Raw genomic sequence first — 57,671 nt, 5'->3', positions numbered from 1 at the left:
TAGTTCAGCCGTTACCGATGAGTTTTACACCATGCTGACCAAAAAATCCATAGACACCCTAAAAGAGCTTATTAAATGAAAATCACCAATATAGAAGCGTTTTGGTTACGCTGTCCAATACCAAAAGAAAAGCAACATTTTTCAGATTATGGTCTATTGACAAATTTTGATATGACCTTGGTAGTGGTAACTACCGATACTGGGTTACAAGGTTTTGGCGAAGCAAAGGCAGCTGTAGGTTCTTCCGGGTCTTGTGCCTCTATAGTCAGCTGCATAGAAAACGAACTAAAACCACAATTAATAGGTAAGGATGCCCGAAATATTTCCCGTATTTGGGAACACGTATACAACGGCACACGAGATCATTATTCCCTATCAAGAGGTCGTAAATTTCCCATTTTAGGAAGAAGGGGATTGACCATTTCTGCCATGAGCGGAATAGACACCGCACTGTGGGACATTAAAGGAAAGGCTTTAAAAGCTCCTGTGGTAGAATTGTTGGGTGGTAGCTGTCGCGATAAAATGCCAGCATACGCCAGTGGTGGTTGGGCAAAAGCCGATGCTATTGGCGAACAACTGTTGGGGTATACCCAAAAAGGGTTTAGCGGTGTAAAAATGCGTGTTGGTATAATGGATCAAACCGTTGCCGAAAGTGTAAAAAGAGTTCAAGCAGCACGTGAAGCCTTGCCCGATCACATAAAGTTAATGACCGATGCCCATGGTACTTTTAGCGTACCCGAAGCCAAGCAGTTTACAAAGGGTGTAGAAGACTGCAACTTATATTGGTTTGAAGAACCTATTAGTCCAGATAATAAAATAGGTACCGCGGAAGTTCGCGCAAATACCTTTATACCCATTGCCGCTGGTGAAAGTGAGTACACCGCTTTTGATGTTCGCGATTTAATAGCCGAACGTGCGTTAGATGTGTTACAACCAGATTGCGCCATAATTGGCGGTATTACAGAAGCCATGCGGGTTTCACAATTGGCACATACCTATCAATTGGAATTGGCACCGCATTGTTGGGGATCAGCATTTTCATTTATGGCGGGACTTTCGGTGGCATTCGCTTCCCCTTCTGCCAATGTAATAGAGTTTTCGTTGGGCGGTAACCCTATGATGTATGATTTGGTAGAGGAACAAATTACGGTGGATAATGAAGGTATGCTCAATGCACCCAACAAACCCGGACTCGGTTTAACCCCTAATTGGGATTTTGTAAAAGACTTTAAACAATAAACTATGGCAAAGGCAGTACATATTAATCACGTTGCACTAGTGGTAAGCAATTTAGAAGAAGCTTGTAAATTTTACGAGGAAGAACTCGGTTTGGAAGCCATACCCGCATTCTTATTTGATTATCCCACCGCATTTTTTAAATTCAACGAGGAGCAACAATTACATTTAACCGAGTGGGAAGATGCCTATTCGTTTAGAGGTCACATCTGTGTTCAGGTAGATGACATCAATACCTTATTCTTTAGAATGAAAGAGCTCGGTGCCATTGATATAAAACCGTGGGGCAATGTACGTCAACTACCGGACGGTGCCATACAAATGTTTGTTCGTGACCCATCGGGGAATTTGGTAGAGCTCTCTTCCGTTCCCGGTGATTATATAGACCCAAAGATTTTTGAAGACGAGTTGTTCAAAGAAGGAATTTATGTATCGGGCAGAAATGATTTCCGTGGATACAAATCCAAAGACGCCACGCTTTACCATAAATCAGATGAATAGAAAAAATATTCTTTTACTAGAAACGGTTGCCGAAGATGCCATGAATATGTTGGAAAATGCTTCGGACATGAATATTTTGACAGGGTTTGATGAAACATCACTGAACCATCAAATAGAAAACAACGTGATTGATGCCATCATTACACGAGGAAAGGGTCAGGTACGTGATTCGTTCATGGAACAGTTGCCCAATTTAAAAGTAATATCCCGTTGTGGTGTTGGTTTGGACAACATTGATGTATCAAGTGCCACCAAACGAGGAATCAAAGTAGTGAACGCCCCAAATTCCAATGCCGACACCATTGCAGAACACACTATTGCCTTGCTATTAATGCTTCAGCGGAATTTGTACAATGCCGTTACCATGGTCAAAGAAAATAGATGGGGAGACCGGGGAACGTATGTTGGCGATGAAACCCATGGCAAAACTTTGGGGATTATCGGTATGGGAAATATTGGAAAAAAAGTAGCACATATCGCCAAGGCCTTAGGCATGAATGTTATTTATTGGAGCTCAAAAAAAGAAGATGTACCCTTCTCATTTGTAGAATTTCAACACCTTTTAACCACTTCAGACGCAATTAGCTTACACCTGCCTTTGACCTCTAAAACAGAAAAACTAATTGATTCCGCTGCCTTTTCATTAATGAAAACCAATGCGTTGTTGATCAATACCGCCAGAGGAGGAATCATAGATCAAAAGGAGTTGTTCACTGCCCTGCAAGGCAATAGCATAGCAGGTTTCGCTGCCGATGTTCTGGCAGAAGAACCACCAGTGGAAAATGATCCATTACTTCAATTAAAAAATGTATTGATTACCGCACATTTAGGCAGCTTAACCAAAACCACGTATACTAAAATGTGTACCATGACGGTTCAAAATACCTTGGCAATTTTACGTAGTGAAGCTCCAATGAAAAATTGTGTTTTCAATAAAAAAGAACTGGACAACAACTAAAGCATGATTTTATGAGAAACAGTGAGCCTATAATTGTCACTCAGCTTTTTAACACTTCAATTGAGCAGGTATGGGAAGCATTGACACATGTGGAATACATGCGAAAATGGTACTTTACTGTTATTCCGGACTTTAAGCCAGAAGTTGGTTTCACCACCAGTTTTCTCATTACCAACGAAGGAAGAAATTTTACCCACAACTGGGAAGTGATAGCAGTAACACCGCCATCAAAAATAAGTTATCGTTGGACGTTTGATGAATACCCCGGAGAAAGCATCAGTACTTTTGAGTTGTCCAAAAATGAACTAAGCACCCTTCTTACCCTTACCGGTGAAGTTATTACAAATTTCCCGACCGATATTCCTGAATTTAAAAAAGAAAGTGGCAAAGCGGGTTGGGAGTATTTAATTCAGGAAAGTCTTGTCCAATTTTTAAAATCCCATAAATTTTAACAGCGGGCTATCGCCCTTAAATGAGTACCTTAGTTCAAAGAACTAAACTAACTTGAACATGAAAAAAGTACTACTCATTGGGGCATATTTTCTATGCTCCACATTTGCAATTTCACAAACGGTAGAAGATATGGTCAATGCCATAGAGAAAGAAGGCATTGAAAACTCCCAACTAGAACAATTGGCTTACGAATTAATGGACCTCAACGGTCCAAGATTAGTGGGTACGCCAGAAATGAAAAGTGCTCATGATTGGGCGGTAAACACCTACAAGAAATGGGGGATTTCTGCAGAAAACCAGCAATGGGGAACCTGGAAAGGATGGCAAAGAGGCATTACCCATGTAGATATGGTTTCACCTAGAGTAGCATCATTACATGCAACACAATTGGCATGGAACCCAGGCACTAGCTCTAAAGGTGTTACGGCTTCATTAATTACACTGCCAAGTTTTACAGATTCATTGTCCTTTGTAAAATGGCTACCTAACGTAAAAGGAAAAATAGTAATGGTGAGCATGTTGCAACCTACGGGCAGACCAGATGAAAACTGGGAAGAATACGCGACAAAAACATCTTTTGAAAAAATGAAAAGCGAGCGCGATTCATTGGAGAAAATCTGGAGACAGAATATTAATAATACGGGATATACCAGTAGAAACATCAATGCAGCATTTGAAAAAGCCGGTGCTGTAGGTATTGCTCAATCAAGATGGTCCGAGGGTTTTGGAGCCAATAAGATTTTTAGTGCAGGTACTGAAAAAATTCCTACTGTTGATATTTCATTAGAAGATTACGGAATGCTGTACAGGATGGTAGAGCATGGTACGGATACCAAAATTAAAATAGTGGCAGAGTCAAAAGACTTGGGCGTTGTACCAACTTTTAATACCATAGCCACCATACCCGGCACCGAGTTCCCTGATGAATATGTGATTCTTTCTGCTCATTTTGATTCATGGGACGGCGGTACAGGAGCAACCGATAATGGTACAGGTACCATTACCATGTTAGAAGCAGCACGTATTCTGAAAAAAGTATATCCAAACCCAAAAAGGACTATTCTTGTAGGGCATTGGGGAAGTGAAGAACAAGGTTTAAATGGTTCTAGCTCATTTGTTGAGGATCACCCAGAAATTGTTGCCGGTGTACAAGCATTATTCAACCAAGATAATGGTACGGGCCGTGTGGTTCGTCTATCCGGGCAAGGATTTCTTCATGCATATGATTATTTAGGGCGATGGTTAGAAGCCGTACCGGAAACCTACAAAAACGAAATAGAAACTACATTCCCTGGTTCGCCCGGTCGTGGTGGATCAGATTATGCATCTTTCGTAGCGGCAGGTGCCCCTGCGTTTTCACTAAGCTCGTTGAGTTGGGATTATTGGAACTATACTTGGCACACCAATTTGGACACCTACGATAAAATTGTTTTTGACGATGTACGGAACAACGCCATATTAACTGCTATTCTTACCTATATGGCATGCGAAGACCCAGAAAAAACATCTCGTGAAAAAGCTGTTTTGGGCATTAACCCAAGATCAGGCAAAAAAGGAGAATGGCCAACACCAAGAACGCCACAACGTAAAGGCGGACAAGATTAACGGTACCATCTAAAACTGATTTTCAAGCTCAAGGCTATCCGCTGCCTGTAATGCTTTTTTAATAGCAGTACTCCACAGTGCATAGCCTTGCTTGTTCAAATGTAATCCGTCAGAAAGGTATAACTCTGGAATAGGCCTATTATCCGTAGTGATCATTTGTGCAAACACATTAATGTATTGGGCATTAAGCTCAGAAATAAAATATTTTGACAGCATTAAATTAGTTTCCATGATCAGCGGGATCAGATGTTCACGCTCTACACTTGGCTTTAAACTTATAAGCGCCAATTCTACATCTGGGTATTTATTCTTGATCAATTCTACCAGCTCCATACACCCAGAAAGAACTTCTTGGGGTGACTTGCCATCATTTAAATCATTTTCACCGGCATACAACACAATTTTAGACGGATTTGCCTCTACAAATATTTCATCAAAATAATGAATACACCAAGCAAAAGTAGAACCGCCAAAACCCAGGTTAACCACATTGAACGGGCTCAAGTCCCTTTTCATATTCACCCAAAGCCGTACAGATGAACTACCATAAAAGGCAATTAAATTATCTTGGGTAGGCAATTTGGCCACTCGTCTTTTAAGTCGCTTTATTTCATTACACCATATTGCAGGTGGCTCTTCTAAACTATCCGCACCTGAGTTAGATACGTTCAATTGCTCTGCTCTTTCAATTGCCGCTTGCACATACCCTTTATACTCCTCTTGGTATTGCTCCATAAAAGCATATAGATCTTCATTGTTTTTAGAAGGCACCTTTTCACTCAAAAGAAAAGGTTCTTTAATGGCACAATAATATAAAGATTTACCAATTCTGTGGTCAAAATTCACCATGACTATAGGAACAATGTATGGTTCCGGCTCTGTATGCATTGCTAGTTTAAAAGCACCCATTTTAAATGGCCCAGGAGATTCCTCAGTTCTATAAGATGTCCCTTCTGGGCTTATGATTAGGTTATATTCCTGCTTTAAGTACTTAGAAGCCTCGCTATAAAATATGCTTCGCGCCTGTTCCTTTTTATTACTTGTCGTTTGTTCAGATTCTTTGGTGTAAACATTGATATAGCCTAGATTATTGTAATAATTTTGATGGCCATACTCCTGTCCTTGTCCAATACGAACAGTTCTAATACCCGGTTCTCCATATTTCTTATACAGTACCATAGCACTTAGAAAATGAGAATCTAAGGTTATTTGAAAATTATTGTTCAAGGTATAATGTGCATCATTGATCAAGTGATTATAAATAAAGATATTCCCTGTTTTATCAGGTAAATTATCCCATCCTTCAATAATGTAGGGTACGTTTTTAAAGACCTTCATAGTCAATTCCGCACATACCTTTCTATTCAGCATTACATCATTACTATTCTTTTCCGCAACGTTTTCATACATCTGCTGTAACCCACTGACAAAATGGTGCTCCTTTTGATCTTCTCCCAATAATTCTAAACTCAATGAGGCTATATGACGTTCTAACGCTGTACCGTTTTTTAACAAATTGGCAAGTGCTTCATAAGCAAATTGCTTTGTAGTCATACTCTTTAAAAGATGTGGTACTTGGTGTAAAGGCGATGAAAGCAATAAGCGCGATTTGTTATTCTTGATCAATTGATATACGGCTTGCAAACTATGTTTTCCCAACAAACCAACATATCTAACAAAAGCCGCATTCAGTTGGTTGCCCATGAGCCAAAGCAACCGTTGATAAAATTGACCTTCAAAGGCATCATCTCTCTGAAACAATTTCATGAGATCACATTCCGGTATAAAATAGGCAGATGTCTTTGTATTGGTAATCGCAGAGCAAATATCTTTTTCCCTTAAAAGACAAGACCACCCAAAAACAAACCCAGAGTTTTTTATAGAGCGTTGTTTAATTTCAATGGTATTTTCAATTCTTTTTATAGTAACCTCGCCATGAATTAGAATAAATAACCCGTTACTAGAACCGTCTTGCACATACAACACCTCATCTGGTTCATATTCACGCCTTTCCGCCAAGGCGGCCAGTGCCATTAAATTTTTCTCCTCAAAAAAATCTAAAAACGGAGAACGTCTCATCAATGAGACTATTTCTTCTTGTTCCGTTACCGGGGAAATAAAAAATTGTCTATCCTCTACAAAAGGCTGAAACCTTGCCGGGCTCAACAATTCCGTTTGTTTCAATAATGCAGTACGCAAAACATGATATAACTTGGCACCTATGTTTTTCAACAGAACGTTTTGGTGCCCCTTTTTTAAGTATGCATCAAGATCGTTAAAAGGAATTTCAAAGAATGAAGCTTTTGCAGATGCCACCGTTGCTTTATAAGTGAAGCGTTTAGGCGTGTTAAATCCGTTTAAACCAATAGTTGAAAATGGTTCTGAATTTTGGCAAACCAAAATATCGCTCTCTGGGCTATCTAAAGAAATATAGTAATTTACGCTTCCTTCAATAAGCCATCTAAAAGTGTTTACCTTTTTGTGAATATAACTAATAGCATACCCTTTTTCGTATGTTTTTAATACTCCTTTAGGGAAGTATTCCTTTAGTTTTTCAGCACTTATTTCTTGTCTTAAAAGTCTAGTTTGGTGTGTCATGCGCCTTCTAACTTAACCAGATAAAACCTAAAAAAGAAACCCTACACACATTAAAATCAATTTATCATTTTAAGAAAATAATATTGGTCAAAACCATAAAAATGGTACCCTTAAAATTAGAATTACCAAATTAAATTTTCCCACTCACTTTTTACAAAGGCTTTTGTTATCTTACCTACTCAACAACTAATTTGACCACACCATGAAAACCATCAAATTTTTATTTGTGCTATTGATGATTGCACCTATGACCTTACAATCTCAACGTAGAAAAAGTAAAATCACCCAACCATCAATTACATTAGAAGACTCTCTTTTTACAGGATTAAAATGGAGAAATATTGGTCCGTTTAGAGGAGGAAGAAGTGTAGCATCTACCGGTGTGGTTGGTCAACCCATGGTGTATTATATGGGAACCGTTGGTGGCGGAATTTGGAAAACCACGGATGATGGAATCACATGGAAAAATGTTTCGGACGGATTCCTAAAAACGGCAACCGTTGGCGCCATATCTGTATCTGAAAGTAATCCGAATATTGTAATTGCCGGCATGGGCGAACATGCGGCAAGAGGTGTCATGACCTCTATGGGAGATGGTGTTTACAAATCTACCGATGCGGGTAAAACTTGGAAACACATAGGGCTAGACAAAACACGGCACATTTCTGATGTCATTATTGACCCTACAGACCCAAACATCATTTTTGTTTCGGCACAAGGTGCACAATATGGACCTTCTACAGAAAGAGGCATTTATAAGTCTACCGATGGCGGTGATACTTGGAAAAATGTTCTTTTCGTAGATAATACTACTGGAGCATCTGGTCTTACAATGGATATGACCAACCCAACCATACTATATGCCGCTATGTGGCAACACAGACGTTATCCCTGGACAATGGAATCTGGTGGAAAAAACTCAGGTATCTATAAATCTACCGACAGTGGTGAAACTTGGCAGCAATTAACCCAGGGGTTACCAAAAGAAATGGGGAAAATTGGTATTTCTGTATCTAGGGCCAACCCTGAACGTGTTTTCGCGGTGATCGAGGCGGAAGGAGAAAAGGGCGGAGTATACCGTTCTGATGATGCCGGTAAAAAATGGAAATTGATCAATAAAGACCGTATTAATATTGCCCGGTCTTGGTACTATATGGAAATTTTTGCCGATCCCCAAAATGAAGATATTGTCTATGTGCTAAATGCACCGGTCACAAAATCAATAGATGGTGGTATATCTTTTACACCGTTGCCAACACCACATGGCGATAATCATGACTTATGGATAGACCCTTTGAACAACCAACGCATGATAAACTCTAACGATGGTGGTTCTAACGTTTCCAATAACGGTGGAAAAAGTTGGAGCACACAAGAGAACCAAAATACTGCACAATTCTACAGGGTAATTACAGATAATTTGGTGCCGTATAACGTTTATGGCGGGCAACAAGATAATTCTACCGTTGCCATTGCGTCAAGAACAAACGATAACGGAATAGATTGGAAAGATTGGTACGCAGTTGCAGGTGGGGAAAGTGCCTTTTTAGCTTTTGACCCAGACGACCCAAAATTGATTTATGGTGGCACATACCAAGGAAATATTGACAAGTGGAACGCAAGTACCAAAGAGTCAAAACCCATTAAAGAATACCCTGAATTAGGATTAAGTATATCCCCAGAAAATGCAAAGTACCGTTATAATTGGAATGCCCCAATTATTACCTCTCCACATGACAGAAAAACAATTTACCACGGCGGCAATGTAGTTTTCAAATCAACCGACGAAGGTCAAAGCTGGTCAGTTATTAGTCCTGATTTGACCCGTAATGAAAAAGATAAGCACGGACTTGGCGGTAGACCCTTTACCAATGAAGCCGCAGGAGGTGAAATTTATAACACACTTGCCTATTTGACAGAATCTCCACATGAAGAAGGCGTAATTTGGTCAGGTAGTGATGATGGTTTGGTACATGTAACCAAAGATGGGGGTGCTAATTGGTCAAATGTTACTCCCATAGGTGCCAAAGATGGTATTATCAATAGCATTGAAGTATCTCCACATGATCCGGCAACAGCTTACATCGTGTTAATGCGCTACAAATCGATGGACTTCGAAAATTACATTTACAAGACTACGGACTATGGTACTACTTGGACAAAAATCACCAATGGCATTACCGGTGACAACACCTTTACCAGAGTGGTTCGTGAAGATAAAAAGGTAAAAGGTCTACTATATGCGGGTACCGAAACGGGCTTATTTGTTTCTTTAGATGATGGCACGCATTGGCAACCTTTACAGTTGAATTTACCTTTAACCCCTATTAACGACCTTATTATTCAAGATAATGATTTGGTAGCTGCAACTGCCGGTCGTTCATTCTGGATCTTGGATGATTTAGCTGCTTTACAAAATGCCAGTGCACCAAAACAGGCTTTGAATATTTTTAAACCCAAAAACACCTATTTATTCATTGGTGGATATAGCGAAAAACCCGTGCCAGGCATAGGAAGCAACCCCAAAAGCGGCGTTACTTTTGATTATTACCTAAACGAAGCACAAGATAGCACTGAGCTAAAATTAGAAGTTTTAAAAGATGGAACGGTCATAAGAACAGTTTCCAACCAAAAAGACAAAAAGTTTAGTTCTTGGCCAGGCGGACCATCAAAACCAGCCGTATTGCCTTCTAAAAAAGGATATAACCGTTTTACTTGGGATTTTAAAAGAGACCCACTACCCGCAGTTGAAAAGGTATTTGTTCTGGGCGGATTAGATGGTTCTATTGTTGGTCCAGGAGATTATCAACTTAGACTTACTTTAGAAAATGAAACCGCAGAAACCTCAGTAAGCATTTTACCTCTCCCTAACATAGAAGCAACCAAGGCAGATTACGAAGAGCAACAAAACATGTTGAAAACCATAGAAGCTACCGTAATAGAAATACATACTGCAGTGAATGATATGCTATCAGCAAAATCTCAATTAAAACAGTATAATCAATTACTTGAAGACAACACAAAAGCAGAAGCACTTTTAAAACAAGGCGATTCTTTGATCAAACGAATTTCATCTTGGGAAGAAAATCTTATTCAACCCAACCAAAAAACCTTTCAAGATGTTATAAATTTCGAAAATAAACTAAACGCGCAATTATTGAATTTAAGAGGATATATTGACGTAGCAGAACCCAACGTTACAATGGGCGCAAAAGAAAGATTACGTGATTTACTTGCTATATGGGGCAGTTTTAAAACAGAACATAATGCTATCATCAATACAGAAATGAAGGCATATAATACCCTATTCCAAAGTTTAGAAATCCCTGCAATTATATTACCGCAAGCACAAAATTAAAATTGAGTTGGAAAAACTAATACTAGACCAGACTTTTAAAGGCGAAAATTATACCATTTCCCGTTTGCCACGTGCAGAATATGAAAATTGCATTTTTGAAAGATGCGATTTTTCCAAAGGATACTTGGACAACCAAATCTTTTTGGAGTGCGAGTTTATAGATTGTAACCTAAGTAATGTGAATTTGGTGAACACGACATTTAAAGAAGTTAAATTTTCACATTGCAAACTTATGGGTTTAGCATTCCACACATGTAACAGTTTTTTATTGGACTTCTCCTTTTATGATTGTAATTTGAATTTTTCCATATTTACCGAATTAAAATTAATTGGTCAGGTATTTAAAGCCTGTAACCTTTCAGAAGCAGATTTTAGTGACTGTGATCTAAGTAATTCCAAGTTCGTAGATTGTAATTTAGAACGTACCATCTTTTCAAGAACCAATTTACAAAAGGCAGATTTTAGCACAGCAACCAACTTCAATATAGACCCAGAAAACAACACAATTAAAAGCGCAGTCTTCTCTAGAGATACGTTGGAAGGATTATTACATAAATACAAATTGAAAATTTTAAACTAATATTTAAAAACTATGTACGAATATCAATATGTAAAATTAGCCTTAGGAGGAATATTTAATTCTAAACCAAAGTCAAATTACAAAGAAATTATTGATGCCAAAGCTAAAGAAGGATGGCGTTTTGTTCAGATTTTTGCACCTGGCACTTCTACTTATGGTGCAGCATCTTACTTTGAATTGATTTTTGAGAAAAAGGTAGACTAGCATCGTCATTCATTTTGAACACTCTAACTGTCCAAATCGTAAAGTGATAGACGTTAATTATTCAATTGCCGAAACCCTCCAAATAACACCACCGTCATCATCATTTACCAAAAGAGATCCATCTGGGGCAACGGTAACTCCAACTGGTCTACCATATACTTCACCAGCTGCTTCATCAGCAATAAAACCAGTTAAAAAGTCAACTGGTTCTTGGGGTTTACCGTTTTGAAAAGGGACGAATACCACCTTATAACCGGCAAATTCCGCTCGGTTCCATGAACCATGTTGACCAACAAATGCTCCATTTTTATACTTCTCAGGAAATTGTGAAGCGTTATAAAATGTAAGCCCTAAAGAAGCGGTATGGCTACCCAAAGGCACATCGGGAACTATGGTCATATCTACAAGGTTTTGGTGCGGATCATCTTCCCATCTTGGATCATTTATATCTCCATAATAACTATAAGGCCATCCATACCATCCTCCTTTTTTTACACTGGTTAGGTAATCGGGCACTAAATTATTACCAATCTTATCACGTTCGTTAACAGCCGTCCATAATTCACCAGTAACCGGGTTCCAATCCATCCCCACCGGATTACGTATACCACTTGCGTATATTATTTCATCAGACCCATCTGTATTTACCTCTAAAATAGCAGCACGTCTTTCCTCTTTATCCATACCCTGCTCCCCCACATTACTTGCCGATCCAACCGAGATATATAACTTATTTCCTTCCTTATTCGCTATAACATTACGTGTCCAATGGTTATTATAGCCACTTGCAGACAAAGCAACTATTTTTTCTCCTTCCCCTTCAAGCTTGTTCTGACCTTCCTTGTAGGCATACCTATAAAGCCCATCTGTATTAGCGATATAGAAATATCCATCTAAAACCAACATCCCTAAATTTTGATTCAGTTGATCTTTAAACACATATCTTTCATCTATTACACCATCCATGTCGTTATCACGTAATAATGTAATCCTATCAGCGCTATTTTTTGTGTTAGATTCTGCAACAAAAATGTCATTATTAGGTGCAACGTACGTCCACCTCGGATGATCCAAATCTTGAGCAAATATTGCAACTTCAAAACCCGTTGGGGCTTTGGGCAATTTGTTTGATGGCCACGCTATAATTTTACTGTTTTTAGTAACCGATTCAGATGAATATGGAGGTACTAATTCCAAAGGTCCAATAGCGGTTTCCACAACCGATGATCCTGTATTTCGCCATTTTTCTTTTGAATTTTCAGTTAACTGTTTTTTACTACTACAGCTCATTAAAATTGTAGTGGACGCTAGTATAAATAGAATTATTTTCATAGTATTGGTTTACTCTCAAAATTATAGCAACCGTATTAAAAAGTATATCATATACATCTGTTTATAAATACTTTAACAGATTTATAGAAAAAGTTTAAAATATTGATTATTAATACTCTAAATAGATAAAATTCAATTTTTTAAGATTAACAATATCCATTTTAATTGAGTAAAGAATCATATTTATTTGAGCCCAAATTTTAAATAATTAACTTTCTTTCATAATTAAAATTGATGACCAAAGAAATAAAAGCAAAAATCATTCAAGTTTGCGATGCCAAAATAGCAGCGAAAGGAGAAAACGTAGGACTATCGTTCTATGCATTCTTCAAGAACAAAAACGAAAACCCTGAACTATTGATGGAAGTTGCCCAATGGTGGATACTAGATAACAAGTTAGACCATTTTGAGAAGGCGATAAAGATAAGGGATATGATAAAATCTTTAAATTAACCTGTAATGAAAAACAGTTTTTACGTGTTATTTCTACTGTCATTTCTAACTAGTTGCCAGCAACAAAATGTCAACCGTACCGCAGTAGTTAAATCATATTACAGTGCTTTTGATTCAGGAAATTTCAACGCTTTAAAAGCAATTACCAATGATAGTGTTACAATAATTTCTGGCGACTTTACAACAAACTATGATAAAGAAGCTTTTTATGAATTCTATAAATGGGATTCCATTTTTAAACCTACTTACAACACTATTGAAATAGAAGAAGAGAACAATACTGTTTTAGTTACCGTTGCTCAAAAAAATAAAAGAAACAGTTTTTTACAAAACAACCCTCTAAAATTTTAGGTCAGGGTTTCATTTATCAATGGAAAAATCTCCAAATTAGAAGAACTTGAATATATCAATGTTAATTGGAATGAATGGAACCAGCAAAAAAATGCCTTGGTAGAATGGGTACAACTGAATCACCCAGAATTAGATGGTTTTGTGAATGACATGACCATGAAGGGAGCTATGGATTATTTGAAAGCGATTGAATTGTATGAGAAAAAGGAATTATTGAACTAAGTTACTTTTATTTGAAAACGTGAAATGAACAAAATACACCATACCGCTATCATTTGCTCTAATTACAAAATTTCCAAGAAATTCTACACCCATGTTTTAGGCTTAGAAATAATTCGTGAGGAGTATCGCCAAGAACGACAGTCTTATAAATTGGATTTAGCTTTGAACGGAGATTATATTATTGAGTTGTTTTCTTTCCCTAATCCACCAAATAGACCTTCAAGGCCAGAAGCATGTGGTCTACGGCACTTGGCTTTTGAAGTAGATGATTTAGAAAAGATAATTGCCCATTGTAAATCCTACAACGTCATTGCAGAACCTATTAGAATTGATGAGTTCACCAACAAACGATTTACTTTTATTGCAGACCCTGACAACCTTCCTATAGAATTTTACGAAAAGTAAACCTATCCGTTTGTAAACGTTTAATTTGTATATTGTTACAAATACCGAAGTATGAAAATTCTACTATTACTCCTTCTATCGGCCACTGCTATGGTCCATGCACAGAACACCATATCCTTTGAGCCTAAAATGACAAGTCCCAAAGCCAAATTAAGTCAGATAGAATGGCTGGCAGGTCATTGGAAAGGAGAAGCCTTTGGTGGCATTGCTGAAGAAATATGGAGCCCACCTACAGATGGCAGCATGATGTTTTCTTTCCGACTAATTGATAAAGGCGCTGTAAGTTTTTATGAATTCGGACACATTATTGAGGTAGATGATACATTATTATTACAACTAAAACACTTTGATGGTGATTTGGGCGGTTGGGAACAAAAAGATGAAACCGTAGATTTTATATTGGTAAAAGTCGAAGAGAATAAATTTTACTTTGACGATTTCACCATTGAACGTATTTCTGATACAGAGATAAACATGTATGTGGAAGTCAGTGAAGAAGAAGGCACATCAAGTGAAATAACTTTCAACTATCACAGACAATGAAAAGAGAATGTTTAGAATGCGGTTCAGAAGTTATTGGTAGAATAGATAAGAAATTCTGCAATGATTATTGCCGCAACATATATAACAACAAAGTAAACCCTGCTAGCAAGCAGCTTATAAGAAATATCAATAATAGGCTACGTAAAAATTACCGAGTACTGGATAGTTTTCAATTAAAGGATGGAAAAACCAAAACCACGGGCACACGCTTGATCGATAAAGGCTTTGACTTCAATTATGTTACCAATTTATATACCACCAAAAAAGGTACTACCTATTACTTTCTTTATGATTTAGGATACCTCCCATTGGATAATGACTATTACATGATCGTAAAGCGGGAATAGCAAGCCCCCTAGCCCCCAAAGGGGGAATATTATTGATATAAAAAAGGTTTCCTAATAGGAAACCTTCATGTATTTTAAGCTCCCCTTTGGGGTTGGGGGCTAGCTCTATTTCCAATTATGACCACTTAATTTTAGGGCGGCCACAACAATGTCTTTTCTACTAATTTGCCCTACTAAGATATCATTACGCATTACAGGTAATCTTCTTCTGTTGTGCTGGGCAAAAATACCCGCAGCATCAAAAATGGAGATATCATGCGGAATAGTTTCCACCGTTTTGGTCATAAACTTCTCAACACTTTTATCTAAAATAGGCTGATTGAAATACCTACTTTCAGAAATTTGTTTCATACAATCGGCTTCAGAAATGATACCTACTAGAAAACCGTTGCCGTCTAAAACAGGTCCACCAGAAATGCGATGTTTGGCAAATTTCTCCATAACGTCTAAAATTGAATCATCTGGCGAAAAAGTGATTAACTTAGTGGTCATGTAATCGGCCACAAGAATTGGTGCTTCAAATTCTTTTTTAAATACCTTTCTAACGCCTTGAAAGCTTTTGATTCCCATGATAGTATGTTTAGAGGTTGATTACTAAAGATAATAAATAAAATGAAATTTGCTAATAATTTTCGATGTATGTCAATTAATACTCAAAATTTTAATACATTTTAAAAGAATATCGCAATTATGAAAAAAACACCAACCGTATTAACCCTACTACTTATTATTCTTGCCACTTATTGGAGTTTTAGAGTGCTTTTACCTCAATATACGGAAGGGGAAACCGTTGCTGAGACTCAGTTTTCAACAGAAAGAGCCTTAGTACATGTAAAAAAAATGTCTAAAGAACCACATGGTGTTGGTTTTCCTGCACATACCACGGTACGTAATTATATAACAGAGCAACTACGATCGTTAGGGTTAGAAACTACATTACAAGAGGGCTATACGGCCGGGGATTGGGGCAACCTAAGCAAAGCCGAAAATATACTTGCTAGAATTAAAGGCACCGAATCTGGAAAAGCACTTTTGTTATTGAGCCACTATGATAGCAATCCTCATTCATCATTAGGTGCCAGTGATGCTGCAAGTGGAGTTGCCACTATCATAGAAGGTATACGTGCATTTTTAAAAACCAACACACCACCCAAAAACGATATTATAATTTTAATTTCAGATGCCGAAGAATTAGGACTTAACGGAGCAGACCTTTTTGTTGATAAGCATGAATGGTTAAAAGATGTGGGGCTAGTGCTCAATTTTGAGGCTCGCGGTAGTGGCGGACCAAGCTATATGCTCATGGAAACCAATAGGGGAAACAGCAGGTTAATTTCAGAATTTATAGCCGCTAAACCTGATTACCCCGTAGCAAATTCATTGGCATACAGTATATACAAAATGTTACCTAATGACACTGACCTAACCGTATTTAGGGAAGATGGCGATGTTGAGGGCTTCAATTTTGCGTTTATAGATGATCATTTTGACTATCATACCCAAATTGATAATTATGAAAGACTAGATAGAAATACGCTTGCACACCAAGGTAGTTACTTAATGCCCTTACTTAAGCATTTTAGCAACACTGACCTCACGAATTTGAAAAGTTTAGATGACAATGTGTATTTTAACGTTCCCTTTTTTAAGATGGTTTCTTATCCATTTAGCTGGATCATGCCAATGTTGATATTTGCCATTCTCATTTTTATCTTATTATTGATTTTAGGATTCAAGAAAAAAGTGTTGAATGCCAAAGATATATTCAAAGGATTTCTACCTGTACTATTAACCTTAGTTGTTAATGGCATTGTTGGGTATTACAGCTGGCAATTTTTAAAATGGGTGTATCCTGGATATACTGATATTCTTCATGGTTTTACATACAACGGTCATGCCTATATCTTTGCATTCGCCCTATTCTCACTAAGCACATGCTTATATGCATATTATAGATTTAGGGTTATCAAGACAGCTAATCTGTTAGTTGCTCCGTTTATTATCTGGATAATTATTTGTGGCTTGGTAGCCTTATATTTAAAAGGAGCCGCCTTTTTTATTGTCCCTTTATATAGTTTTTTGGTCGCATTTTACGTTCATATCAACCAGAAAAATCCGAATCCGTTTTTATTGTTGTTCTTAGGTATACCGGCACTGTTCATATTTGCTCCGTTCGTACAAATGTTTCCTGTTGGCCTAGGGCTTAAAATGATGGTTGCATCTACCCTATTTACTACCCTCATCTTCTTTTTGTTACTGCCATTAATATCAAAATACAGAAAAAAGGGTGCTTTGGCATTTTTAAGTTTTCTGTTGTTTGCCGGTTTTATGGTATCGGCCCATATGGATTCTGGGTTTACTAAAGATAGACCTAAACCAACAAGTTTATTGTATGTATTAAATGCAGATGACAATACCGCTATGTGGGCAACCTATGAGCATAAATTATCTGATTGGACCGCACAATACATCATAGATAAGCTTGCCGTACCACCACAAATAAACGAAACCATTAGCAGTAAATATGGAACTGATTTCACCTATACATATGAAGCTCCACTTAAAAACATTCCAAAACCTACTATTGAGGTACAGTTAGACACTGTAATCAACAATGTACGTTCTATACGATTATGCATTACGCCCAATAGACCAATAAATCGTTTGGAAGTTTTCACTAATCCAATTGACATCCTAAAGGCAGATGTAAACGGTATTCAATTGTCTGATCATTTTCTACAAAACAGAAATAGTGGTAGATTGATTACCAACTACATCAGTGACAAAAATTTTACCGATATTAATTTAGAATTTCCGGCAGACTCTCCTTTAGAACTGACATTTTACGAAGCCTCTAATGATTTATTAAACAATGAATTATTCTCTATACCTGAACGTAGAGAAGATCAAATACCAATGCCTTTTGTGTTGAACGATGCAATAGTAACCGTACAAAAATTAAAATTTGGTCAATAAAATAGGAATAATAGGTTGTGGCTGGCTTGGGTTGCCCCTAGCCGAAAGTTTAGTGAACGGCGGATTTGAAGTAAGGGGAACTACCACTTCTAGGAACAAAATGGCCGTTTTAGAGGAAAAAGGCATCCAACCATTTCAAATTTCCATTTCCGAGAAGGAAATCAATGGAGATATCCATGCCTTTCTTTCATCCATAGAAGTCCTAATTATAAATATTCCGCCTAAACTGCGTGGCAAAGGTCCCAAGGAAAGCTATATTGATAAAATAAAACTACTGTACCTGGCCATTAAAAAGTCTGACGTAAAAAATATCATATTCGCCAGCAGCACCGCTGTATATGGTGATGCAAAAGGTATCGTGACCGAAGAAACCAAGCCCTTACCTACTACAGCATCTGGCATACAACTACTGCAGTGTGAAAACCTACTGAAAAACGACAACGAACTGAATACCATTATTATTAGATTTGGTGGATTAATAGGTCCTGATAGGCACCCGGTAACGATGCTATCCGGCAGGCAAAATCTTAGTAACGGAGATGCCCCTATCAATTTAATTCATTTGGATGATTGTATCGGTATTATTAAAACGATTATTGCACATAAGCATTTTAACGATGTCTTGAATGCCGTTTATCCAGAGCATCCTACTAAAAAAGAATACTATACCCAAGCAGCCCTAAAGAGAGGCTTGGAACCACCCACATACCATTCCACCGGCAAAAACCTTAAATTAATTCAATTTTGTAAGATTTTTCTTATTAACAATTATCATTTTCATACCCCGCTAAATTGATCATTTACAACACTAGAATATCCTTTCACAACAAAACCTGAAAATCAGCGTTAATATAATATTGACTTTCAACTACTTATCGACGTAATACATACCTTTGTTTAACAATATAAAACCATAATGTTATGAAGAAAGATAAATTACGGGAGAGGGTTTTAGTTGAATTAGAGAAGCTCATCTCCCTAAGTTGTAAGAACCCAACAGGTTCTAAAAAATATGAAGATTTGCATGTGGCACTTTTAAAAAAGCATTACAGTGCTACCAATGTAACCATAGACTATCACCGTCATAGAATTCAAATGGAGGTTATAGAAGATGTTAGTCTTTATGACCCTAAAACGGTAAATACATATTTACCTACATTCTACACGAATCTATTATTCAACAATCTATGTAATTTCTTGATTTCATGTGTAGAAAAGGACAATAAAAGTATTGGTTTTTACACCCAACTTTTAAACTCTTTCAAAGGTTCAAAAAACCAATTAGAGTTAGCTTAAGAAACGCTATTCGTTGTAAATTAAAGACGCCAGAATAGGCGTCTTTTTTTGTTTGGAACATTTAAACCTTTCCTTAACAAGATCATACAGAATAATTTAATAGTTTAGCGCACTTTAAAAGAATCAGATAAATGAAAAAATCAGTTTTAATATTAGTAGCGGCCATTTTACTATCGGGCAGCTATGGATATGCACAGACCAAATCAGAATTACTTAAACATTACGAAGCATTTTATGACCAAATGAGGTTACAAGGTGATGTAGATGGTGTAATTAATGCACTAACTCACCTAAACGTGCTATCACCATCAAAAGAAAGAAATGATACCCTAGCCTATATTTATGCCAATGACAACCAACATTTACAGGCATTGAATATTATAGGGATTGAAAAACTGGATTCAGATTCTAACTTGGCCATACAGGTAAAAGCGGTTTCTTTAAAAGCTTTGAACCAACCAAAAAGGGCGTTAGAGCAATTTGAAGCATTATATGCCAGAGAGCCAAATGCCTACCTTGCTTATGAACTAGCAGACCTTAAGGTACAAACAGGAGATAATGTAGGCGCAATGAAACATGTTGAATATGGTATTGCAAATGCCAAAGACGATATGAAATATGCATTTTATGAGCGTCAGCAACCATACGAAGTACCTTTAAAAGCCGCCTTTATTCATGTAAAGGCACTTATACAGTACAATATGGACAAAACTAATATTGACCAAGCTATAGCTACTTTGGACGAAGCTTTGGCCATTGACCCCAATTTTAATTTGGCCAGCTTAAGCAAGCAAGCATTGACTTCGCGAAAAGAAGCACCTACCGAGAAAAAATAATGTCACTTAAGTTTAAAAAAAAGGCGAATCACTTGATTCGCCTTTTTTATTAATTTGTTTTTAGCTTTTCTAAAAGAGTATTGTCCGTTTCTTTTTTCAGCTCTACCAACTCATCTACCAAATCATTAGGTACCGCAATAGACAGCACATAATGTGCTACCTTCCATTGTCCATCTATCTTTTTCAATACTCCCGATCCACGGCAAATTTTCATTTGTGTATCTAAAAGCTCATCGAACCATGCGAAATCGGCTTCATTATTTATATAAATATTACGCTCAACCGCAGTAAAATTCCAAGCTTTTCCTTTATCAAAATAAGGTTTAGAAAAACTCATAAACGCATCTCTTTGCCAATTTTCGGTAGCATCGGTACCTATAAATACAGCATCATTCGTCATTAAATCAAAATAGGCGTCAAAGTCTGCAGAACCGGCCGCTGCATGCCAACTGTTCAAAGTTTCGGTTATTTGTGCTTTCTCATTATTCTGTGAAAAAACAAATGAGGAGAACAGAAATATAAATAAGCTAATTTTCTTCATTCTTAAGTAGTTCTTCTGGCAACGTATTGTTGACCACAACGTTAAATTGATTTCTAAGATCATTATAGGCCTTTATCATCTGAATCATAGATTCCGTAGGATTTTGTCTATACTCCAGATCGCCCTTGGTTTTTAAAACAAAGGTCTTGAACAGTTTCTGCCTACCCTTAATTTGTTGGATATTGAATTTTTCAGGGTATTCGCTTTCTTCTAGTTTTTTTTGATTTTCTATAATCTCATCGATCACAAGTTCAAAATCTTCTATGTAATCAGAAGAATACATTTTATCAAAACTTTTATCCAAGGCGTTATATTCCAACCAATCTTTTAAAATAGCATGGGCTTTGGTATCCAAACCAATTTTTACGGGCAGGCTGTCTTTTGTAGACTGCCAAAGAGATTCATGTACAACCGTGGTTTCCTTTGCTTCCTCTTTGCAAGAGGCAACTAGGACTATGAGTGATAAAAAAAAGATAATTTTGGACATAAGCGAATGTACAAATTTTAAGAAAAGGTATCTTTATCTCAAATTCATTTAACGAAAAATTTAATGCCGAAATATATTTTGATTATTGGGGCCTGTGGTCAAATTGGAACAGAACTAACCTTAACCCTTAGGGAAAAATACGGTAGTGAGTATGTAATTGCCAGTGATATTAGGGAAGGTAATGAAGATTTAATGCAATCTGGACCATTTGAAATATTAGATGCCACTAATTATGACGCTCTTGAAGAGGTCATTGCCTATTACGAAATTTCTGAAGTGTATTTAATGGCCGCTATGCTTAGTGCAACGGCAGAGAAATTTCCGATGCGTGCATGGAATTTGAATATGAATACCCTTTTCAATGTATTGAATTTGGCAAAGGAGAAAAAAATAGATAAGATCTTTTGGCCGTCTAGTATCGCCGTTTTTGGTCCGAATACCCCAAAAGACGATACTCCGCAAAATACCATAATGGAGCCAAGTACGGTTTATGGTATTAGTAAGCAAAGCGGTGAACGATGGTGCGAGTATTATTTCAAAAAATTTGACGTAGATGTAAGAAGCATTAGATACCCAGGCCTTATTAGCTGGAAAACCATGCCAGGTGGCGGAACAACTGATTATGCCGTGGAAATATACCATAAAGCACTTTCAGAAGGCTCATACACCTGTTTCTTGGAAGAAGACACTAAATTACCTATGATGTTCATGGACGATGCCATACGTGCCACATTACAGATCATGGAAGCCCCATCTGAGAACATCAAAGAGCGTTCTGCCTATAATTTGGCAGCAATGAGCTTTACGCCCAAAGAAATGGCCAAAAATATAAAAGCTGTTATCCCTGAATTTGAAATGGCCTATGAACCGGATTTTAGGCAGGAAATTGCCAATTCATGGCCAAGTAGTATTGATGATAGCAGTGCCCAAAAAGATTGGAATTGGAAGGCAGAATTTGACCTTGAAAAAACTACTGAAACAATGTTGGAAAATTTGAAGAACAGGGTTTAGCCTGTACTTCAAATGAATTTAATTATTTAAAGGAAATGTAACCTTAGTTACATCTCCAACTTCATTTGCAATTGGCTGATAAAATACCCCATTTGGATAGTCCATAATATTTTCAAATTGCGTTAATGTTATTGATAGTTTCGAATTTGAACTTGTAGATTCCAAATTCACTCCTATACCATTTAAACTATTGACTATTTCTAAAGGAATTTCTAGTTTATCAAATGGTATAATAATAGACTCTTTAAATAAAGATTGATACCTAAAGATCAAAGCTGTTCTATTATCTGTACTCGAATAATCAACTATATAAGTTAACTCTGAGAAATCATAATCACCTGTAATTTCTACGGTTGATTCATTTTTAATAACGTTCCAATTTGGAATATCTAAATCATTTAATTCCTTTCGTTCTAAATGAACGCTTTTACCATATGAACTATAACTCAGTGATTTCTGATTATACTGATATTCATTAATAATCGGATAATCTAAAACAAAACCATTTTCTTCTGTGCTACCAGAAAAACTATACAACAGTCTCATTCTAAATTCCTTATAAGCATAATCATCACTAAAACCGAAAAGGGTAAAATTGAAATTTTTAACATCCTCTGAAAAAGTTATTGTTGCAACATTCTCAGGAATCAATTTGGTTAAATCTCCGAAATTCATGGTTTGATCTTCAAAGCTTTCCGTGTACAGGTAACGATAATCATCAAGTAAATTCAAATTATCATTAGTATGATGATAAAGAAAAACATCATTAGCAGATTCATTATCATATCTTATGTTAAAATTATTATTATTGGATTGACCAAAAGAATATTCAAATCCTAATGTATAAAATAAAGAATAGGAAATTGCTTCTTGTATTTCAATATTAAACTCAGAATTTTTATTTACCCTATTTTGATCTAATCCTAACAAATTGAGAACTTCATCACGATTTTTTAAAATAGTAGACGGTTTAACATCGGAATATGATCTAGCAGAAACACTACCATCATCAACATTTACTAAATAATTTGTAATTATCAGATTCTGTTTTTCAAATTCATTATTAGCGTAAAATGCTAAATCCTCATAACCAATTAACTTCCTAAATGCAATAAGCTCTCCTGATGATTCTAAGTTTATAGCTAAATAAGAATCAACCGTATCACTTGAATAGCCTTCATCTCCTTGAAAAAGTAATCTATTTGAGATAAATTGGAATGATTTCACGGTTTCATTCCCATCTTCATCAATTGCTGAAATCACTAAGTTAGTTGCTCCATTTGGAAATTCAAATGGGTCAATATCATATGAAAATTGATTCTGAGTAGTAGTAAAAACATTATTGCCGTTTATGCTAATCGTAGTATTCACATTTTCCGTATTATCAGAAACTGAAATATCAATAGTGGTTAGCACCTCTATAGTTTCTGCAATTTCAGAAACCGAAATAATAGGAGCCGTAGCTTCAATTTCTACAATGGCCTTTGCCGTATCTTCCTTTTCTTCACAACTAAAAAAACAAAGTATTAAAAGAATAACAGTAAAAATTTTAAAACTCTTTAATTTCATAAATCGACTTTTTACTTTAACGTTATTATTTACATGTTGTTGTTTTATTAAATAACGAAGCCTCTTGATTGAAAAGTAAAATCAAGAAGCTTCATATTAAATGATCAGAAATTAATTTATAAACTTCAATCGCTTTTCAATTGCCATGATCATGGCATTGGCGATATCTTTACCTGTAGCATTTTCAATACCTTCTAAACCTGGTGATGAGTTAACTTCCAATAGTAACGGTCCTTTGTTAGATCGTATGATATCTACGCCCGCAACAGCAAGGTTCAATACTTTAGCGGCTTTTAAAGCCAACTTCTTTTCATCAGCTGTAATCTTAACTATTGATGCCTTACCACCTTGGTGAATATTGGCCCTGAACTCCCCCTTTTGGGCTTGGCGCTGCATACTGGCCACTACCCTACCGTTCACTACAAAACAACGGATATCTTGTCCGTTTGCTTCTTTAATGAACTCTTGTACCAATATGTTCGTGTTAACGCTCTTAAAGGCATTGATTACACTTTCAGCGGCCTTATTGGTTTCGGCAAGAACAACACCCTTACCTTGCGTACTTTCCAAAAGTTTAATGATCAATGGTGCACCGTTGACCATTTTGATCAAGTCTTTGGTATCCATAGGTGATTTTGCAAAACCGGTGATAGGAATATGGATATCATAGTTTGAAAACAACTGTGATGCGAACAATTTATCTCTGGATTGTGTAATAGCCTCTGCCGAATTCTGACAGTATACACCTAGATTGTTAAACTGACGGATCAATGCGCAACCGTAAAATGTTACGGATGGCTTTATTCTTGGTATTACCGCATCATAATCTTTAAGAATAATACCACCACGATATCTAATTTCGGGTGAATGGGCATCAAGCTTCATGTAAGCCTGTTCAACATTTAAGAAATGTATTTCATGACCCCTTGCCTCTGCGGCTTCCATGATTCTCTTATTACTGTACAAATTTGGGTTGCTGGCCAAAAGAGCAATCTTTAGTCCTGATTTTTCTTTAAAATAAGGAGCGTAAAACTTATTGACCTCTTGATCTTCAAACGACCCTAATTGATAGTTTACCGCAGGGTTAACAATAAAGCGCTCATTTAAAGCCTCTCTACCTAAAAGCATACGGAACTCCATAGTATCTCTATTGGCCAATGTCAATTCAATATCAAATGTAGCATCACCTAAGGTAACCGGTGTTTTTATCACCAGACGTTCTTCTGATATACCCGATGAACTTTTAACCATACGACGGGCAATCAACCTTGCTTGGCACTCAATGGCAATACTACGGTTTTCTTGAAGCGGACTAACCTCAAATTTTACCCATTCCTGACCTCCTTTTGATACTATTTTTAAATTAGTAGCTTGTATGGAAGATGTTTTTGCCCCAGAGTCTACCCTGGCTTTAATTGCCGGTATACCCAGGTCATTGAACACACACCACTCTTCACTACCTATTATTTTTAAATTATCCAATTCTGTTTGTTTTTGACTCCTTTCTAAAATAGGAGCTTTCTTATTTCTTTTTTAACTCAAATAAATCTGTTCTTCTATCGCGAAGATTACGTACTGCACCAAACTGATTTAGTTCACGTAATAAACTAATATCAACATCGGCAATTAAGATCATTTCGGTATTCGGTGTTGCTTCTGCCTTAATTCCGTTTGTTGGAAAAGAGAAATCGCACGGTGTAAAAACCATAGACTGGGCAAACTGAATATCCATATTCTGAACATTTGGCAAGTTACCTACACTACCTGCAATAGCAACATAACATTCATTTTCAATTGCTCTAGCCTGCGCACAATTACGCACTCTAGAATAACCATTTTGAGTATCTGTCAAGAAAGGAACGAATAAAATATCCATACCTTCATCTGCAAGCAGTCTACTAAGTTCAGGAAACTCAGAATCATAGCACACCAACACCCCAATTTTACCACAATCAGTATCAAAAGCCTTTAATTGATTACCGCCTTGCATTCCCCAAACCTTGGCTTCATCTGGTGTTACGTGAAGTTTTTCATAACGCTCCATACTACCATCCCTTCTACATAAATACCCCACATTGTACAAGCGACCATCAATCATTTCTGGCATACTACCTGTAATGATATTAATGTTGTACGATATGGAAAACTCAGAGAATTTTTGGGCAATTGCCTGTGTATGCTTTGCCAATTCACGAATAGCATCTGGCGTAGACATATGATTGTTAACCGCCATTAAAGGTGCGTTGAAAAACTCAGGAAACAAAGCAAAGTCTGATCGGTAACCAGAAACGGCGTCGATAAAATACTCTGCCTGCTCCAACAATTCATCTAGATCCTTGTACGGTCTCATTTGCCATTGAATCAACCCTAATCTAATTACGGTTTTTTTAGTAGCGGCTTTTTTAGACGGTTTTTGGTAATAGATATTATCCCACTCCATCAAAATAGCAAAATCTTGAGAAGCCTTATCGCCATCTAAATACCCTTTCATTACCTTGGCAGGATGAAAGTCATTACTGATCTGAAAATTCAGTACAGGATCTTGAATCTCTTTTCTACGGACCTTATCAATATATTCTTTGGGTGATAGTTTTGATGCATAGGCATGGTAATTTGGCATTCGACCACCAAAAACGATGCTTTTTAAGTTTAACTTTTCACAAAGCTCTTTTCTATAATCATATAAACGACGCCCTAAACGAAGACCTCTAAAGCTTGGCTTTATAAACACCTCTATACCATAGAGCACATCACCCTCATTATCATGGGTGTCAAAAGAGTATTTGCCCGTAATCTGCTCATAGGTATGGTTGTCATCAAAAGCATCATAATCTACGACAATAGAAAGGGCCACCCCTGCAAGTTGACCATTGATCTTAATAACAACCTGACCCTCAGGAAACTTTTCGATCAACGATTTTATATGTTTCTCTTTCCAATATGAACCCGGCATATTGGTGTAGGCAGAAATCATAGCAGTTTTAAGTTCTTGATAATCATCAAGGTCCAAAAACTTTAATTCAATATTTTCAATTTCATCAATTTTCATATACCTGTTGTAAGCACAACGATATTTAGTTTATAGTTTTATTGGTAATCCATTTTGGGACAGTCCCAAAGGGCAATCGGAAATTGTAATCGTAACATCTCGCATTGCGAGAAAGACCTGGTTTTCCGGTCTACAGAAAATAGACCGGATGTATTATTCTCTAAAGTGCAGGAGCAACTTGGGCGATAGAAAAACTAATCTTCATCATCGCCATCAACCATATCCTCAGGATTTGGTTCTACAACAGCAGTTGGATCATCATCATCAAAATCTTCATAATCATCCTCGTCATAATTTTCCATTGTATACTCAAGCTTAGCACTGATTTTTACTAAATACTTAGTGTCTTCGGTCAACACCTCAACAGCTTCTATACGCTCTCCTTGAGCATTTCTAAAGGAGATAATATTACGGTCATCATACCCATCCGGGTATCTTTCTACCAACAGTTTCAACACTTCTGGTGTCAATTTTTTAAAGTCGACTATGACTCTTTTTAAATGTGCGTTCTTGTCCATAATTACATGTCTAATAGGTAAGCAAAAATTAAGGGCGCAACAATTGTCGCATCACTTTCAATTATATATTTGGGTGTATTGATATCTAATTTCCCCCAGGTAATTTTTTCATTTGGTACAGCACCCGAGTAGGAACCATAGCTTGTTGTACTGTCGCTAATTTGGCAGAAATAGCTCCAGAACGGCGTATCTGTACGTTCCATATCTTGATACAGCATTGGCACAACACAAATAGGAAAATCTCCGGCGATACCACCACCAATTTGGAAGAAACCAATACCGTTTTCAGAATTTGCAGTATACCAGTCTGCCAAGAAGGTCATGTATTCAATACCAGATTTCATGGTACTTGCCTTTAGTTCACCTTTCATTACATATGATGCAAAAATGTTACCCATGGTACTATCTTCCCAACCTGGGCAAATAATAGGCAGGTTCTTTTCTGCAGCAGCGTACATCCAAGAATCTTTAAGGTCTATTTCATAATATTCCTCTAACACTCCGGAAAGTAACATTTTATACATGAACTCATGTGGCAAATAGCGCTCGCCCTTATCATCTGCATCTTTCCATATTTTGAAAATATGCTCTTGCAATCTTCTAAAAGCTTCCTCTTCTGGAATACAGGTATCGGTAACCCTATTCAAGCCTTTTTCCAACAGGTCCCACTCGTCTTGCGGAGTCAGATCTCTATAATTAGGTACACGCTTGTAATGAGAATGCGCCACCAAATTCATAATATCCTCTTCTAAATTGGCACCGGTACAGGAAATGATCTGTACCTTATCTTGGCGTATAACCTCTGCAAAGATCTTACCTAATTCAGCAGTAGACATAGCACCGGCCAAAGAAACCAACATTTTGGCACCGTTGTCCAGCTGTTCTTCATACCCTTTGGCAGCATCTACCAAAGCAGCCGCATTAAAGTGTAAATAATATTTTTCTATGAAATTGGTGATTGCACCTTTAGTCTTCGTCATCTTCGAATCTTGAATTTGTATTTGCTTTATAATCAATATCAAAAGTATTGTCATACTCTTGATCTATGTCTTGCCCCGCAAATTTATAGCTGAGCATTTTGTAATATAATTTAGCCGCCAAAAAGTCTGACGATTTATCATTTTTGTTAGGGCAAAGTTCAACAATGTCAAAACCTACCACGTTCTTATCTTCAAAAACCTGCTTTAAAAACTCCAAGGTCTCGTACCAAAGTAACCCTCCTGGCTCTGGTGTACCGGTAGAAGGCATAATGGACGGATCAAAAGCATCAAGATCCAATGTTATAAAGACATTATCGGTCATTGCTTCTATAACCTTATCTGACCAATATTCATCAGCAACCATATCATGGGCAAAAAAAGTTTTTTCCTCATCCATTACGGTCTTTTCAATCACATCCATAGAACGAATACCTACCTGAACCAAATTGGTAGTCTGGCTAGCTTCGTATACGGCACAGGCATGGTTATACTTTGTGCCTTCATAAGATTCCCTAAGATCAGCATGAGCATCTATCTGCAATACCGTTAAATTATCAAAACACTCGTTAAAGGCTCTAATAGAACCAATAGATATTGAATGTTCACCGCCAAAAAGGGTTACAAACTTGTTACGTTTAATAAAATCTTTGGTAATGTTATGTACCTCATTTACCATTGCCTCTGGAGAACTATTCTCTGTAATTGGCTCGGTTAAATGAATACCCTGCTTGTAAACTTCAGAATCGGTTTCAATATCATACAATTCCATGTTTTCCGAAGCTTCCAAGAAAGCTTCAGGACCTTTGTCCGCTCCTTTACCCCAAGTACTTGTTCCGTCATAAGGAACAGGTATCAAGATAATTTTGGATTTTTCTAGTTGTGCGAATTCATCGGAAATACCGGCATAATTCTTAGATGTACTCATGATATATTAGCTATTGTTAAGTGGTTTTTTAGTAATATTTTCAATTTTATATACGTATTTCTATTTCTATCGGTCTTTGTTACCGGATTATTTTTATTCATTTTCTGACTCTACCTCATACCCCAGAATATTTAGCAGGTCTTCTGCTTTTTGCTGGGACCTAAAGAGTTTGTAAGTGAAGTTACCGTTTTCATCCTTATCAATCAATATATGCTTTGGCTGTGGAATTAAACAGTGCTGTAAACCACCATAACCGCCAATGGTCTCTTGATAGGCTCCAGTATTGAAAAAACCTATATACAACGGTTTTTCCCTTTTATACTTAGGCAAATAAATAGCGTTCATGTTCTGCTCACTGTTATAATAATCATCACTATCACATGTTAGTCCGCCCAACAATACACGCTCATACTCATCATTCCACCTATTGATCGGTAACATGATAAATCTTTTATTGATAGCCCAAGTATCTGGCAATGTGGTTATGAAAGAAGAATCTATCATATTCCACTTTTCGCGATCATTCTGTTGTTTTTGATATAAGATCTCATAAATGGCACCACCACTTTCACCTACAGTAAAGCTACCGAATTCGGTAAAAATATGAGGAACGGGCACATCTGCTTCTGAGCAAGTGATATTGATCTGATTTAAAATTTCATTGATCATGTATTGGTAATCATACTCAAAAGCCAGGGTGTTCTTTATAGGGAAGCCGCCACCAATATTTAAACTGTCCAATGATGGGCAAATTTTCTTTAGACGAACATAAACCTTAAGACATTTTACAAGCTCGTTCCAGTAATAAGCATTGTCACGAATACCGGTATTAATGAAGAAGTGAAGCATTTTAAGCTCTACCTTATCATTATCCTTGATCTGGTTCTCATAGAAAGGAACAATATTCTTATAGCCAATACCCAAACGAGAAGTATAAAATTCGAATTTAGGCTCTTCTTCAGATGCTATACGAATACCCACTTTAAAGGTGTCATTGATAGCATCTGAAAGTAAATCTATTTCTTCATAATTGTCTATAATTGGAATACAATTTTGATGACCATTATTTATTAAGCGAGCAATATTATCAATGTATTTTTCACGCTTAAATCCGTTACAGACAACAAAAGTGTCATTGCTTAATTTACCATCTGCTTTAAGTTTTTCAATGATATTGATATCAAAGGCAGAAGAGGTTTCCATATGAATATTGTTCTTTAAAGCTTCATGCATTATATGCTGAAAATGCGAGCTTTTAGTACAATAACAATAGTGATATTTACCCTTGTAATTATTTTTTTCTATAGCATTTGCAAACCAGTTTTTTGCCCTAAGAATATTCTCTGAAATTTTAGGCAAGTAAGTAAATTTCAAAGGGCTGCCATATTGCTTTACCAGCTCATTTAGAGGTATGCCGTGAAATTGTAGGTGTTCACCATCTAGATTGAACTCCTCTTGGGGGAAATAGTAAGTTTGATCAATTAGATCAATGTATTTGGTATTCATGAAATTGAATTATAATGAAATTTGATATTTGTTAAATATAGTAACTAGCCCAAAGACTTAAAGTTAAGAAAACGTAACCATGTTGAATAGTGTATCACACCAAAATTTGCCTCTGCGTAGTAGGAATAAAGAAGTAATCATGCTGACTTTGCATGATAGTAGAAAATGAATTGGAAGTTTGCTTTACTAATCGGCAACCTATCTTATAAGCCATTTGTGGGAAATACTTCCAATTTCCCTCAAACCCGAACATAGAATAACGATACATAATGTTCAGCTAAAAGCTTGAAATCTCCAACACACAAAGTTGTATATTAGGACATGACAAATGAAATCAAAAAAAATGAAAAAACAAGCGTTTTCATTTTTTTTACGACAATTAACATTTTTTTCAAATTTCATACTAAAAATAATTACCAACTTTACGATAACTACTTAATTTTCAAATTTTTACAAACACCCAACACCAATGGAAAAAATTAATTTAAAACTGATTTCTGCAAGTATTTTACTGCTTTTGGCTTCAAGTTTGGTTGTAAACGGTCAAATTCCGACCGGAATTTACACTGACACCGTACAAAACAACGAATCAAAAACAGTGCATCAAGTAAAAATAAACGGTGACTATTTCATCTATAACCAGTATGAAGTTGACCCTGCAAAATTCATTAAGACTGTAGGGGGATTTTTTAAAATAGAGAACACCTCATCTCAAAATACCTTAGTAGTCCAATTGGAGTTTAACTCCGATTACGAAAAAGATGCCTTGAAACAACTTACCATACCTTTTAAAATGGATGGTGAAAATTTACAACTGCATTGGAGCCAAAAGTTAGTATTAGAGTCCACTTCCCCAGCTGCCCAAGATTTAGATGGCGCTTGGCTCTTTGCCACTAGAGGACCAGATAATGGTCAAGAAAGACGTGGCGAAGAAAATTCTAGAAAAACATTGAAGTTATTAATGGACAATACATTTCAATGGGTAGCGTATGACACTGAATCTTTTAGGTTTTCTGGTACAGGTGGTGGTAGCTACACCTCATTAGATGGTATATACACAGAACATATTGAATTCTTCTCAAAAGATGATACCAGAGTTGGGGCACAATTGAATTTTAATTATAACATAAAAGGAAAAGATTGGCACCACACGGGTAAGAACAGTAAAGGTGAACCTATGTATGAAATATGGAGCAAAAGATAACCAACCAGGATTTTAATCCAAACAAAGCACATTAATTTATTGATAATTAGCACGTTCAATACTTAAAACTTAAAAAAACACTACCGTTTATCGAAAATAACATTAGATGACCATTACCCTTTCTTAGTTTTTATAATTTAGCAGAAAATTCCTACTCATGTCTAACTACATTAACCTTTTCGGATTTTTTGCTATTTGTTTGGTAATTGCCTTTTTATGGGTATTCTTTTTTACCGAAAACAAAAATTGAACCCGAAAGGTTTAATGGTTATGACCAATATTTATGGCATAAAAAAGCCGATTTCAACAATCGGCTTTTTCAAACTAACTCAAACTAAGAACGTATCCCTTTATTAGGGCGCTGCAAAATTAGGGATCATTGTTTTCTACAAGGTCATTTGTACGTAAACATACTGTTATGAAATTGATATGTTCATTTCATAAAACCCTAAACACTTTCGCCTATTCATATTTCCATTATAATCCCGGTCTTTTCTATTATTCTTTGCTATTTTAGTTATAACCAAGAGAATAATAACGGGTATGGGTTTGTCTCCTAAATCAAAGAGAAGATTACAACGTATTTTACCATTTGGTGTAATATGGTGTGTAATTGGTCTTTTTGTTTTATTTATTCAAGAAGCAGCTACCGGCAATAAAAACATAAACCCAAATGCAGCAATTACACTAACCCCTAAGGTATTTGTATTTGCTATGACCTCGGTTACGCTAATTGGTTTGTTGATGGGAACTATAGAAGTACTTTGGTTAGGTAATTTGTTCAACAATAAAAGCTTTTACAAGAAAATACTTTACAAACTAGGTCTGTATTCCTTTCTACTGCTGATTACCATTATAATTGTATATCCAATTGCCGCTTCTATAGAATTGGGCTTACCAGTATTTCATCAATTGGTATTACAAAAGTTATCTAATTTTTTAATAAGCCTAGACTTTTTAAGTACCATGGTTTCCATTGCAGTAAGCCTATTTGCCGGACTCTTCTATTCGGAAATTAGCCAGAATGTGGGTGATGCCGTACTCAAGAACTTTTTTACCGGAAAATACCACAAGCCCATTCAAGAAAAGCGCATATTTCTTTTTTGCGATATGAAGTCGTCTACCACCATTGCAGAACATTTGGGGCATATTGAATATTTTAAAATACTTAAAGCGTACTATGCAGATTTTACCAATGCCATAATCAATCATTCAGGTTCGGTTTATCAATACGTAGGCGATGAAATCATCATCTCCTGGAAGTATGAGGAAGGAATAAAAAACAACAACTGGATCAATTGCTTTTTAGCCATGAAACAAGACCTCCATAATAAAGCGGAATGGTACAAAAACAATTTTGGTTTAGCGCCCACTTTTAAATCTGGCTTTCACGTTGGCGAAGTAACAACCGGCGAAATAGGTACGCTAAAAAAAGAAATTATATTTACCGGTGATGTTTTAAATACAACCGCAAGAATTCAAGGGCTCTGTAACACTTATAACGTTGACATTTTAATCTCTGAAAAGCTCATTAAAGAACTAAAACCAGAGGAAAGCTTGAAAATTATGTCACAAGGTATAGCCGAATTAAAGGGTAAGGAGGAAAAAATGGAACTTTTTACTTTAGTCTAAATTACCTATCTCAATTAAAGAAACATTTTATGAATATCCCTGATAAAAACACCCTATTTCCATTAGAAAACTATAAGAGATTGTGTTTTCTAAAAAACATTATTAAAAACCCGAATATTGTTGTAGGTGATTATACCTATTATGATGATTTTGAAGACGTAGCCAATTTTGAGAAAAATGTAAAATATCTTTTTGATTTTGTGGGCGATAAACTAATCATTGGAAAGTTCTGCATGATTGCTTCAAATGTCACCTTTATTATGAACGGAGCCAATCATTTAAGCAACTCCATTTCAGCTTACCCATTTGCTATTTTCGGAAAAGATTGGCAACATGCCATGGATGGAAAAAACTACCCTACCAAAGGTAATACCGTAATAGGCAATGATGTGTGGATCGGCTACAACGCCACCATTATGCCCGGAGTAACTATTGGTGATGGGGCCATAATTGCAAGTAATGCAACCGTAACAAAAGATGTACTGCCATACTCCATTGTTGGCGGAAATCCCGCCCAGCTTATTAGAAAGCGATTCTCGGACAAAGAAATTGCTAAACTTTTAGAATTGAAATGGTGGAACTGGCCTATAGAGCAGATTACCGCAAATGTGCATCATCTTACAGGTGAAAATTTAGAAGAGCTAAATTAATTACTCGTAAACCTCAACAACCATTTCTATCTCTACAGCCATACCAACAGGTAAAGATACCATACCAACCGCGGCACGCGCATGTTTGCCATTTTCACCAAAAACTTCGACCATTAAATCTGAAAAACCATTGATCACTTTAGAATGATCTGTAAAATCTGGAGAAGCATTCACCATACCGTGTGCACTAACAATTCGTTTTACTTTGTTCAGGTTGCCCAGTTCGGCTTTTAAAACGGAAAGTTGATTAATACCCGCTTCTCTTGCCGCTTGGTAGCCCTGCTCTACGGTTAAACTATCGCCCAATTTACCTATCATGTACTCACCATTAGCTTGTTTTGGTCCTTTACCGGCTAAAAACAATAAATTTCCAGCTCTTACAACGTGTTGGTAGTTTGCAATGGGAACACCCTGATCTCTAAGTTCTATACCTAAACTATCTAACTTGGCTTCTGGGTTATAATTAGAATTTGCCGTTTCTTGAATTAATTCTTCCCGTTGTTGAGTTTCTTTGGTATTATCTGCACAACTGATCAACAAAAAAGTTAGAACGATATATATAAAATGTTTCATTACGGGTCAGTTTATTTGAAATTATTATGGTTACAAGTTACCTAATACTTCATTATCAACATAATACCTTAAAATTCACTTGCCATTGTATTGCATAAAAAACACTAAATATTAAACAAATACTATTTTTTGTGTATTCTGTCGTAGTTAAGGTATCATTTTACTAAAAAAGCATTGATATTATTTCATTTTTATTAGTTTAGCAAATTAACCAAAACAACAACTAAATCAATTTAAATATGGAAAGTTCTACAGCGACTTCTAAGGTAAATGCGAATAGGCTCTTTTATGCCAGTTGCTTTGCCCTAATTACAACGGCATTCTCATTTGCCATAGCAGCAGGTATTTTAGATCAATTAAAAACGGAACTGGCATTAAGTGCAAGTCAAGCCGGTTTGATTACCTCTATGTGGTTCTTAGGTTTCCCCATAGCTATGGTAATCGGTGGTTTGATCTACCATAAAGTAGGGGGTAAAGTAATTATGCAATTTGCCTTTTTTGCGCATTCAATCGGTATTTTACTTTTAATATTCTCTGGCAACTATATAGGTCTTTTGATAGCCAACTTGCTTATAGGTCTTGGTAACGGTTGTACCGAAGCGGCATGTAACCCAATGATTGCAGATGCGTACAAGGGAAACAGAATGAGCACAATGCTCAATCGTTTTCACATGTGGTTTCCTGGTGGAATAGCCGTTGGTAGTTTACTTTCTGGTTTTATGACAGATTTTGGTATTACAGGACAAAGTCAAGTATGGTTATTATTAATACCTGCGATAATTTATGCCTTTTTATTTTACGGACAAACTTGGCCTAAGGCTAAGATAGAGGAAGCGGCAACTATTAGCGGAAACCTGAAAGGCATGTTCACTCCCTTATTTTTATTCATAGGAGTTTGTATGGCATTAACTGCCATATCAGAATTTGGTCCTAACCAATGGGTAGGTCTAATTCTTTCTAAAAGTGGAGCAGAACCAACGCTAATATTAGCATTGACTGCCGGATTGATGGCCGTTGCAAGATTCTTTGGCGGTAGTATGGTTGCTCAGTTCAACCAAACGGGTGTGCTTTTGGGTTCTGCCGTACTTGCTACTTTAGGCATTTATCTTTTTAGTACACAAACTGGAACTATGGCTTACGTAGCCGCTATAATCTTTGCTCTGGGTGTTGCCTATTTCTGGCCTAATATGATTGGCTTAACCGCTACCAAAACTCCAAAAACCGGAGCTTTGGGCATGTCTATTATTGGTGCGATAGGAATGTTCTCTACATCAATTTTTCAACCAATCATTGGTGGTTGGATCGATGCAGATAGAGCTGCTGCCGAAGCCCAAGGGTTTACAGGTGATGAATTAGAATTGGTTTCCGGTCAAGAAACGTTAAGTACCATGGTACTGTTTCCTGCAATTCTAATTGTTTTGTTCACTATTCTCTATTTCTGGTTAAGAAGTAAAGAAAGTAAAGGAGAAATTGCTACGGCATAATTATGCCGATTAAAATAAAGAAAGCCGAGCAAATTTATTGCTCGGCTTTTTTTATTCGATTTTTTAAACTTACTCCAAAAGTAGCTCTAACAATTGAATGGCTGCATCACTAATCTTTGTTCCAGGACCAAATACAGCAGTAGCCCCAGCTTTCGTTAAAAAGTCATAATCTTGTTTTGGCACCACTCCCCCAACAATGACCATAATGTCTTCACGGCCGAAACTTTTTAGTTCCTTAATAACTTCGGGTACTAGTGTTTTATGTCCGCCAGCAAGTGATGAAACTCCTAAAATATGTACATCGTTTTCTACTGCCTGTTTTGCGGTTTCTTTTGGTGTTTGAAAAAGCGGACCTATATCCACATCGAATCCTAGATCGGCATAACCGGTTGCCACTACTTTAGCCCCACGATCATGACCGTCCTGTCCCATTTTAGCAACCATTATACGTGGTCTACGACCATCTTGCTGGGCAAACCGATCGGCTAACTCCTGTGCTTTTTTAAAGCTTTTATCTTCTTTGATTTCTCTTGAATACACCCCTGTAAATGAATTTATAATAGCTTTATGTCTGCCAAAAGCCTCTTCTAAAGCACTACTGATTTCACCTAAAGTTGCTCTTTCCCTTGCAGCAGATACCGCTAAAGCTAGCAAATTTTCTTCCGAATCACTATCATCCAATTTATTCTTTGCAGCAATAGTTAATTCTTTCAGCTTTTTGGCAACCACTGCGGTATTTCTATTTGCCTTAACTTCTTCTAATCGTTGTAACTGCTGTCTTCGTACTTCTTTATTATCGACCTCCAAAATCTGAAGCTCATCTTCTTCTGTCAATTGATACTTATTTACCCCAACGATTACATCTTGTTCGCTATCTATACGCGCTTGTTTTCTTGCTGCGGCTTCTTCAATTCTGGTTTTAGGTATTCCAGTTTCTATAGCTTTGGTCATGCCGCCAAGGTTCTCTACTTCTTGCATCAACTCCCACGCCTTGTGCACCATATCATGTGTTAGTTTCTCCACATAATAACTACCTGCCCAAGGGTCAACGGTTTTGGTCACGTTTGTTTCATGCTGCAAGTATAATTGTGTTTCCCTAGCTATACGTGCAGAGAAATCCGTAGGTAAGGCAATTGCCTCATCCAATGCATTGGTATGTAAACTTTGTGTACCGCCAAAAACGGCAGCCGCTGCCTCTATAGTAGTCCTTGCCACATTATTGAAAGGATCTTGCTCCGTTAAGCTCCAACCACTGGTTTGGCAATGTGTTCTCAACATCAATGATTTTTCGTTCTTTGGATCAAATTCTTTCACCACCTTGGCCCACAACATTCTGGCAGCACGCATTTTGGCTATTTCCATAAAATGGTTCATACCAATTCCCCAGAAAAAAGAAAGTCTAGGCGCAAAATCATCAATCTTCAAACCTGCTTTTAAGCCAGTTCTAATGTACTCCAAACCGTCAGATAGCGTATATGCCAATTCTAAATGGGCAGGTGCACCAGCCTCGTGCATATGGTAACCAGATATACTTATACTATTGAACTTGGGCATATGTTTACTGGTATACTCAAAAATATCAGCAACCAATTGCATAGATGGTTTTGGTGGATAGATATACGTATTACGCACCATAAACTCCTTGAGAATATCATTCTGTATAGTTCCAGATAACTTTTCTAAAGAAACCCCTTGTTCTTCTGCCGCTACAATATAAAACGCCATTATAGGCAGTACGGCACCGTTCATGGTCATGGATACTGACATTTCATTCAAAGGAATACCTTTAAAAAGCACCTTCATGTCCTCAACCGTATCTATGGCAACACCTGCCTTACCTACATCGCCAACAACACGTTCATGATCACTATCATATCCTCTGTGTGTAGGAAGATCAAAGGCGACCGACAAACCTTTTTGACCTGCTTTTAAATTTTTTCTATAGAATTCATTACTCTCCTCTGCAGTGGAAAAACCGGCATATTGCCTTATGGTCCAAGGTCTTTGTACATACATGGTTGCATAAGGCCCTCTAAGAAACGGGGGTAAGCCCGCTGCAAAGTTTAAATGCTCTACCTCCTCTAAATCTTGTTTGGCATATCTTTTTTTCAACGGAATACTTTCGGCCGTAGTAAACAAGGTATCCTTCAAATCTTTACTAATGGCATTTTGTTGCTTACCATTATCAAGAAAAGTGTCTAGTTGTATATGTTGCAAGTCTTTTCTACTCATGTGATAAACGGTTTTGCTCTAATTCCTCTGCCAATCTTTTTTCTATGATAGGTGTAATCAAGGTTTTTCTTGGGTTCTTTTTCACGAACGGATATAATTCTAATGCTTCGCCCATTTTATCCGCTTCGTTTTGAAATACATTGCTACCCACTAATACCACCTTTTTGGCATCAAATTTCTCTTGTTGTTTACGGGCGCTATCGGCAATTTTATTTTGTATGGTATGATTTTTTAATTGCTTTAAGAAACCCCCATCTTTTTCTACCGCCTTAAATAAAAGTAAAGCCTTCTCTGCCAATTGATGCGTAATAGTTTCTATGTAATAGCTACCTTCAGTTGCATTTTCCACCTTATCAAAATAGCTTTCTTCTTTTAATAAAATAAGTTGATTCAAGGCGATACGATTGGCAAAATCATTATCTTTTTTATAAACAGCGTTATAATTCAAATTAAAAACAACATCAGAACCGCCCAATACGGCAGACATACATTCTGTACTAGTTCTTAGCATATTTACATTAAAATCATAAATGGTCTTATTACGTTTTGATGGCTGTGACACTATGGAGCAGGGAATGGTAATACCATAAGCTTTGGACAAAACATTCCATAGGTTTCTTAAGGCTTTTAACTTTGCGATTTCAAAAAAATAATTACCAGCTACCGAAACCTTGAAATCTATACTTTTTAATTGTCCTAAATTTTCACCTTGCTTCAGTACATTCAAATACTCGTTCGCATGAGACATTGCATAAGCCAATTGTTGTACAATGTCTGCACCGGCATTTTCATAAAGCGAAACATCTACACTTAATATAGTTTCGGTATCCAATGTAAATAGTTCCTCGACGAGTGACATATCCGAAGACATATTTTCATACCAATTTCCAGACCTTGCCAAATGACCTATGGGGTCAATCTGCCAATGGATTTTATTTGCATTTGATACTTTATCAAGGATCTGTTTTATATAAGTTTTAGACAAAAATTGCAGTTCGAAGCATACTTTGACCCTACTTAAATCAATATTGTTCAAAATAATAACTGCATCTACGTTCTCCGATGGAACAATAAACTGCAGAGCCTCTGCACCTTTTTCTAGATATCTGAGCGCTTTTTCATTGGCCATTATGGCATTCCCGGCATAAATATTTTGCCCTATTTTCCATGAAGAATTTTGTGTCTGTTGTATAGTAATATGCTCTAAATCTTCTGCATGATAAAATGGTTTTACTTTAATACCTTCAGGTGAATTCCACACTACCTCTTCATTGTAGTCTTTACCTTTTAAATTGTACTGTATCTTTTGTTTCCATTCTTTTTCAGAAATATCCCTGAAACTATCAAATAAGGTTTCACCCTTCATAGCAAGACGTAGTTTAATTAAACAACATATTCCATTAATGCGCCTGTGAATATAAATTCAGCGCATTCTCTCAAAGATACAATAAGTAAATCGTGTTTATATAGAGCTAGGTTAATCTGGCAATTCTGTAGCATTTAGGTTACGCACATCGACAGTCTCTATTCTTGACAACTCTTTTAGTTTGTCTTTCTCAAACAACGCCGGTAAGTCTTTTAATGGCGTGCCAACAGGTGCCTCCCAATTAATATAATCTTGGAATCTAATACCGTCAATGGTCCTAGGGTTATAAGCACTTCTAAAACGCACACCGCCATCATTGACACTGTAGCTGTAAGCCAAGTAATTTATATAATGAGATTTTTTATTTACCCAATACATGAATATATCATCATAATCGGTACCGCCACCATCTTTACCAAAAGTAACGCGTACTACATCATAATCTTCCCCTTTGATTACGGTTTCACCAACGCTTTCCTTATGTACCGCTTTATCATTAAGCTTATGGGGCAAAGTAGCAAAATAGATTACTGAATTCAATGCATTACTATATACGGTACTATCCCTTTCAGATAGATGTACCGGCTCATCATTGACCTTTCTACCAAATGATCCATTTACAATGTTGTCTTCAATTCTATTCCCTAAGCTATCCTTGAAATTTACACGATAAGTATAGCCATTCTTATTATTGAACATGTACATTTTATCCCTAAAAACAAACTCATAATTGGCCGTATCATAAAGTTCTCCACCATGCGCTTTAATAGCATGCTTTATAATGTCTTCAGCACTTTCAACCGTGGTCCTCGAGGTTGCATCTTCTAAAGATCCATTGTTTTTACCTGAGTCATTACCATTTTTGCAACTTAATATGATCAAAAAAATAAGAGTAAATGCTGCTTTAACTGTTTTATTCATATCTATATATTTCATGGAAATCACATTTGTAATATTATTTCTAATGGACCATTAAAACAAAATAGTCGAAAGAGAATGGAACTAATAACGTACCAAAGTTATCATATTAATAAATGGAGATTCTCTTTAGGAATCATAATAAATGTTAACAACACTTTATAAACCTGAATTTCACAAAAAAAACCGAACAACTATCAAGGATTTGATAATTATTCGGCTTTAAATGTCACTGCCAGAACAAAAGTAGGCAAGACATAAAATTCAACTAATTATTGATTTACGATAAAGGCATGTATTACTCCTGGTAACCATGCAAGTAAAGTCAATAAAATACTTATTAATAACGTTGTACCAATGCCGTGTTTCATAAAAACAGCCAATGGTGGTAAAAGTATATTCAATATTATTGTTAGTAAAGACATCTTTTTAGTTTTTAGGTTCCATCAAAACTAAGATTATCATACAGTCTTTATTAACTACATTAGTTTGAATGATGACCTAAAAAACAAAAACTTATTCTTTTCTGTCTGCCAACAAACCTTCAATTATCTTTTTTAACCTACCAAGACCTATTGGTTTTACAATGTAGTCAGATATAGCACTTATTCTTTTAGCCCTTTCTATATCTACGGGATCAAGAGAAGATGACACCATGTAAATTGTGATTTTCTTACCCACCCTTGGTTTAATTTTCACGTATTCTTCCATGAATTGAAAACCATCCATGACAGGCATATCAATATCCAAGAAAATGACATCAGGAAATACAGAATCTTGATCTAAGTTATCCAACATAAAATCAATAGCTTCTTCACCATCGGAAAAGACCATAATTTCTAAAGGCAATTTAGTAGACTCCAAGGTTTTGACCATGGTAAATTGATAAATAGAATCATCATCTACAATACAGGTCTTTAAAATATTATTCATATCAAGCTTAATTAAATTTTATAGTAAATGTAGTTCCTACATTTACTTCGCTAGTAGCGGAAATAGTACCGCCCATTGCTTCTATTTGAGTTTTGGTAAGGTACAAACCTACCCCCTTGGCATCTGGGTGTCTATGAAAAACCTTATTCAACCCAAAAAGTTTAGATCCATGCTTTTTAAGATCAATACCCAAGCCATTATCTTTAAAAGTAATGATATTAATTTCATTTTTCACCTCGGTCTTAATTTCAATATGTGGAGCTCTATCTTCGGCGCTATATTTAATGGCATTACCGATCAAGTTCAAAAATATACTTTCCATATATATTTTATTATAGGATATATGGGTAAGTTGTGAAAAATCGGTATCTATCACTGCATTGGATTTTAAAATAGCTCCGCTTAAAATTTGGGAAGTATCTTTAAACACATCTTTAAAGTAAACTTTTTCTATATTCTCATTAGCATCACCCACCTTAGCTTTAAGCGCCTCTATCAACGTATTGAGCGTAGAGGAAAGGTGGTCTATTACGCTACTGAATTTATTGAATATATCTGTACGCTCCTCATCATTTTCAGCGTAAGAATAAATTTCCAATAAAGAATTAAGATTGGCAACCGGAGCTCTAAGATTATGCGAAGTTATATGGGTAAAATCTGCTAGTTGTTGGTTCTGTAATTTTAATTTTTGAGTAAAGCCCTCTAATTCTTGTTTAGCATTGATCAAACTTTGCTCCGTCATTTTGCTCTCGGTCACATCTTGACAAGTACCAAAGAGTTCTATTGCTTCATCTTTTTCATTGACCAATACATTGGCCAGTAGCTGTATAAATTTTAATTTACCTGAATATGTAATTATACGATGAGTCAATTTTGTAAACACCTTTCTTGCAACAGCTTCTTCAAAATGATGGTTTACAATATCTTTATCCTCTGGGTGAACAATATTTAAATAAGTAGCAAAGTCTATAGTAAAAGGGTCTCCTTTGTATTCTACTATATTAAAAATATTCTCTGACCATTCTCCTTTATCTTCAAGAGGAAACCACTGCCAATGACCTGTTGAACTTATTTCCTCTGCAATGTTCAATAGTTCATTCTTTCTACGTAATTGATCTTTTACCTCCTTAATTTTAGTGATATCGGTAACAACTGCAATAAAACCGTCATTTACACCTGTGCTGCTATTGATCGCTGTAATTGATGTAAGTGTAGAAAACAAAGAACCATCTTTACGTCTAAACGTCCATTGTCTTGTATCATTAATGTTTTCATTACGATAATTATAATTAGGATCATCTATAAAAGATTCGCCTTTAAACGATCTAGTAATATCATTTCTAAATTCTTCAAGCTCCTCTTCCAAAAGGTATACGCTGGGGTGTTTTAAACCCACCAACTCCTCTGCCGAATAACCCAATAATTTCTCTGCCCCCTTGTTAAAACGATTAATTATGCCTTCTGCATTAGTTGAAATAACGGCTACCGCATTTGAATTAAAAATTGCTTCTAATTCTGCATGGGCTACATTTAAAAGCTTTTCCGAGTTTTTTGAAGATGTAATATCTTGAGTTATACCTAATATTTTTGAAGCAATACCATTACTTCTCTCTATTTTTCCAACAACCTTCACCCATCTTTTATTACCTTTTAATGTTGTAAGAAACAAGGTGAGATTAACTGGTGTTCCCATTTCTTGAGCATTTTTTAATGCCAATAAAATACTATTACGGCTATCTTCGTCTTCAAAAAAAGTTAATCCAGAAGCTATAGTTGGCTCATAATCCAATGGGGCTTCATGAATTTCATATACCATATTACTCCAGGTCACTTTATCTTTTATAAGATCAATTTCCCAAGTACCAATTCTAGCGATATCACTAGTATCCCTTAATATGGTGTTATATTTTTTTTCCTTTAATTCTTTCTCTTTCTGCTCAGTTATATCCCCAGTATGCATTAAGAGTCCGCCTATTCTACCATCAGCAAGATACCAAGGTCTAACATCCCAATAAATCCATTGAATAGTACCATCTGACCGATAGAAGGGCGCTTCATCACATATATCTATGGCACCTTGCAAACATTTTTGATGTTTCGCTTTCCAATCATCACCTATTTCTGGGAAAATATCATAATGAGATCTACCTATAATAATTTCTTTTTCTAGTTTAAAATCTCGAATCCATTGTTTGGACGCTGCTAAATAGACCATGTTAGTATCTAACATAGCTATTGCCGTTGGTGTCTGTTCAATAAATATTTGGTGATGCTTTTCCAGGTATTCGATGTTATTTGGATACTGATTCAATTTAATGATTTTAACAAGTATTTATGTTAAAAATAGTAATAATTTACTGATATAAAATAGAATACAATTTTTAGAAGTCAAAAATCAAGAACTTTTGCAGAAAACAACAGGTTGTATATCTGATATCTTTGGTTAGATATTATTGAAATCATCCTTATAACATAATCCCCTTTAAATAAAATAGTTACAACAAATTAAATGTATTCTCAAAAAATGCTTGTTAAATTATTTAAATCTCAAAAACCTATTGCGATTATTTTAATAATCACATTTTGTGATATTTATGTTTTTCTTACCTTGTAGGAATCCAACTAACTAACATGACCAAACAACCAAACAATAACTGTTTGTTATTGACAATTATTAAATCGAAAAAAAAATTTAGTAAGAATCTTTATGACCATATATTCTTTATAATTTTTATTTTTCTATTCCCTCTTACATCAATTTATGCACAAAATAATACGAATATCAGTGGCGAATACTCTTCAATACCCTTAGAAGAAGTCATTAACCATATTGAGAGCCAAACCAATTATAAGTTCTATTTTTTAGAGGAATGGACACAGGGCATTAAAGTGAACAAAACCTTTAGTAATGAGGAATTATCTTCTGTATTGGAAACTATATTAGAAGACACCTCTTTAAATTTTCATATTTTAAATACTACCAATCGTATAATTCTATTAGAAAACGGTTTGGTTTATGATGAATTGCCCAAAGGATTTTTTGGACCCGAAGAAGCATCCGAAGAAAAAAATAATACTCGAATAAAAAACAACAGTCCTCCACCTGTATTTTACAATACCGATAATCAAAGTAAAAAAACCTACCAGGTTACCAAAATAGGAAAAAGTGACCCTGACAACTTGAGAGAAACTTATCTGTTAACGGGAAGAGCAATAAATTCTAGTACCGGAAATCCCATTCAAGATCTAGCAATACGTACTAAAGGGTCAAATCTAATAACCGTAACCGATGCTAATGGTAATTATTCTTTAGAATTACCAGCAGGACATAATGTTTTAAGTATCCGCGCAATGGGCATTGCATCTACTGAACGTGAAATTATAATGTTCAATAACGGCAATTTAGATTTACTCATGGAAGAGGGTCTTCAGCAATTAGATGAAGTAGTTGTAGAAGCAGATGCCTTCAAAAATGTAGAAGAAGCAATTACTGGTAGTGAGCAAATAGATTCAGAAGAATCTAAAAACATACCGTTGGTATTGGGAGAACGCGACATATTATCTGTTGCCAAGGCTTTGCCAGGTATATCCTCTGCAGGTGAAGGTGCCATGGGGCTAAATGTTCGTGGGGGCAAAACGGATCAAAATCTTGTACTGTTAGATGATGCCGTTATATATAACCCACAGCACTTTTTTGGCATTTTCCAGGCACTGAATCCATTTACAACTAAGGGGGTTGACATTTATAAAGGTGCAATACCCGTAGAATTTGGCGGCAGACTCTCTTCGGTTTTTGACATTAGAACAAAAAACGGAAATGAAGAAAAACTGTCAGGTGAAGGATCCGTGGGACCTGTTACCGCAAATTTAGCTCTAGAAATTCCGTTGGAAAAAGAAAAATCATCATTGATCGTTGGTGGAAGAGCAGCTTATGCAGATTGGATTTTAAGATCTTTAGATGAAGAATCTCTGAATAATAGCAATGCGTCCTTTTTTGACGGTATCATTAAATACCATAATAAAGTAAACGAAAAAAATGATGTTAAAGCTACTGCTTATTATAGTAGAGATGCTTTTAGTATTACGTCTGACTCTTTATATAAATATAATAACAGACTATTTTCGCTTCGTTGGAATCATAATATAAATGACAAAACCAATACGGCCCTTATTCTTAACAATAGCAATTACGGATTTGGAATTGATTTTGACGGGGAAACCAATACCGATTTCAACTTAGATTATGGTATAAACGAAACTGAAATAAAATATAAGTTACGCACCTCTTTAAATACTAAAAACACACTAGATTATGGTGCATCTGCCAAATACTATTCTGTAAACCCTGGCAGTATAGAGCCGGATGGTAACGAGTCTGATATTGCACCACGATCCATTGATAATGAGCAAGCTATAGAAGGTGCCCTCTTTATTGGCGATGAACTTACTTTAAATGAAAAACTATCCGTAAATCTAGGTGTACGTTATGCATTTTTTGCCGCTCTAGGTAAAGCCACCCAAAGAACCTATGAAGACGGAATGCCAAAAAATGAATCTACCGTTCAAGATACCATATCATATTCAAGTGGTGAGAATATTAAAACCTATGGTGGACCAGAAGTTAGATTATCCGCCAGATATTTATTTACACCTGATTTTTCTGTAAAAGCCAGTTTAAACAACTCCTATCAATTTCTACACACGTTATCTAATAATACCACGGTATCTCCTATTGATACTTGGAAAATTTCCGATTTAAATATAGCTCCACAAAAAGGCTACCAAGCCTCTCTAGGGTTTTATAAAAACTTTAAAGAAAATGAGTACGAGTTAAGTATTGAAGGATATTACAAAAAAATGGAAGATGTGCTCGATTTTAAAACTGGCGCCAACCTCTTCTTGAACGAAAACGTTGAAACACAAATACTACAGGGAGATGGGAAAGCGTACGGAGTAGAATTTCTTTTGAAAAAGAAGAGCGGTGATTTAAACGGCTGGTTAAGTTACACCTACTCTAGATCTCTGTATCGTTTTGATAGTGAGTTCAGCGAAGAGCGTATAAATAACGGTGATTTCTTTCCTTCTAATTTTGATAAGCCGCACGATGTAAGTGTCATTACCAACTATCGTTTTACCAGACGTTATAGCATTTCTGCAAACTTTGTTTACCAAACCGGCAGACCTATTACGTACCCTATTGGAACATTTAGGTTTAATAACGCAGACTTTGTTGCTTTTAGTGATAGAAATAAATTTAGAATTCCAGATTTCTATCGTCTAGACCTAGGTTTAAATATTGAAGGCAACCATAAGAAAAATAAATTGGCACATAGCTTTGTAACCATTTCAGTTTATAATGTTTTAGGTAGAAACAACCCATATTCGGTATTTTTTGTAACCGATGACGGTGAGGTAAAGGCGCTACAAAGTTCTATTTTCTCTATTCCTATTCCATCGATCACTTATAATTTCAAATTTTAAAAGTGCTCAAAATGAAAAAAGAACTAAAATGGGCAGTTATCTTTTATACATCACTACAAATTAGTGGTTGTATTGAAGAATTTGAACCAGAAAACATCACTGAAATTTTAGATGGAGCATTAGTAGTCGATGCCAGAATAACAGATGAAAACAAACAGCAAACTATTCTTTTGACAAGAACTTTCTCATTTGACGAAACTGACCCAACTCCTGAAATAGGGGCGCAAGTTAGTATTGTAGATGAATTGGGGGGCACCATAGATTTCATAGAAAACAAGCCTGGAAATTACAGCACAATAGAAGCAATTAGTTTGGAACAAGATAGAGCATACACATTACAGATTACAACCACAGATAATGTTATTTATCAGTCGAACAAAACGACTTTACCCTCTAAAATTGAATTAGCGGAACTTAAGACACAACGTAAATTCAATAATTCTGAAAATGACGGAGTTTCAATTATGGTGAGTAATTCAAATAATTCTTCTTCAGCCAATTATTTTAGATATGAATATGAAGAGACCTATAAAGTAATTCCACCAGATTACAATCCGTTCGATTGGGATCAAGTTGATTATGATTTCTTTTGTGAAGATGATGATGGTTGGGAAGTTACGGTAGCCGTACGGGATGAACCAGCCAATATTTGCTTTGCCAGCAATAAATCTAACCATCTTATTCTAGCTTCAACAAGTAATTTAACTACAAATGATTTAGGTGATTATGAAATTAGGTTTGTAAGTAACAAAAATTACGCAATATCACATCGCTATAGTATTTTAGTCAAACAGTATCATCATGATATTAATGCCGCAGCTTTCTTTAATTCGTTAGAAGATTTTTCAAGTTCAGAAAGTATTTTCAGCAATGTGCAGACCGGTATGCTAAAATCAAATGTAAGCGCCAAGAATTCTAAGGATGCAATTGTATTTGGCTACTTTGAACTAAGCTCATATAGTGAAAAAAGAATATTTTTCAACTATGAAGACTTCTATCCTAATGAGCCATCGCCCCCTTATATAATTTCTTGCGATGTTATTCGTGAACCAGCACTCTACCCTGACGGTTTTCACTCAACAGTAATTGATGGAAAAGTTATAGTTGACCGCGGATCAAATTCACCTCTAATAGAGGGAATCATAGCAGGTCAAATAGGATATATTGGCGAGAATGAAAACTTTTTTGAACCTGATGCCAATGGAGAACTATCCCGTGCTCCTTTTATAGTAAAACCATTAGGCTGTGTAGATTGTAGAACATTTGGCAGTAATAAAACACCTAATTTTTGGATAGAATAAGATGAGAAAAATTACTTTAATAATATTACCGCTTCTGTTATTCATCAATTGTATTGAAGAATTTGATTTAGGAATAGAAGCAGATGACGAAGTGCTTAAAATATTGATCGTAGAGGCCACTCTTACCAATGAACTAAAAAACCACACCGTAGCATTGAGCAGAATGGATACGTTGGTAGACCTAGGTATTGATTCCGTATACAACCCTTACACACCAATTAGAGATATTAATAGAGACTTGGTACGTTATGAAACCAATGCTACAGTTTCCATTGAAAACAGTAATGGCATTACATATTCCTTTAATGAATCTAGCCCGGGAATTTATGAATCGGATATTCAATTTGCCGCAGAAATGGGTAGCTCTTATCTGCTGAACATTGTTACGTCAGATGGCAAAAAGTATACTTCTACCGATATGGAAATAGAGGGCTTGGCAAGTATTTCAAATATATATGCCGAAAAAACAACTAGTGAGTCCGGTACCGAGGGCATTGGAATTTTTGTAGATAATACAATTGAAACAGGTAGCGTACAAAACTTACGCTATACTTATGATGAAACATATAAGATCATAGCCCCAAATTGGTCTCCCAACGAATTTAAATTAACCAATTATGATCCTTGTGCATTGCCCGAAGTAACCTATGACCTAGAAATTGTTGAACGGGAAGAGGAGCAACAAGTATGCTATGGCAACAATCTTTCCAATACTATAATTCAAACACAACAGAGCAGTATCAATACCGACGTTCAAAAATTCATGGTCAGGTTTTTAGATGAAGAGAATTTCATAATTAGCCATAGATACAGTATTGAAGTATCTCAGTTAGTTTCTGGTTCTGCATCGTACAGTTTTTATGACCAACTGAACAATTTTAGCCAAACCGGTAATATATTTTCACAAATACAACCTGGTTTTTTAGAAGGTAATTTATCATCGGAAGATGGTAGACAAGGTACTGTCATTGGTTTCTTTGATGTGGTTTCGGTTTCAAAAAGTAGGCTGTTTTTCAATTACACAGATTTTTATCCTAATGAAGAATTACCACCATACCCTTTTAACTGTAATGAACTGACCGCCCCAGAGTCTCACGTATCTTTTTGTTTTAGTGGAATGAGAGGGCCTAACCCGTGCCCACAATCTATAATTCAACAAATAGACCTAGATTTAATAAGTTATGTGAAGCCTAATTTCAATGACGGTCAATGTGACGGTCCCCACATCTTTGTTCCCAAAGTTTGTGGAGATTGTACCGTTTTAGGCAGTAATATACAACCAGATTTTTGGGTAGAATAAACACCGATTATGAAAACAAATCAAATATTTGCCATTATTGCACTCTTGACAACATACATAGGTCACGCCCAATATGTCATCAAGGATGGTTCCGATCTATTGAATCTTAAAAAGGTGCCACAAGAAAAAGCATATGTAGATCATAATGGATCATTATCGTTTTCCGGGGAATACCTGTATTATGCTATACACTGCTTTAATGCACAAACCAATAAACCCACCAATGTGAGTACCATAGGTTATGTAGCATTGGTAAATGAAGCTAAGGAATTCATTTTTGAACATAAGATAAAGTTGGATAAAGGTCATGGTTATGGCGACTTTTTCATTACGACTGATATACCTTCTGGCAGATATAAACTTTTAGGCTATACCCAATGGATGAAAAACTCTGGTCTATCACAAGTTTTTAAAGACGATATCATCATTATCAACCCATATTTAGCTGACCAATCTGCGCTATTGAATTCAACCACGCCGGAAACTTCACCTAATTCCGTGGATAATGTATCGGTTTCAGACTCGTCTATCATTATTATGAAAACCCAAAAAGCTTCTTTTTTACCACGGGAAAAAGTACACCTATCCATTAAAAACTATAAAGGAGTTCTAGGGCATGGTTCATATACCGTAAAAGTGAAAAGGAAAGAAGAAATAGATATGCCATCTACACTAAATTCAGTTATGTATGGAAATGCCTATTTCAATGCCGATAAAGAGATAAAACAATCCATTGGCGATAGTATATTTTTACCTGAACAACGTGGAGAACTTATATACGGAACGGTGAAAAATGCTGAAACGGGAACACCCACAGAAAACCTTCCTGTTGTAATTTCAATACCTGGAAAAGAATCATTATTAAAATTCTCAAAAACCGACCAAAGCGGAAATTTCTATTCTTATATACGCAAGGACCGTAAAGATCCAATGGCAGTAATACAGGTTGAAGACCAAAATGAAATTTATGCCATAGAAAAAGGAACCCCAAGTCATATTGACCTTAGCAACCTGACATTCTCAAATTTCAGTTTATCAAAAGCACAAGCAGAATATATTAAGAATAGAAGTGTTTTGAACCAGATAGAGAATCAATTTTTTAGTTCAAAACCTGATTCCATTATACAGAGCAACCCTATAGATATTTTTAATGGCGGCATACCAGAGGTTATTGTTTTAGATGATTATACACGTTTTAAAACGCTTGAGGAAACTTTGGTAGAAGTTGTAAAGTTTGCAGGATTTAGAAAAGCGAATACTAGTGATGCATATATAAGGATTGGGCAAGATTTTAAGTCTTATGACGAAGAATATAACGACTTCCCAGCTATAGTTTTAATAGATGGTGTATTTATACCTCATCATGAACAAATAAGATCATACGATGCTCGAAATATTGAAAAAATTAGTTTAACAAGGGATCAATTTCGTTTAGGTCAAAAAGAATATCAAGGGATACTTTCCGTAGAAACTTTTGAAGGTGATTTTTTGGAAAATTATAATCCTAAAAATAGTTTAGTTGTACCGTTTGAACAGCCCGTACCAAAAAAGAACTACTTTGTACAATCTTATACTCCTGAAAATAATTCTTTTGAAAGGATTCCAGATTATAGAAGAATGTTATTTTGGAAACCAAATGTAAACATTACCGAATCAGATTATAATTATGAGTTCTATACATCTGATCTTGAAGGCACTTTTGAAATTATCTTAAACGGTTTTACTTCATATGGCAAACCATTACATGTGGTAAAGGAAATAGAAGTTACTACCAAGAATTTAAACTAAGGAACTATTCGATCAATATAAACTCTGAGCGTCTATTTAACTGATGGTCTCTGTCTGAACAAATGATTCCGTTTGCGCATTTGTTTATTAATTGGGTTTCTCCATAACCTTTACCGGATATTCGTTCAGGCTCTATACCTGCGGCTATTATGTACTCCACTGTTCTTTTTGCCCTACGATCAGAAAGCCAAAGATTATAGTTATCCTCTTCCCTACTATCTGTATGTGAACCCACTTCTACCTTGACTTCCGGTCTTTTTTTCATGTATGCAACTACCTTGTCCAAATTAGAAAAAGCATCATCACGTAAATAAGAACTGTTTAAATCAAAATAAATTGGTGCTAGCTTTAACACCTTTACCAAATCTGCCCCAATTACCGCCACTTTGCTACTTTCTTCCAATACCACACGGGCATTTGTTATACTCTTTTCATCTGGTGTAGTAAACATGAACAACGAACCTTCTTCATAGCCTTCTAGATTCGCAATAATGGTATATTGACTTTCTTGGCAAGGTATCTCTAAAGTATATTTACCCTGAGCATTGGTAGTGGCTTCCCCTATATTTCCTCCAAAATTATTTTTTCCGTGTACGGTTGCAAACGGTAATGGTTTGTCTGAGTCTTTATCGACCGCGACACCTGTAATGGTCACCATACAATCAATTGTCTTAAGAGCGTAAATATCATCGGCACCTAATCCACCGTTTCGATCCGATGCAAAAAAACCTGAATTGGTCATTTCATCAAATATCATTGAAAAATCATCATTAGCACTATTAATTGGATTTCCTAAATTCTTGACCGCACCTTGATTTGGTAAATCGATAGAAAAAATATCCAGTCCTCCCAAACCAGGATGGCCGTCAGAAGCAAAATACAAAACGTCCGATGCTGTAATAAACGGAAAAGTCTCTTTGCTCTCGGTATTGATTTTGGAACCTAAATTTACCGGTGTTCCAAAAGTTCCATCAGTATGAATATCCACTACAAAAATGTCCGATGCCCCTAGAGTTCCGGGCATATCAGAGGAAAAATACAATTTATCACCTTTCTTATTCAATGCCGGATGCGCAACAGAATACAAATCACTGTTAAAGGGCAGATCTTCTATATTCCCCCATTTGCCATCCTTGAACGTACTTCTATAAATTTTTAATCTGCTGATCCCTTTTTTGTCTCTATTAAAGGATCCTTTTTTATAATTATTCCTTGTAAAATACATGGTGTTACCATCTTGGGAAAAGCTGGTAGAAGATTCATTAGCTACCGATTTCAACTCATCTGAAAAATGAGTTGCCGTACTATATTCGCCTTGTTCCGGACGTATTGTTTTATATAAATTCAAATAAGGTGTGGCACTACGCGAAGTGGTTTCTAAATCCCTAGCAGTAGAAAACACGATAAAATCTTTATAGAACGAAGGAGCAAAATCTGATTCTTTTGAATTGACCGAGGTCAAATTCTCAATGGTATACTCATTTGAAGCGGTCATTAATTCATCAAAATAGCCTACACCCTTATCATACTTTAAAGCTCTTACATCATTCTTTTTTGCTTTTTTGAACTTTCTCATCCAAACCTCGGAATCTTTGTAATTATTGATCGATTTTAAAGATTGTGCATATCTGTACATGTAATCCGGATCAATTGTTGAGCTATTGATCTCTAACAATTTTGCATACCAATAACTAGCTTCATCATACTTTGCCCTTAAATAAGCTTCATTACCCAAGTTTTTACATATATCTTCATTTGACATGCCTTTTTTACTCAACTCTTCATAGGTAGATTCTTTGCCCATATACCCATAATGCTCAAAATTATCAGTACCTGAACTTTTATTGTCTCGCTGTGCGTAACACAGGCTAGCAATAAAAAGCAACGAAAAGAGAACTATATATGTTTTAACTTTCATTATCGGTTATTTAAAAGAATCTAGGGGTCAAATCAATTTTATCTTTTTTAATGAACTCATATCTAAGAAACACCTCAAAAGAACCATTGTTAAACTTGGTGCCTCCCAGTTCAGATATATCACTATCATAAGCCAGCCCCAGCATAAATTCCGGTGTCATTTGAAATCCGAACAACGCACTCAACGCGGCATCCCATCTATAGGCGGCACCCATTGAAAATTTATCGTTCAACAAAAAATTAGCCGAAATATCCGCTTGTAACGGTGCACCCGATGTTGCCTTCAATAGAAAAGCAGGTTTAAATTTTAAAGCCGATGACATTTCAAAAACATACCCTGATATTAAATACCAGGTCATTCTATCTACAGATACAAGGTTATCATTACCATCAGCGCTATCAAAATGCTCTGTCTGCAAAAAATTAGGTATGGACAAACCTGCATAAAATTGATCGTTATGGTAGTACAGACCTGCTCCAAAATTGGGAGTAAATTTTTTATAAAGATCACTATCGGTAATGGCAGTACCACCGGCACTAAAATTTCTAAGATTGTTAAAATCTAAATTTAATAAGTGCCCGCCAGCCTTTAACCCAAATGACAATTTGTTATTATCAGAGGTCTTCAATGTATACGAAAAAGCAGCGTCAATATATGTATTTTGATTGGTGTTGTTCCCTATTTCATCATGAACAATAGATAGACCAAGCCCCACTTTGTCAGAAGAAGGTCCATGTACACTTAATGTTTGTGTATTAGGAGCACCATCTCTACCTACCCATTGTGACCTGTGCAATGCAGATATACTTAATACCTCTCTAGATCCTGCATACGCCGGGTTAACCGAGAATGTATTGTACATATACTGTGTATACTGGGCATCTTGCTGACCGAACATAAGATATTGACCACCTAAAACCATGGTAAATATCAAAAAGATTATTTGATAGATTTTCTTCATCTTTTATCTAATTACGTACAGATAACCGGTTAATATTTTTTGTTCCCCCCTTGCTGTATAGTATATATCATAATAATAGGTACCAGAAGGTAATTTCTCATTTCTGTTAATAGTGATTCTACCGTCAGACAGACCACTAAAAGCATTGGGACCATTTTCATAACCTTCTACTTCCCATACCAAAACACCGTATCTATTATAGATTTTAACCGAATTTTCTGGAAACCTCTCAATATTAATAATCTCAAAGCTACCATTCATAGTATCTCCCGGTTTTACAAGATCCAGTTCTATATAGATATCACAATTACTTCCAGATGGTGGTGTACCACCTAAAGAATCACAAGGTTCTAAAGGATCGGTACCATCCATAGTTTCTTGCCCATCCATAATACCGTCTCCATCAGTATCCGGATTATTAGGGTCAGTACCTAAAGTCAGTTCTTCATCATTTGATAAACCATCGTTATCAGTATCATTATTAAGTGGTTCATTATCAAAAATGATCAAGACCTCACCTTTACCTATATTTCCTGCTATATCTTCTGCAGTAATCAACAAAGTCAATTCGGGATTGACTATAGGGAAAGTTCCATTTTCTGCTTGATACGTTTCTGTATGAATTTCCCAAATACCATTGATATCAGTATTGATTACATACTGTAACAACAAGCCTGTATCACCAACCTCAACCGTAATATTCAATATCTCATTCGGACTCCCTAAACCAAGTAAAATGGGGTATGTGTCCATTGTTTCAAAACTATCGACCAAAGGTGGATCTATATCAATGGTATACGGATGTTGTACTGACGATGAACCTGTATTGCCATCTAAAGTTATCGTGGTGACCGTACCTAGAATACTTAAATCATTGTCCTCCACTAAATCTGAACCAGCAACCGAGATATTAAAAAACCCGTTTGCATCTACAGGACCAGTATAATTGGTATTATGAATGGTCAAGGTTACTAGATCACCTTCAGAAAAATCACCTGTAACCCTTCCCGTTACATTAATCTGACCTTGAGATTCATTTTCGTTGACAATGTTATCTGAGGTTATGTCATCTATTGTAATTACCGGAAGCACTATAATTGTTTCTTGACAATCTACTACACCATTACCATTGCTATCGGTTTGATCAAATACCACAGTAACCATACTTGTATCGTTAATAGAGCAAGGCAGTATGGAGGCTACGGTATATGTAAATGTGTTGTTACCATTATCGGTCCACGAACCACCAGTATCAGGAGATCCGCTTAATTGAGCAAATAGGGCTGTATTGGTAATCGTATCACCTTCGCAAATATTCAATGTTCCGTCAATGCCTGCATTTGGTTGTGCTTGTTCAGTTACGGTTACAATACTTTCGTCATCGGTTGTACAAGGTGATGTTGCTGCTACGGTATACGTATGGGTACCATCGAGATTGTCGACCCAAGTTCCACCGGCATCAGGTGATCCAGTCAACTGTGCGAACAGATCAGCATTCGTGAATGTTTCGCCTTCACAGATATTCAATGTTCCATCACCTCCGGCATTTGGTTGCGCTTGTTCTACAACGGTTACGATACTTTCATCATCTATTGTACAGGGTGATGTCGCTGCTACGGTATACGTATGCGTGCCATTGCCATTGTCGGTCCACGTTCCTCCGATATCGGGTGAACCGGTCAGTTGTGCGAACAAGTCCGCATTGGTGAATGATGATCCCTGACAAATATTCAATGTTCCATCGATTCCTGCATTTGGTTGCGCTTGTTCTACAATGGTTACAATACTTTCATCATCTATTGTACAGGGTGATGTCGCTGCTACGGTATACGTATGCGTGCCATCACCATTGTCCGTCCACGTTCCGCCCGTATCTGGACTACCTGTAAGCTGACCAAATAGATCATCATTGTCAAAAGTTGCTCCTTGACAGATATTCAATGTTCCATCGATTCCTGCATTTGGCTGTGCCTGCTCGGTTACGGTTACGATACTTTCATCATCTACTGCACATGGAGCAGTCGCTGCCACTGTGTACGTGTGGGTGCCATCGCCATTGTCCGTCCACGTTCCGCCGGTATCGGGTGAACCGGTCAACTGTGCGAACAGATCAGCATTCGTGAATGTTGCGCCTTCACAAATGTTCAATGTTCCATCGATTCCTGCATTTGGTTGTACCTGCTCGGTAACGGTTACGATACTTTCATCATCTACTACACATGGAGCAGTCGCTGCCACTGTGTACGTGTGGGTGCCATCGCCATTGTCCGTCCACGTTCCGCCGGTATCCGGGGAACCGGTCAGTTGCGCGAACAAGTCTGCATTGGTGAATGTACCGCCTTGGCAAATATTCAATGTTCCATCACCCCCGGCATTTGGTTGTACCTGCTCGGTAACGGTTACAATACTTTCATCATCTACTGCACATGGAGCAGTCGCTGCTACGGTATACGTATGTGTTCCATTGCCATTGTCGGTCCACGTTCCACCGGTATCCGGGGAACCGGTCAACTGTGCGAACAAGTCCGCATTCGTGAATGTTGCGCCTTCGCAAATATTCAATGTTCCGTCAATGCCTGCATTTGGTTGTGCCTGCTCGGTTACCGTTACGATGCTTTCATCATCGGTTGTACATGGAGCTGTCGCTGCAACTGTGTACGTATGCGTGCCATCGTTATTGTCGACCCACGTTCCACCGGCATCAGGTGATCCAGTCAATTGTGCGAACAGATCTGCATTCGTGAATGTTTCGCCTTCGCAAATATTCAATGTTCCGTCGATTCCTGCATTTGGTTGCGCTTGCTCTACAACGGTTACGATACTTTCATCGTCTACCGTACATGGAGTAGTCGCTGCCACTGTATACGTATGGGTACCATCGAGATTGTCGACCCAAGTTCCACCGGCATCAGGTGATCCAGTCAACTGTGCGAACAGATCAGCATTCGTGAATGTTTCGCCTTCACAGATATTCAATGTTCCATCACCTCCGGCATTTGGCTGTGCCTGCTCGGTTACGGTTACGATGCTTTCATCGTCTACAGTACATGGAGCAGTCGCTGACACTGTATACGTATGTGTACCATCCCC

Annotated in this window: 50 protein-coding genes (2 of these 50 running past the window's edge); 28 read left to right on the top strand and 22 right to left on the bottom strand. The window is 36.5% G+C overall.

Going from position 1 to position 57,671, the window contains the following annotated elements:
* The 6 genes in view from B2Z27_RS14210 to B2Z27_RS14185 are tightly spaced (at most 58 nt apart) and all read left to right on the top strand, a layout consistent with a single transcriptional unit that may run on beyond the window.
* Window positions 1-79 carry the 3' portion of a sugar phosphate isomerase/epimerase family protein gene (locus B2Z27_RS14210; protein ID WP_286814137.1) on the top strand. It extends 809 nt beyond the left edge of the window, so 79 of the gene's 888 nt are visible here — the last part of the coding sequence; its start codon lies off the left edge, out of view; it ends in the stop codon at window positions 77-79.
* Entirely contained in the window at window positions 76-1,239 is a 1,164-nt protein-coding gene (locus tag B2Z27_RS14205; protein WP_091607428.1) for a mandelate racemase/muconate lactonizing enzyme family protein, read from the top strand. The genes B2Z27_RS14210 and B2Z27_RS14205 overlap by 4 nt, the downstream gene beginning before the upstream one ends.
* 3 nt (window positions 1,240-1,242) lie before the next feature.
* A complete protein-coding gene (locus tag B2Z27_RS14200; protein ID WP_099190165.1) occupies window positions 1,243-1,737 on the top strand; it encodes a VOC family protein in 495 nt (164 codons plus the stop codon).
* Window positions 1,730-2,695 (top strand): 2-hydroxyacid dehydrogenase, encoded by a 966-nt coding sequence (locus tag B2Z27_RS14195; protein ID WP_286814136.1) that lies wholly within the window; start codon window positions 1,730-1,732, stop codon window positions 2,693-2,695. The genes B2Z27_RS14200 and B2Z27_RS14195 overlap by 8 nt, the downstream gene beginning before the upstream one ends.
* An 11-nt stretch (window positions 2,696-2,706) precedes the next feature.
* Window positions 2,707-3,147, top strand: coding sequence for an SRPBCC family protein (locus tag B2Z27_RS14190; protein WP_286814135.1), 441 nt, complete (start codon window positions 2,707-2,709; stop codon window positions 3,145-3,147).
* A 58-nt stretch (window positions 3,148-3,205) separates the two neighbouring features.
* Window positions 3,206-4,753 carry a M20/M25/M40 family metallo-hydrolase gene (locus B2Z27_RS14185; protein ID WP_286814134.1) on the top strand — a complete coding sequence of 516 codons (1,548 nt, stop codon included), beginning with the start codon at window positions 3,206-3,208 and terminating at the stop codon, window positions 4,751-4,753.
* A gap of 9 nt (window positions 4,754-4,762) precedes the next feature.
* On the opposite strand, the gene B2Z27_RS14180 is transcribed toward B2Z27_RS14185, so the two are convergent.
* A complete protein-coding gene (locus B2Z27_RS14180; RefSeq protein WP_286814133.1) occupies window positions 4,763-7,351 on the bottom strand; it encodes a cyclic nucleotide-binding domain-containing protein in 2,589 nt (862 codons plus the stop codon).
* A 202-nt stretch (window positions 7,352-7,553) separates the two neighbouring features.
* On the opposite strand from B2Z27_RS14180, the gene B2Z27_RS14175 reads away from it, so the two are divergent.
* The 3 genes from B2Z27_RS14175 to B2Z27_RS14165 are packed head-to-tail and all read left to right on the top strand — an operon-like array spanning window position 7,554 to window position 11,493.
* Entirely contained in the window at window positions 7,554-10,709 is a 3,156-nt protein-coding gene (locus B2Z27_RS14175) for a WD40/YVTN/BNR-like repeat-containing protein (RefSeq protein ID WP_286814132.1), read from the top strand.
* Between the two features lie 7 nt (window positions 10,710-10,716).
* Window positions 10,717-11,289: a pentapeptide repeat-containing protein gene (locus B2Z27_RS14170; RefSeq protein WP_286814131.1), complete on the top strand. Its 573-nt coding sequence runs from the start codon at window positions 10,717-10,719 to the stop codon at window positions 11,287-11,289.
* Window positions 11,290-11,301: 12 nt separating this feature from the next.
* Window positions 11,302-11,493 carry a DUF4177 domain-containing protein gene (locus B2Z27_RS14165; protein ID WP_286814130.1) on the top strand — a complete coding sequence of 64 codons (192 nt, stop codon included), beginning with the start codon at window positions 11,302-11,304 and terminating at the stop codon, window positions 11,491-11,493.
* Between the two features lie 57 nt (window positions 11,494-11,550).
* On the opposite strand, the gene B2Z27_RS14160 is transcribed toward B2Z27_RS14165, so the two are convergent.
* The gene (locus B2Z27_RS14160) at window positions 11,551-12,825 is read right to left on the bottom strand and encodes a PQQ-dependent sugar dehydrogenase (RefSeq protein WP_286814129.1); all 1,275 of its coding nucleotides are present in this window, start codon (window positions 12,823-12,825) and stop codon (window positions 11,551-11,553) included.
* 234 nt (window positions 12,826-13,059) lie between these two features.
* Here B2Z27_RS14160 and B2Z27_RS14155 point away from each other — a divergent pair, with 234 nt between their 5' ends.
* From B2Z27_RS14155 to B2Z27_RS14130, 6 genes are all read left to right on the top strand, one after another.
* On the top strand, window positions 13,060-13,278 hold the full coding sequence (locus B2Z27_RS14155; RefSeq protein ID WP_286814128.1) for a DUF6500 family protein: 219 nt from the start codon (window positions 13,060-13,062) through the stop codon (window positions 13,276-13,278).
* A gap of 6 nt (window positions 13,279-13,284) precedes the next feature.
* Window positions 13,285-13,629: a hypothetical protein gene (locus B2Z27_RS14150; protein WP_286814127.1), complete on the top strand. Its 345-nt coding sequence runs from the start codon at window positions 13,285-13,287 to the stop codon at window positions 13,627-13,629.
* A gap of 96 nt (window positions 13,630-13,725) precedes the next feature.
* A complete protein-coding gene (locus B2Z27_RS14145) occupies window positions 13,726-13,851 on the top strand; it encodes a hypothetical protein (RefSeq protein ID WP_286814126.1) in 126 nt (41 codons plus the stop codon).
* A gap of 24 nt (window positions 13,852-13,875) precedes the next feature.
* Entirely contained in the window at window positions 13,876-14,256 is a 381-nt protein-coding gene (locus B2Z27_RS14140) for a VOC family protein (RefSeq protein ID WP_286814125.1), read from the top strand.
* 51 nt (window positions 14,257-14,307) lie between these two features.
* On the top strand, window positions 14,308-14,799 hold the full coding sequence (locus B2Z27_RS14135; RefSeq protein WP_286814124.1) for a DUF6265 family protein: 492 nt from the start codon (window positions 14,308-14,310) through the stop codon (window positions 14,797-14,799).
* Complete coding sequence (locus tag B2Z27_RS14130; RefSeq protein ID WP_286814123.1) at window positions 14,796-15,146, top strand: hypothetical protein; 351 nt, start codon at window positions 14,796-14,798, stop codon at window positions 15,144-15,146. The genes B2Z27_RS14135 and B2Z27_RS14130 overlap by 4 nt, the downstream gene beginning before the upstream one ends.
* A 105-nt stretch (window positions 15,147-15,251) precedes the next feature.
* On the opposite strand, the gene B2Z27_RS14125 is transcribed toward B2Z27_RS14130, so the two are convergent.
* Entirely contained in the window at window positions 15,252-15,716 is a 465-nt protein-coding gene (locus tag B2Z27_RS14125; RefSeq protein ID WP_058104175.1) for a CBS domain-containing protein, read from the bottom strand.
* A gap of 120 nt (window positions 15,717-15,836) precedes the next feature.
* On the opposite strand from B2Z27_RS14125, the gene B2Z27_RS14120 reads away from it, so the two are divergent.
* The 4 genes from B2Z27_RS14120 to B2Z27_RS14105 all read left to right on the top strand — a co-directional run bounded on the left by B2Z27_RS14120 (window position 15,837) and on the right by B2Z27_RS14105 (window position 20,254).
* Window positions 15,837-18,122, top strand: coding sequence for a M28 family peptidase (locus B2Z27_RS14120; protein ID WP_286814122.1), 2,286 nt, complete (start codon window positions 15,837-15,839; stop codon window positions 18,120-18,122).
* Entirely contained in the window at window positions 18,112-18,918 is an 807-nt protein-coding gene (locus tag B2Z27_RS14115; protein WP_286814121.1) for an SDR family oxidoreductase, read from the top strand. The genes B2Z27_RS14120 and B2Z27_RS14115 overlap by 11 nt, the downstream gene beginning before the upstream one ends.
* Before the next feature lie 125 nt (window positions 18,919-19,043).
* Window positions 19,044-19,418, top strand: a complete 375-nt coding sequence (locus B2Z27_RS14110; protein WP_058104178.1) for a hypothetical protein — start codon at window positions 19,044-19,046, stop codon at window positions 19,416-19,418.
* Window positions 19,419-19,549: 131 nt separating this feature from the next.
* Window positions 19,550-20,254 (top strand): hypothetical protein, encoded by a 705-nt coding sequence (locus B2Z27_RS14105; RefSeq protein ID WP_058104179.1) that lies wholly within the window; start codon window positions 19,550-19,552, stop codon window positions 20,252-20,254.
* A 49-nt stretch (window positions 20,255-20,303) separates the two neighbouring features.
* On the opposite strand, the gene B2Z27_RS14100 is transcribed toward B2Z27_RS14105, so the two are convergent.
* Both B2Z27_RS14100 and B2Z27_RS14095 read right to left on the bottom strand, forming a co-directional pair.
* Window positions 20,304-20,795 carry a nuclear transport factor 2 family protein gene (locus B2Z27_RS14100; RefSeq protein ID WP_210708528.1) on the bottom strand — a complete coding sequence of 164 codons (492 nt, stop codon included), beginning with the start codon at window positions 20,793-20,795 and terminating at the stop codon, window positions 20,304-20,306.
* Entirely contained in the window at window positions 20,782-21,282 is a 501-nt protein-coding gene (locus tag B2Z27_RS14095; RefSeq protein ID WP_058104181.1) for a hypothetical protein, read from the bottom strand. Before B2Z27_RS14095 ends, B2Z27_RS14100 begins: the two co-directional genes overlap by 14 nt.
* Before the next feature lie 63 nt (window positions 21,283-21,345).
* Between B2Z27_RS14095 and B2Z27_RS14090 the strand changes: the two genes are divergently transcribed.
* On the top strand, window positions 21,346-22,293 hold the full coding sequence (locus tag B2Z27_RS14090) for an NAD-dependent epimerase/dehydratase family protein (RefSeq protein ID WP_058104182.1): 948 nt from the start codon (window positions 21,346-21,348) through the stop codon (window positions 22,291-22,293).
* A gap of 18 nt (window positions 22,294-22,311) precedes the next feature.
* Here B2Z27_RS14090 and B2Z27_RS14085 read toward each other — a convergent pair whose 3' ends face one another.
* The 7 genes from B2Z27_RS14085 to B2Z27_RS14055 all read right to left on the bottom strand — a co-directional run bounded on the left by B2Z27_RS14085 (window position 22,312) and on the right by B2Z27_RS14055 (window position 30,840).
* A complete protein-coding gene (locus tag B2Z27_RS14085; protein WP_286814120.1) occupies window positions 22,312-23,862 on the bottom strand; it encodes a hypothetical protein in 1,551 nt (516 codons plus the stop codon).
* 111 nt (window positions 23,863-23,973) lie between these two features.
* A complete protein-coding gene (rimK, locus tag B2Z27_RS14080; protein WP_286814119.1) occupies window positions 23,974-25,344 on the bottom strand; it encodes a 30S ribosomal protein S6--L-glutamate ligase in 1,371 nt (456 codons plus the stop codon).
* 40 nt (window positions 25,345-25,384) lie between these two features.
* The gene (locus B2Z27_RS14075) at window positions 25,385-26,911 is read right to left on the bottom strand and encodes a bifunctional GNAT family N-acetyltransferase/carbon-nitrogen hydrolase family protein (RefSeq protein ID WP_058104184.1); all 1,527 of its coding nucleotides are present in this window, start codon (window positions 26,909-26,911) and stop codon (window positions 25,385-25,387) included.
* Window positions 26,912-27,105: 194 nt separating this feature from the next.
* Window positions 27,106-27,429 carry a hypothetical protein gene (locus B2Z27_RS14070; protein WP_058104185.1) on the bottom strand — a complete coding sequence of 108 codons (324 nt, stop codon included), beginning with the start codon at window positions 27,427-27,429 and terminating at the stop codon, window positions 27,106-27,108.
* A 2-nt stretch (window positions 27,430-27,431) separates the two neighbouring features.
* Window positions 27,432-28,409: a deoxyhypusine synthase family protein gene (locus tag B2Z27_RS14065; RefSeq protein ID WP_071342557.1), complete on the bottom strand. Its 978-nt coding sequence runs from the start codon at window positions 28,407-28,409 to the stop codon at window positions 27,432-27,434.
* Entirely contained in the window at window positions 28,396-29,334 is a 939-nt protein-coding gene (speB, locus tag B2Z27_RS14060) for an agmatinase (RefSeq protein WP_286814118.1), read from the bottom strand. The genes B2Z27_RS14065 and speB overlap by 14 nt, the downstream gene beginning before the upstream one ends.
* A 93-nt stretch (window positions 29,335-29,427) precedes the next feature.
* On the bottom strand, window positions 29,428-30,840 hold the full coding sequence (locus B2Z27_RS14055) for an arginine decarboxylase (protein WP_286814117.1): 1,413 nt from the start codon (window positions 30,838-30,840) through the stop codon (window positions 29,428-29,430).
* A 469-nt stretch (window positions 30,841-31,309) separates the two neighbouring features.
* Here B2Z27_RS14055 and B2Z27_RS14050 point away from each other — a divergent pair, with 469 nt between their 5' ends.
* From B2Z27_RS14050 to B2Z27_RS14040, 3 genes are all read left to right on the top strand, one after another.
* Entirely contained in the window at window positions 31,310-32,044 is a 735-nt protein-coding gene (locus B2Z27_RS14050) for a hypothetical protein (RefSeq protein WP_286814116.1), read from the top strand.
* A 549-nt stretch (window positions 32,045-32,593) separates the two neighbouring features.
* A complete protein-coding gene (locus B2Z27_RS14045; RefSeq protein WP_286814115.1) occupies window positions 32,594-33,676 on the top strand; it encodes an adenylate/guanylate cyclase domain-containing protein in 1,083 nt (360 codons plus the stop codon).
* A gap of 29 nt (window positions 33,677-33,705) precedes the next feature.
* Complete coding sequence (locus tag B2Z27_RS14040; protein ID WP_286814114.1) at window positions 33,706-34,326, top strand: CatB-related O-acetyltransferase; 621 nt, start codon at window positions 33,706-33,708, stop codon at window positions 34,324-34,326.
* On the opposite strand, the gene B2Z27_RS14035 is transcribed toward B2Z27_RS14040, so the two are convergent.
* Complete coding sequence (locus tag B2Z27_RS14035; RefSeq protein WP_286814113.1) at window positions 34,327-34,899, bottom strand: RidA family protein; 573 nt, start codon at window positions 34,897-34,899, stop codon at window positions 34,327-34,329. It lies immediately after the preceding gene.
* 239 nt (window positions 34,900-35,138) lie between these two features.
* On the opposite strand from B2Z27_RS14035, the gene B2Z27_RS14030 reads away from it, so the two are divergent.
* A complete protein-coding gene (locus tag B2Z27_RS14030) occupies window positions 35,139-36,383 on the top strand; it encodes an MFS transporter (protein WP_058104205.1) in 1,245 nt (414 codons plus the stop codon).
* A 69-nt stretch (window positions 36,384-36,452) separates the two neighbouring features.
* On the opposite strand, the gene scpA is transcribed toward B2Z27_RS14030, so the two are convergent.
* From scpA to B2Z27_RS14000, 6 genes are all read right to left on the bottom strand, one after another.
* Window positions 36,453-38,615: a methylmalonyl-CoA mutase gene (scpA, locus tag B2Z27_RS14025; RefSeq protein ID WP_286814112.1), complete on the bottom strand. Its 2,163-nt coding sequence runs from the start codon at window positions 38,613-38,615 to the stop codon at window positions 36,453-36,455.
* On the bottom strand, window positions 38,608-39,981 hold the full coding sequence (locus B2Z27_RS14020; RefSeq protein WP_286814111.1) for a methylmalonyl-CoA mutase subunit beta: 1,374 nt from the start codon (window positions 39,979-39,981) through the stop codon (window positions 38,608-38,610). The genes scpA and B2Z27_RS14020 overlap by 8 nt, the downstream gene beginning before the upstream one ends.
* Window positions 39,982-40,092: 111 nt before the next feature.
* Window positions 40,093-40,902, bottom strand: a complete 810-nt coding sequence (locus tag B2Z27_RS14015; RefSeq protein ID WP_286814110.1) for a DUF6503 family protein — start codon at window positions 40,900-40,902, stop codon at window positions 40,093-40,095.
* Between the two features lie 269 nt (window positions 40,903-41,171).
* Window positions 41,172-41,324 (bottom strand): YqaE/Pmp3 family membrane protein, encoded by a 153-nt coding sequence (locus tag B2Z27_RS14010; RefSeq protein ID WP_036151377.1) that lies wholly within the window; start codon window positions 41,322-41,324, stop codon window positions 41,172-41,174.
* Window positions 41,325-41,415: 91 nt separating this feature from the next.
* Window positions 41,416-41,832 carry a response regulator gene (locus B2Z27_RS14005; protein ID WP_210708537.1) on the bottom strand — a complete coding sequence of 139 codons (417 nt, stop codon included), beginning with the start codon at window positions 41,830-41,832 and terminating at the stop codon, window positions 41,416-41,418.
* A 7-nt stretch (window positions 41,833-41,839) separates the two neighbouring features.
* Window positions 41,840-44,143 carry a PAS domain-containing sensor histidine kinase gene (locus B2Z27_RS14000; RefSeq protein WP_286814109.1) on the bottom strand — a complete coding sequence of 768 codons (2,304 nt, stop codon included), beginning with the start codon at window positions 44,141-44,143 and terminating at the stop codon, window positions 41,840-41,842.
* A 320-nt stretch (window positions 44,144-44,463) separates the two neighbouring features.
* Between B2Z27_RS14000 and B2Z27_RS13995 the strand changes: the two genes are divergently transcribed.
* From B2Z27_RS13995 to B2Z27_RS13980, 4 genes are read left to right on the top strand one after another with little or no spacing between them, the layout of a single operon-like run.
* Complete coding sequence (locus tag B2Z27_RS13995) at window positions 44,464-47,313, top strand: TonB-dependent receptor (protein ID WP_286814108.1); 2,850 nt, start codon at window positions 44,464-44,466, stop codon at window positions 47,311-47,313.
* 11 nt (window positions 47,314-47,324) lie between these two features.
* Complete coding sequence (locus B2Z27_RS13990; RefSeq protein WP_286814107.1) at window positions 47,325-48,614, top strand: DUF4249 domain-containing protein; 1,290 nt, start codon at window positions 47,325-47,327, stop codon at window positions 48,612-48,614.
* Between the two features lies 1 nt (window position 48,615).
* Entirely contained in the window at window positions 48,616-49,914 is a 1,299-nt protein-coding gene (locus B2Z27_RS13985) for a DUF4249 domain-containing protein (protein WP_286814106.1), read from the top strand.
* A gap of 9 nt (window positions 49,915-49,923) precedes the next feature.
* Entirely contained in the window at window positions 49,924-51,702 is a 1,779-nt protein-coding gene (locus B2Z27_RS13980; RefSeq protein ID WP_286814105.1) for a hypothetical protein, read from the top strand.
* A 4-nt stretch (window positions 51,703-51,706) separates the two neighbouring features.
* On the opposite strand, the gene B2Z27_RS13975 is transcribed toward B2Z27_RS13980, so the two are convergent.
* The 3 genes in view from B2Z27_RS13975 to B2Z27_RS13965 are tightly spaced (at most 10 nt apart) and all read right to left on the bottom strand, a layout consistent with a single transcriptional unit that may run on beyond the window.
* Window positions 51,707-53,620 carry an OmpA family protein gene (locus B2Z27_RS13975; protein WP_286814104.1) on the bottom strand — a complete coding sequence of 638 codons (1,914 nt, stop codon included), beginning with the start codon at window positions 53,618-53,620 and terminating at the stop codon, window positions 51,707-51,709.
* Between the two features lie 10 nt (window positions 53,621-53,630).
* Window positions 53,631-54,581, bottom strand: a complete 951-nt coding sequence (locus tag B2Z27_RS13970; protein WP_058104215.1) for a PorP/SprF family type IX secretion system membrane protein — start codon at window positions 54,579-54,581, stop codon at window positions 53,631-53,633.
* Between the two features lie 3 nt (window positions 54,582-54,584).
* On the bottom strand, window positions 54,585-57,671 hold the end of the coding sequence (locus B2Z27_RS13965) for a gliding motility-associated C-terminal domain-containing protein (RefSeq protein ID WP_286814103.1). The gene runs 3,624 nt beyond the window's last position; 3,087 of the gene's 6,711 nt are visible here — the last part of the coding sequence; its start codon lies beyond the right edge, outside the window; its stop codon occupies window positions 54,585-54,587.

The organism is Maribacter sp. UBA3344, assembly GCF_002362375.1.
In the GTDB taxonomy this organism is placed as follows: Bacteria; Bacteroidota; Bacteroidia; order Flavobacteriales; family Flavobacteriaceae; genus Maribacter; species Maribacter dokdonensis.
Note: the sequence above shows the minus strand (reverse complement) of the source record. Positions and strands in the feature narration are given on the sequence as shown.

What these genes read in the sequence shown, in the direction of transcription:
- B2Z27_RS14205 (WP_091607428.1), top strand. Translation starts at nt 76, where the DNA reads ATGAAAATCACCAATATAGAAGCGTTTTGGTTACGCTGTCCAATACCA.
- B2Z27_RS14200 (WP_099190165.1), top strand. Translation starts at nt 1,243, where the DNA reads ATGGCAAAGGCAGTACATATTAATCACGTTGCACTAGTGGTAAGCAAT.
- B2Z27_RS14195 (WP_286814136.1), top strand. Translation starts at nt 1,730, where the DNA reads ATGAATAGAAAAAATATTCTTTTACTAGAAACGGTTGCCGAAGATGCC.
- B2Z27_RS14190 (WP_286814135.1), top strand. Translation starts at nt 2,707, where the DNA reads ATGAGAAACAGTGAGCCTATAATTGTCACTCAGCTTTTTAACACTTCA.
- B2Z27_RS14185 (WP_286814134.1), top strand. Translation starts at nt 3,206, where the DNA reads ATGAAAAAAGTACTACTCATTGGGGCATATTTTCTATGCTCCACATTT.
- B2Z27_RS14180 (WP_286814133.1), bottom strand. Translation starts at nt 7,351, where the DNA reads ATGACACACCAAACTAGACTTTTAAGACAAGAAATAAGTGCTGAAAAA.
- B2Z27_RS14175 (WP_286814132.1), top strand. Translation starts at nt 7,554, where the DNA reads ATGAAAACCATCAAATTTTTATTTGTGCTATTGATGATTGCACCTATG.
- B2Z27_RS14165 (WP_286814130.1), top strand. Translation starts at nt 11,302, where the DNA reads ATGTACGAATATCAATATGTAAAATTAGCCTTAGGAGGAATATTTAAT.
- B2Z27_RS14160 (WP_286814129.1), bottom strand. Translation starts at nt 12,825, where the DNA reads ATGAAAATAATTCTATTTATACTAGCGTCCACTACAATTTTAATGAGC.
- B2Z27_RS14155 (WP_286814128.1), top strand. Translation starts at nt 13,060, where the DNA reads ATGACCAAAGAAATAAAAGCAAAAATCATTCAAGTTTGCGATGCCAAA.
- B2Z27_RS14150 (WP_286814127.1), top strand. Translation starts at nt 13,285, where the DNA reads ATGAAAAACAGTTTTTACGTGTTATTTCTACTGTCATTTCTAACTAGT.
- B2Z27_RS14140 (WP_286814125.1), top strand. Translation starts at nt 13,876, where the DNA reads ATGAACAAAATACACCATACCGCTATCATTTGCTCTAATTACAAAATT.
- B2Z27_RS14135 (WP_286814124.1), top strand. Translation starts at nt 14,308, where the DNA reads ATGAAAATTCTACTATTACTCCTTCTATCGGCCACTGCTATGGTCCAT.
- B2Z27_RS14130 (WP_286814123.1), top strand. Translation starts at nt 14,796, where the DNA reads ATGAAAAGAGAATGTTTAGAATGCGGTTCAGAAGTTATTGGTAGAATA.
- B2Z27_RS14125 (WP_058104175.1), bottom strand. Translation starts at nt 15,716, where the DNA reads ATGGGAATCAAAAGCTTTCAAGGCGTTAGAAAGGTATTTAAAAAAGAA.
- B2Z27_RS14120 (WP_286814122.1), top strand. Translation starts at nt 15,837, where the DNA reads ATGAAAAAAACACCAACCGTATTAACCCTACTACTTATTATTCTTGCC.
- B2Z27_RS14110 (WP_058104178.1), top strand. Translation starts at nt 19,044, where the DNA reads ATGAAGAAAGATAAATTACGGGAGAGGGTTTTAGTTGAATTAGAGAAG.
- B2Z27_RS14105 (WP_058104179.1), top strand. Translation starts at nt 19,550, where the DNA reads ATGAAAAAATCAGTTTTAATATTAGTAGCGGCCATTTTACTATCGGGC.
- B2Z27_RS14100 (WP_210708528.1), bottom strand. Translation starts at nt 20,795, where the DNA reads ATGAAGAAAATTAGCTTATTTATATTTCTGTTCTCCTCATTTGTTTTT.
- B2Z27_RS14095 (WP_058104181.1), bottom strand. Translation starts at nt 21,282, where the DNA reads ATGTCCAAAATTATCTTTTTTTTATCACTCATAGTCCTAGTTGCCTCT.
- B2Z27_RS14090 (WP_058104182.1), top strand. Translation starts at nt 21,346, where the DNA reads ATGCCGAAATATATTTTGATTATTGGGGCCTGTGGTCAAATTGGAACA.
- B2Z27_RS14085 (WP_286814120.1), bottom strand. Translation starts at nt 23,862, where the DNA reads ATGAAATTAAAGAGTTTTAAAATTTTTACTGTTATTCTTTTAATACTT.
- B2Z27_RS14075 (WP_058104184.1), bottom strand. Translation starts at nt 26,911, where the DNA reads ATGAAAATTGATGAAATTGAAAATATTGAATTAAAGTTTTTGGACCTT.
- B2Z27_RS14070 (WP_058104185.1), bottom strand. Translation starts at nt 27,429, where the DNA reads ATGGACAAGAACGCACATTTAAAAAGAGTCATAGTCGACTTTAAAAAA.
- B2Z27_RS14065 (WP_071342557.1), bottom strand. Translation starts at nt 28,409, where the DNA reads ATGACGAAGACTAAAGGTGCAATCACCAATTTCATAGAAAAATATTAT.
- speB (WP_286814118.1), bottom strand. Translation starts at nt 29,334, where the DNA reads ATGAGTACATCTAAGAATTATGCCGGTATTTCCGATGAATTCGCACAA.
- B2Z27_RS14055 (WP_286814117.1), bottom strand. Translation starts at nt 30,840, where the DNA reads ATGAATACCAAATACATTGATCTAATTGATCAAACTTACTATTTCCCC.
- B2Z27_RS14050 (WP_286814116.1), top strand. Translation starts at nt 31,310, where the DNA reads ATGGAAAAAATTAATTTAAAACTGATTTCTGCAAGTATTTTACTGCTT.
- B2Z27_RS14040 (WP_286814114.1), top strand. Translation starts at nt 33,706, where the DNA reads ATGAATATCCCTGATAAAAACACCCTATTTCCATTAGAAAACTATAAG.
- B2Z27_RS14035 (WP_286814113.1), bottom strand. Translation starts at nt 34,899, where the DNA reads ATGAAACATTTTATATATATCGTTCTAACTTTTTTGTTGATCAGTTGT.
- B2Z27_RS14030 (WP_058104205.1), top strand. Translation starts at nt 35,139, where the DNA reads ATGGAAAGTTCTACAGCGACTTCTAAGGTAAATGCGAATAGGCTCTTT.
- scpA (WP_286814112.1), bottom strand. Translation starts at nt 38,615, where the DNA reads ATGAGTAGAAAAGACTTGCAACATATACAACTAGACACTTTTCTTGAT.
- B2Z27_RS14020 (WP_286814111.1), bottom strand. Translation starts at nt 39,981, where the DNA reads ATGAAGGGTGAAACCTTATTTGATAGTTTCAGGGATATTTCTGAAAAA.
- B2Z27_RS14015 (WP_286814110.1), bottom strand. Translation starts at nt 40,902, where the DNA reads ATGAATAAAACAGTTAAAGCAGCATTTACTCTTATTTTTTTGATCATA.
- B2Z27_RS14010 (WP_036151377.1), bottom strand. Translation starts at nt 41,324, where the DNA reads ATGTCTTTACTAACAATAATATTGAATATACTTTTACCACCATTGGCT.
- B2Z27_RS14005 (WP_210708537.1), bottom strand. Translation starts at nt 41,832, where the DNA reads ATGAATAATATTTTAAAGACCTGTATTGTAGATGATGATTCTATTTAT.
- B2Z27_RS13995 (WP_286814108.1), top strand. Translation starts at nt 44,464, where the DNA reads ATGACCAAACAACCAAACAATAACTGTTTGTTATTGACAATTATTAAA.
- B2Z27_RS13990 (WP_286814107.1), top strand. Translation starts at nt 47,325, where the DNA reads ATGAAAAAAGAACTAAAATGGGCAGTTATCTTTTATACATCACTACAA.
- B2Z27_RS13985 (WP_286814106.1), top strand. Translation starts at nt 48,616, where the DNA reads ATGAGAAAAATTACTTTAATAATATTACCGCTTCTGTTATTCATCAAT.
- B2Z27_RS13980 (WP_286814105.1), top strand. Translation starts at nt 49,924, where the DNA reads ATGAAAACAAATCAAATATTTGCCATTATTGCACTCTTGACAACATAC.
- B2Z27_RS13975 (WP_286814104.1), bottom strand. Translation starts at nt 53,620, where the DNA reads ATGAAAGTTAAAACATATATAGTTCTCTTTTCGTTGCTTTTTATTGCT.
- B2Z27_RS13970 (WP_058104215.1), bottom strand. Translation starts at nt 54,581, where the DNA reads ATGAAGAAAATCTATCAAATAATCTTTTTGATATTTACCATGGTTTTA.